The 57,671-nt window shown below is 33.6% G+C and carries 59 protein-coding genes and 5 pseudogenes (2 of these 64 running past the window's edge); 18 read left to right on the plus strand and 46 right to left on the minus strand.

Annotation, left to right across the window (positions count from 1 at the left end):
- The 4 genes from ppaC to ACSG5Z_RS06380 form a co-directional block, all read right to left on the minus strand.
- On the minus strand, positions 1-363 hold the beginning of the coding sequence (gene ppaC / locus ACSG5Z_RS06365) for a manganese-dependent inorganic pyrophosphatase (RefSeq protein WP_435711061.1). The gene continues 567 nt to the left of window position 1, outside the view; 363 of the gene's 930 nt are visible here — the first part of the coding sequence; the start codon lies at positions 361-363; the stop codon falls past the left edge of the window.
- A gap of 162 nt (positions 364-525) precedes the next feature.
- Positions 526-1,191, minus strand: coding sequence for a lytic polysaccharide monooxygenase (locus tag ACSG5Z_RS06370; protein WP_048547409.1), 666 nt, complete (start codon positions 1,189-1,191; stop codon positions 526-528).
- A 247-nt stretch (positions 1,192-1,438) separates the two neighbouring features.
- A complete protein-coding gene (locus tag ACSG5Z_RS06375) occupies positions 1,439-1,954 on the minus strand; it encodes a DinB family protein (protein ID WP_088063704.1) in 516 nt (171 codons plus the stop codon).
- A gap of 255 nt (positions 1,955-2,209) precedes the next feature.
- A complete protein-coding gene (locus ACSG5Z_RS06380) occupies positions 2,210-2,713 on the minus strand; it encodes a GNAT family N-acetyltransferase (RefSeq protein ID WP_088063705.1) in 504 nt (167 codons plus the stop codon).
- A 107-nt stretch (positions 2,714-2,820) separates the two neighbouring features.
- Between ACSG5Z_RS06380 and ACSG5Z_RS06385 the strand changes: the two genes are divergently transcribed.
- Entirely contained in the window at positions 2,821-3,117 is a 297-nt protein-coding gene (locus ACSG5Z_RS06385; RefSeq protein WP_060487071.1) for a hypothetical protein, read from the plus strand.
- Between the two features lie 146 nt (positions 3,118-3,263).
- On the opposite strand, the gene ACSG5Z_RS06390 is transcribed toward ACSG5Z_RS06385, so the two are convergent.
- The 7 genes from ACSG5Z_RS06390 to ACSG5Z_RS06420 form a co-directional block, all read right to left on the minus strand.
- Entirely contained in the window at positions 3,264-3,629 is a 366-nt protein-coding gene (locus ACSG5Z_RS06390) for a carboxymuconolactone decarboxylase family protein (protein WP_435711063.1), read from the minus strand.
- Between the two features lie 103 nt (positions 3,630-3,732).
- Positions 3,733-5,223 (minus strand): alanine/glycine:cation symporter family protein, encoded by a 1,491-nt coding sequence (locus ACSG5Z_RS06395; RefSeq protein WP_435711064.1) that lies wholly within the window; start codon positions 5,221-5,223, stop codon positions 3,733-3,735.
- A 130-nt stretch (positions 5,224-5,353) separates the two neighbouring features.
- The gene (locus tag ACSG5Z_RS06400) at positions 5,354-6,838 is read right to left on the minus strand and encodes an aldehyde dehydrogenase family protein (RefSeq protein WP_435711065.1); all 1,485 of its coding nucleotides are present in this window, start codon (positions 6,836-6,838) and stop codon (positions 5,354-5,356) included.
- 18 nt (positions 6,839-6,856) lie between these two features.
- Positions 6,857-7,753: a 4-hydroxy-tetrahydrodipicolinate synthase gene (gene dapA / locus ACSG5Z_RS06405; protein WP_098047715.1), complete on the minus strand. Its 897-nt coding sequence runs from the start codon at positions 7,751-7,753 to the stop codon at positions 6,857-6,859.
- A 22-nt stretch (positions 7,754-7,775) separates the two neighbouring features.
- A complete protein-coding gene (locus ACSG5Z_RS06410; protein ID WP_435711067.1) occupies positions 7,776-8,717 on the minus strand; it encodes a proline racemase family protein in 942 nt (313 codons plus the stop codon).
- A complete protein-coding gene (locus tag ACSG5Z_RS06415) occupies positions 8,714-9,751 on the minus strand; it encodes a proline racemase family protein (protein WP_435711069.1) in 1,038 nt (345 codons plus the stop codon). Before ACSG5Z_RS06415 ends, ACSG5Z_RS06410 begins: the two co-directional genes overlap by 4 nt.
- Positions 9,748-10,923, minus strand: a complete 1,176-nt coding sequence (locus ACSG5Z_RS06420; RefSeq protein ID WP_063259927.1) for an NAD(P)/FAD-dependent oxidoreductase — start codon at positions 10,921-10,923, stop codon at positions 9,748-9,750. The genes ACSG5Z_RS06415 and ACSG5Z_RS06420 overlap by 4 nt, the downstream gene beginning before the upstream one ends.
- 181 nt (positions 10,924-11,104) lie before the next feature.
- Here ACSG5Z_RS06420 and ACSG5Z_RS06425 point away from each other — a divergent pair, with 181 nt between their 5' ends.
- The 4 genes from ACSG5Z_RS06425 to ACSG5Z_RS06440 all read left to right on the plus strand — a co-directional run bounded on the left by ACSG5Z_RS06425 (position 11,105) and on the right by ACSG5Z_RS06440 (position 14,672).
- On the plus strand, positions 11,105-12,766 hold the full coding sequence (locus ACSG5Z_RS06425; RefSeq protein ID WP_435711071.1) for a sigma-54 interaction domain-containing protein: 1,662 nt from the start codon (positions 11,105-11,107) through the stop codon (positions 12,764-12,766).
- 72 nt (positions 12,767-12,838) lie between these two features.
- On the plus strand, positions 12,839-13,111 hold the full coding sequence (locus ACSG5Z_RS06430; protein WP_137012607.1) for a (2Fe-2S)-binding protein: 273 nt from the start codon (positions 12,839-12,841) through the stop codon (positions 13,109-13,111).
- Positions 13,108-13,440, plus strand: a complete 333-nt coding sequence (locus ACSG5Z_RS06435; RefSeq protein ID WP_073515335.1) for a (2Fe-2S)-binding protein — start codon at positions 13,108-13,110, stop codon at positions 13,438-13,440. The genes ACSG5Z_RS06430 and ACSG5Z_RS06435 overlap by 4 nt, the downstream gene beginning before the upstream one ends.
- On the plus strand, positions 13,437-14,672 hold the full coding sequence (locus ACSG5Z_RS06440) for an NAD(P)/FAD-dependent oxidoreductase (protein WP_435711073.1): 1,236 nt from the start codon (positions 13,437-13,439) through the stop codon (positions 14,670-14,672). Before ACSG5Z_RS06435 ends, ACSG5Z_RS06440 begins: the two co-directional genes overlap by 4 nt.
- Before the next feature lie 24 nt (positions 14,673-14,696).
- Here ACSG5Z_RS06440 and ACSG5Z_RS06445 read toward each other — a convergent pair whose 3' ends face one another.
- Together ACSG5Z_RS06445 and ACSG5Z_RS06450 are read right to left on the minus strand one after the other, a co-directional pair.
- Complete coding sequence (locus tag ACSG5Z_RS06445; protein ID WP_435711075.1) at positions 14,697-15,005, minus strand: YxcD family protein; 309 nt, start codon at positions 15,003-15,005, stop codon at positions 14,697-14,699.
- Positions 14,993-15,442, minus strand: coding sequence for a hypothetical protein (locus tag ACSG5Z_RS06450; RefSeq protein ID WP_000914471.1), 450 nt, complete (start codon positions 15,440-15,442; stop codon positions 14,993-14,995). Before ACSG5Z_RS06450 ends, ACSG5Z_RS06445 begins: the two co-directional genes overlap by 13 nt.
- A 259-nt stretch (positions 15,443-15,701) precedes the next feature.
- Here ACSG5Z_RS06450 and ACSG5Z_RS06455 point away from each other — a divergent pair, with 259 nt between their 5' ends.
- Entirely contained in the window at positions 15,702-16,466 is a 765-nt protein-coding gene (locus ACSG5Z_RS06455; protein ID WP_000447225.1) for a DUF1836 domain-containing protein, read from the plus strand.
- 197 nt (positions 16,467-16,663) lie between these two features.
- Here ACSG5Z_RS06455 and ACSG5Z_RS06460 read toward each other — a convergent pair whose 3' ends face one another.
- Together ACSG5Z_RS06460 and ACSG5Z_RS06465 are read right to left on the minus strand one after the other, a co-directional pair.
- On the minus strand, positions 16,664-17,161 hold the full coding sequence (locus ACSG5Z_RS06460) for a GNAT family N-acetyltransferase (RefSeq protein WP_435711078.1): 498 nt from the start codon (positions 17,159-17,161) through the stop codon (positions 16,664-16,666).
- A 36-nt stretch (positions 17,162-17,197) separates the two neighbouring features.
- Positions 17,198-18,313 carry an HD domain-containing protein gene (locus ACSG5Z_RS06465; RefSeq protein WP_435711080.1) on the minus strand — a complete coding sequence of 372 codons (1,116 nt, stop codon included), beginning with the start codon at positions 18,311-18,313 and terminating at the stop codon, positions 17,198-17,200.
- A gap of 278 nt (positions 18,314-18,591) precedes the next feature.
- Between ACSG5Z_RS06465 and uptA the strand changes: the two genes are divergently transcribed.
- Positions 18,592-19,197, plus strand: coding sequence for an undecaprenyl phosphate transporter UptA (gene uptA, locus ACSG5Z_RS06470; protein ID WP_061664652.1), 606 nt, complete (start codon positions 18,592-18,594; stop codon positions 19,195-19,197).
- A gap of 169 nt (positions 19,198-19,366) precedes the next feature.
- Positions 19,367-19,591 (plus strand): hypothetical protein, encoded by a 225-nt coding sequence (locus ACSG5Z_RS06475; protein WP_000558704.1) that lies wholly within the window; start codon positions 19,367-19,369, stop codon positions 19,589-19,591.
- 38 nt (positions 19,592-19,629) lie between these two features.
- On the opposite strand, the gene dltD is transcribed toward ACSG5Z_RS06475, so the two are convergent.
- The 6 genes from dltD to ACSG5Z_RS06505 form a co-directional block, all read right to left on the minus strand.
- Entirely contained in the window at positions 19,630-20,811 is a 1,182-nt protein-coding gene (gene dltD, locus ACSG5Z_RS06480; RefSeq protein ID WP_088063719.1) for a D-alanyl-lipoteichoic acid biosynthesis protein DltD, read from the minus strand.
- A 333-nt stretch (positions 20,812-21,144) separates the two neighbouring features.
- Positions 21,145-22,767, minus strand: coding sequence for a peptide ABC transporter substrate-binding protein (locus ACSG5Z_RS06485; protein WP_435711081.1), 1,623 nt, complete (start codon positions 22,765-22,767; stop codon positions 21,145-21,147).
- A gap of 20 nt (positions 22,768-22,787) precedes the next feature.
- The gene (locus ACSG5Z_RS06490) at positions 22,788-23,789 is read right to left on the minus strand and encodes a C40 family peptidase (RefSeq protein WP_097891944.1); all 1,002 of its coding nucleotides are present in this window, start codon (positions 23,787-23,789) and stop codon (positions 22,788-22,790) included.
- A 39-nt stretch (positions 23,790-23,828) separates the two neighbouring features.
- Positions 23,829-24,890, minus strand: a complete 1,062-nt coding sequence (locus ACSG5Z_RS06495) for a dipeptide epimerase (protein ID WP_142310462.1) — start codon at positions 24,888-24,890, stop codon at positions 23,829-23,831.
- 154 nt (positions 24,891-25,044) lie between these two features.
- Positions 25,045-25,371, minus strand: coding sequence for a DUF3870 domain-containing protein (locus tag ACSG5Z_RS06500; RefSeq protein WP_048547447.1), 327 nt, complete (start codon positions 25,369-25,371; stop codon positions 25,045-25,047).
- Positions 25,372-25,630: 259 nt separating this feature from the next.
- Positions 25,631-25,987, minus strand: coding sequence for an FtsB family cell division protein (locus ACSG5Z_RS06505; protein ID WP_001228712.1), 357 nt, complete (start codon positions 25,985-25,987; stop codon positions 25,631-25,633).
- Positions 25,988-26,274: 287 nt separating this feature from the next.
- Here ACSG5Z_RS06505 and ACSG5Z_RS06510 point away from each other — a divergent pair.
- The 3 genes and pseudogenes from ACSG5Z_RS06510 to ACSG5Z_RS06520 form a co-directional block, all read left to right on the plus strand.
- Positions 26,275-26,556 (plus strand): annotated as a pseudogene (locus ACSG5Z_RS06510) (aldo/keto reductase); the annotation flags it as partial.
- A gap of 736 nt (positions 26,557-27,292) precedes the next feature.
- A complete protein-coding gene (ltrA, locus tag ACSG5Z_RS06515; RefSeq protein WP_435711083.1) occupies positions 27,293-29,122 on the plus strand; it encodes a group II intron reverse transcriptase/maturase in 1,830 nt (609 codons plus the stop codon).
- 116 nt (positions 29,123-29,238) lie between these two features.
- Positions 29,239-29,883, plus strand: a pseudogene (locus ACSG5Z_RS06520) (aldo/keto reductase); the annotation flags it as partial.
- Between the two features lie 20 nt (positions 29,884-29,903).
- On the opposite strand, the gene ACSG5Z_RS06525 reads toward ACSG5Z_RS06520, so the two are convergent.
- Both ACSG5Z_RS06525 and ACSG5Z_RS06530 read right to left on the minus strand, forming a co-directional pair.
- Positions 29,904-30,500, minus strand: a complete 597-nt coding sequence (locus ACSG5Z_RS06525) for a DJ-1/PfpI family protein (RefSeq protein WP_435711085.1) — start codon at positions 30,498-30,500, stop codon at positions 29,904-29,906.
- Positions 30,497-30,580: pseudogene (locus ACSG5Z_RS06530) on the minus strand (ankyrin repeat domain-containing protein); the annotation flags it as partial. The gene ACSG5Z_RS06525 and the pseudogene ACSG5Z_RS06530, both read right to left, overlap by 4 nt.
- Before the next feature lie 173 nt (positions 30,581-30,753).
- On the opposite strand from ACSG5Z_RS06530, the pseudogene ACSG5Z_RS06535 reads away from it, so the two are divergent.
- Positions 30,754-31,186 (plus strand): annotated as a pseudogene (locus tag ACSG5Z_RS06535) (cytidine deaminase).
- A 260-nt stretch (positions 31,187-31,446) separates the two neighbouring features.
- Here ACSG5Z_RS06535 and ACSG5Z_RS06540 read toward each other — a convergent pair.
- The 3 genes from ACSG5Z_RS06540 to ACSG5Z_RS06550 all read right to left on the minus strand — a co-directional run bounded on the left by ACSG5Z_RS06540 (position 31,447) and on the right by ACSG5Z_RS06550 (position 33,279).
- A complete protein-coding gene (locus ACSG5Z_RS06540; RefSeq protein ID WP_000789031.1) occupies positions 31,447-31,677 on the minus strand; it encodes a hypothetical protein in 231 nt (76 codons plus the stop codon).
- Positions 31,678-32,049: 372 nt separating this feature from the next.
- A complete protein-coding gene (locus tag ACSG5Z_RS06545) occupies positions 32,050-32,313 on the minus strand; it encodes a hypothetical protein (protein ID WP_000432423.1) in 264 nt (87 codons plus the stop codon).
- A 201-nt stretch (positions 32,314-32,514) separates the two neighbouring features.
- Complete coding sequence (locus ACSG5Z_RS06550) at positions 32,515-33,279, minus strand: class I SAM-dependent methyltransferase (RefSeq protein WP_435711090.1); 765 nt, start codon at positions 33,277-33,279, stop codon at positions 32,515-32,517.
- A 197-nt stretch (positions 33,280-33,476) separates the two neighbouring features.
- On the opposite strand from ACSG5Z_RS06550, the gene ACSG5Z_RS06555 reads away from it, so the two are divergent.
- On the plus strand, positions 33,477-33,758 hold the full coding sequence (locus tag ACSG5Z_RS06555) for a hypothetical protein (RefSeq protein WP_435711092.1): 282 nt from the start codon (positions 33,477-33,479) through the stop codon (positions 33,756-33,758).
- A gap of 59 nt (positions 33,759-33,817) precedes the next feature.
- On the opposite strand, the gene ACSG5Z_RS06560 is transcribed toward ACSG5Z_RS06555, so the two are convergent.
- The 3 genes from ACSG5Z_RS06560 to ACSG5Z_RS06570 all read right to left on the minus strand — a co-directional run bounded on the left by ACSG5Z_RS06560 (position 33,818) and on the right by ACSG5Z_RS06570 (position 37,831).
- Complete coding sequence (locus ACSG5Z_RS06560; protein WP_435711094.1) at positions 33,818-35,614, minus strand: Xaa-Pro dipeptidyl-peptidase; 1,797 nt, start codon at positions 35,612-35,614, stop codon at positions 33,818-33,820.
- 200 nt (positions 35,615-35,814) lie between these two features.
- Positions 35,815-37,191, minus strand: coding sequence for a sensor histidine kinase (locus tag ACSG5Z_RS06565; RefSeq protein ID WP_087983821.1), 1,377 nt, complete (start codon positions 37,189-37,191; stop codon positions 35,815-35,817).
- Positions 37,184-37,831 (minus strand): response regulator transcription factor, encoded by a 648-nt coding sequence (locus ACSG5Z_RS06570; protein ID WP_046959692.1) that lies wholly within the window; start codon positions 37,829-37,831, stop codon positions 37,184-37,186. The genes ACSG5Z_RS06565 and ACSG5Z_RS06570 overlap by 8 nt, the downstream gene beginning before the upstream one ends.
- A gap of 121 nt (positions 37,832-37,952) precedes the next feature.
- On the opposite strand from ACSG5Z_RS06570, the gene ACSG5Z_RS06575 reads away from it, so the two are divergent.
- The gene (locus ACSG5Z_RS06575; RefSeq protein WP_046954155.1) at positions 37,953-38,369 is read left to right on the plus strand and encodes a hypothetical protein; all 417 of its coding nucleotides are present in this window, start codon (positions 37,953-37,955) and stop codon (positions 38,367-38,369) included.
- A gap of 45 nt (positions 38,370-38,414) precedes the next feature.
- On the opposite strand, the gene ACSG5Z_RS06580 is transcribed toward ACSG5Z_RS06575, so the two are convergent.
- The 6 genes from ACSG5Z_RS06580 to ACSG5Z_RS06605 form a co-directional block, all read right to left on the minus strand.
- The gene (locus ACSG5Z_RS06580; RefSeq protein WP_435711097.1) at positions 38,415-38,912 is read right to left on the minus strand and encodes a DinB family protein; all 498 of its coding nucleotides are present in this window, start codon (positions 38,910-38,912) and stop codon (positions 38,415-38,417) included.
- 100 nt (positions 38,913-39,012) lie between these two features.
- Positions 39,013-39,471 carry a GNAT family N-acetyltransferase gene (locus ACSG5Z_RS06585; RefSeq protein WP_435711099.1) on the minus strand — a complete coding sequence of 153 codons (459 nt, stop codon included), beginning with the start codon at positions 39,469-39,471 and terminating at the stop codon, positions 39,013-39,015.
- A 389-nt stretch (positions 39,472-39,860) separates the two neighbouring features.
- Entirely contained in the window at positions 39,861-40,565 is a 705-nt protein-coding gene (locus ACSG5Z_RS06590) for an alpha/beta hydrolase (RefSeq protein WP_435711101.1), read from the minus strand.
- 174 nt (positions 40,566-40,739) lie between these two features.
- Positions 40,740-42,116, minus strand: a complete 1,377-nt coding sequence (locus tag ACSG5Z_RS06595) for a 5'-methylthioadenosine/adenosylhomocysteine nucleosidase (protein WP_435711103.1) — start codon at positions 42,114-42,116, stop codon at positions 40,740-40,742.
- Positions 42,117-42,138: 22 nt separating this feature from the next.
- On the minus strand, positions 42,139-43,728 hold the full coding sequence (locus ACSG5Z_RS06600) for a M3 family metallopeptidase (protein WP_435711105.1): 1,590 nt from the start codon (positions 43,726-43,728) through the stop codon (positions 42,139-42,141).
- A gap of 116 nt (positions 43,729-43,844) precedes the next feature.
- Positions 43,845-45,113: an APC family permease gene (locus ACSG5Z_RS06605; protein WP_435711107.1), complete on the minus strand. Its 1,269-nt coding sequence runs from the start codon at positions 45,111-45,113 to the stop codon at positions 43,845-43,847.
- 142 nt (positions 45,114-45,255) lie between these two features.
- Here ACSG5Z_RS06605 and ACSG5Z_RS06610 point away from each other — a divergent pair, with 142 nt between their 5' ends.
- On the plus strand, positions 45,256-45,690 hold the full coding sequence (locus ACSG5Z_RS06610; protein WP_098857879.1) for an Lrp/AsnC family transcriptional regulator: 435 nt from the start codon (positions 45,256-45,258) through the stop codon (positions 45,688-45,690).
- A 34-nt stretch (positions 45,691-45,724) separates the two neighbouring features.
- Here ACSG5Z_RS06610 and ACSG5Z_RS06615 read toward each other — a convergent pair whose 3' ends face one another.
- From ACSG5Z_RS06615 to ACSG5Z_RS06630, 4 genes are all read right to left on the minus strand, one after another.
- Entirely contained in the window at positions 45,725-46,585 is an 861-nt protein-coding gene (locus ACSG5Z_RS06615; RefSeq protein WP_087980723.1) for a DegV family protein, read from the minus strand.
- Positions 46,586-47,065: 480 nt separating this feature from the next.
- On the minus strand, positions 47,066-47,518 hold the full coding sequence (locus ACSG5Z_RS06620) for a spore coat protein (protein WP_097891924.1): 453 nt from the start codon (positions 47,516-47,518) through the stop codon (positions 47,066-47,068).
- A gap of 14 nt (positions 47,519-47,532) precedes the next feature.
- Positions 47,533-47,733, minus strand: a complete 201-nt coding sequence (locus ACSG5Z_RS06625) for a hypothetical protein (RefSeq protein ID WP_060487103.1) — start codon at positions 47,731-47,733, stop codon at positions 47,533-47,535.
- Positions 47,734-48,097: 364 nt separating this feature from the next.
- Positions 48,098-48,730 (minus strand): spore coat protein, encoded by a 633-nt coding sequence (locus tag ACSG5Z_RS06630; protein ID WP_435711110.1) that lies wholly within the window; start codon positions 48,728-48,730, stop codon positions 48,098-48,100.
- Between the two features lie 828 nt (positions 48,731-49,558).
- Here ACSG5Z_RS06630 and ACSG5Z_RS06635 point away from each other — a divergent pair.
- Positions 49,559-49,990, plus strand: a complete 432-nt coding sequence (locus ACSG5Z_RS06635; protein WP_097891918.1) for a GNAT family N-acetyltransferase — start codon at positions 49,559-49,561, stop codon at positions 49,988-49,990.
- Between the two features lie 247 nt (positions 49,991-50,237).
- A complete protein-coding gene (locus tag ACSG5Z_RS06640; protein ID WP_088122379.1) occupies positions 50,238-50,411 on the plus strand; it encodes a hypothetical protein in 174 nt (57 codons plus the stop codon).
- A gap of 119 nt (positions 50,412-50,530) precedes the next feature.
- Here ACSG5Z_RS06640 and ACSG5Z_RS06645 read toward each other — a convergent pair whose 3' ends face one another.
- Positions 50,531-51,301: a GNAT family N-acetyltransferase gene (locus ACSG5Z_RS06645; RefSeq protein WP_087983809.1), complete on the minus strand. Its 771-nt coding sequence runs from the start codon at positions 51,299-51,301 to the stop codon at positions 50,531-50,533.
- A 264-nt stretch (positions 51,302-51,565) separates the two neighbouring features.
- The gene (locus ACSG5Z_RS06650) at positions 51,566-52,345 is read right to left on the minus strand and encodes a BC_2878 family exosporium-associated protein (RefSeq protein WP_435711113.1); all 780 of its coding nucleotides are present in this window, start codon (positions 52,343-52,345) and stop codon (positions 51,566-51,568) included.
- A gap of 253 nt (positions 52,346-52,598) precedes the next feature.
- Here ACSG5Z_RS06650 and ACSG5Z_RS06655 point away from each other — a divergent pair, with 253 nt between their 5' ends.
- Positions 52,599-52,919 carry a hypothetical protein gene (locus ACSG5Z_RS06655; protein ID WP_087983807.1) on the plus strand — a complete coding sequence of 107 codons (321 nt, stop codon included), beginning with the start codon at positions 52,599-52,601 and terminating at the stop codon, positions 52,917-52,919.
- 54 nt (positions 52,920-52,973) lie between these two features.
- Here ACSG5Z_RS06655 and ACSG5Z_RS06660 read toward each other — a convergent pair.
- From ACSG5Z_RS06660 to ACSG5Z_RS06680, 5 genes and pseudogenes are all read right to left on the minus strand, one after another.
- A pseudogene (locus tag ACSG5Z_RS06660) lies at positions 52,974-54,498 on the minus strand (MDR family MFS transporter).
- Between the two features lie 23 nt (positions 54,499-54,521).
- Positions 54,522-55,229: a cytoplasmic protein gene (locus tag ACSG5Z_RS06665; RefSeq protein WP_435711116.1), complete on the minus strand. Its 708-nt coding sequence runs from the start codon at positions 55,227-55,229 to the stop codon at positions 54,522-54,524.
- Between the two features lie 18 nt (positions 55,230-55,247).
- Entirely contained in the window at positions 55,248-55,958 is a 711-nt protein-coding gene (locus ACSG5Z_RS06670) for a bactofilin family protein (RefSeq protein ID WP_327972251.1), read from the minus strand.
- Positions 55,959-55,971: 13 nt separating this feature from the next.
- The gene (locus ACSG5Z_RS06675; protein WP_087980731.1) at positions 55,972-56,595 is read right to left on the minus strand and encodes a YhbD family protein; all 624 of its coding nucleotides are present in this window, start codon (positions 56,593-56,595) and stop codon (positions 55,972-55,974) included.
- Positions 56,596-56,754: 159 nt separating this feature from the next.
- Positions 56,755-57,671 carry the 3' portion of an ABC transporter substrate-binding protein gene (locus ACSG5Z_RS06680; protein ID WP_435711119.1) on the minus strand. 820 nt of this gene lie beyond the right edge of the window, so 917 of the gene's 1,737 nt are visible here — the last part of the coding sequence; the start codon falls outside the window, past its right edge; it ends in the stop codon at positions 56,755-56,757.

The following is a 57,671-nucleotide window of genomic DNA, read 5'->3' on the forward strand; positions in this document are numbered from 1 at the left end:
TGTAGCTGTACAACCAACTGGCTCACAACGATAGTAAATAGGATCGCTTGTTTCAAAGTTAGCAATACGGTGATGGTCAATAACTTCTAACACACGAACAGACTCGATATCGTTAGCACTTTGTTGACGCTCGTTATGATCAACTAAAATAACGTTGTCCACTTCGCTTGCAACTGTCTCAACAAAACGCGGTCCTTCTACTTTAAAATGGTCTAACGCAAATTGAGTTTCACCGCTGATTTCGCCTAAACGTACAGGCTCAGCATTCATTCCTAATTCTTTTTTCAATTCTGCATAAGCAATTGCAGAACAAATTGCATCTGTATCTGGGTTTTTATGCCCGAAAACTAGTACTTTTTCCATGTTTTCCACCTCTTCATGAAAAGGATATCTTAAAGAAGCAAATATGACAATATTTAAAGCATAATTTTTTATAAATAATTGCACTTTCTTCTATATTTTTCATCGTTTTTCGTAAAAAAAGATCATCTAAAATGAATTAGATGATCAAAATGTATATTTTATTTAAAATAAGCTAGGAGCTTGCACTACATGATTTAGCGGAAAATTTGATGCTAAACCGTTATTTACAAGGTTAACATCTATAACTTGATAAAATGCATTCCCAGTATCTGCAATTTCCCAAACAGCTAAAATAAGGTGATATCCATTTCTATCAGTAGGTACATTCGCTTCATGAGTTACTGAAGTTCCTGGTCTTGTTCCCCCATCATTTTTCACATAGAATGGCACTAAATCTAAATCAGACCTTGTTAACGGCTTATTTGGATTCCAATCTTTTTTCGTAATATAGTATTTCCATTCTTTCGTACTATGAGGTGCGGTTAGTTTCCACTTGAATGTATTCGTCCCGCCGTTTAACGTAACTTTCTTCCACCTATCAACTGATTGAACGTCTAAAGCAGGAAAATGGCCTGCTCCTGCAATTTGTCCATCAGAAGGTCCTAATTGCGGGAATCCACCTATTCCTTCTACACTTTGCGGCTCGTATTGAATCGGTCCGCAATTTACATTTACCCCTTGCTTACATAAATAAGAACGGCTCGCTGGTGATTCAACATATCCATGAGCTGAAGCTTTTTCTGAAAAACCGAAAGTTAACAATCCCGTAAGTAATATACCACCACTTAATATAACTTTCTTCACCTTCTGTAAACCTTTCGTTCTCATCCCGTCATCCCCTTTCCCATAATAAAGCGAAAATAACTATAGTCGGCTAGTCATCTTCTCTACATCCATTATAAGTCAAGGAGTATAACGAAAAGAACCCTCTAAAAACTTTCTCAAATTCATTTAGTACATTATATAAATTTTATTGATACATTCAAATAACACCGCTAGAGAAATATAGACGGTGTTAAATATACTCAATTAAACTATTCGTTTATAAATAAATTACGAAATTGGCAAAGTTAGTCTAGTTATCAAATAGCCCTCTCCCTCTCAGATTTGCGGAAACTGGCTCCTTTCCGATTTCACGTGCCCATATAGATAACTGGCCGATATGATGGATTTCGTGGACAATGACATGACGTATTAACTCTCCGTGTGTACATTCAATGACTCGACGCCTAATTGGTGCGTCTCTTGAGCTAATCGGCTCTTCATTGAAGTCAGCTTTTGAAAGTTTCCGAGAATCCATTTCATTTGTCCAAGAGGTCACAAATGGCTTCACTTTCCCGTGGTATTGAGCTGAAAGATTTTTCACTTTTTGTAAGCTGGCATACTCTTCAAACAATGGCTCCTCAGGCACTGATTCACCACGCAAACCTAAGATCCACATATATTCCACATCTACAATATGAAATAGGGTATGTAGTATACTGCCGAATCCACCGACCCGTTTCTTTACCAGTTCTTCGGCCGATATGTCTTCGCACCATGTAAACCAATCATCACGAACTTGCCAGTTATATTGAAACAGTTTCAACATCACAGCAACCTCCATCTTTTAGATTAACATTTAATATTCACCAAAAGACTTCAAAATTCCTATTTAAGTAATACCTCTTATACAACTGTTAAAACCTTATACAAATTGGCCCTCAAATTGAACATTCAATATGAAGTTAATGAATGAAAAGAAAACCCCTATTATACAGGGGGTTATCAATTTTTTTACAAATCAATACTCAGACCTAATAACAGATTTTTCGTTTAAAAATATCCCTCTTTTCAAATAAAAATACTAAATCATTTTATAATAAATAACCGTTGCATCTAAATTACCATTTGGAGATATTGCGTATTCTGGTATTTTTCCAACTTCTTTATAGTCTAATGATTTATACAATCTATTAGAAGGGTCTCCTTCTCTCGTATCTAGCACTATAAGAGACCTATTTTCTTGCTTTGCTCTTTCCTCTGCTTTTTGCATAAGCGAACGTCCAATACCGTTACGTCTAAAGTTCGGGTGAGTCATTAACTTGCAAATTTCAGCTCTATGAATCCCATTAGGCTTTGTAACTAAATGTAATTGAATACTCCCTGCCACTTCATTATTTATTTTAGCAACATACAAGATCACTTCTGGTGCTAAAACAGTTTCCCAATACTTTGTTGATTCTATTTGTTCCAGTGGAGGTAAAAAACCAATTGACGCCCCATCATCTACAACCGTTTTCAAAAGTTTAGAAAGCTCTTCCATATCATCATTTATTTGCTTAATCTCTTCAATTACTAAATTTTGCATTACTAATCCCCCTTTTGTTTCATTGTACCAAGTTTTAAGGAAGGAATAACAGGTTACTAAAAGGAAATATATATTTAGTTAAAACATACTTATATAATGTATGGCAAGTGGAGGGATTAACCATTAGTAAAACAGGTTTTGACTTAATAAAACATGAGGACAACTTTAATCTTGGCTATGAAGATATCGAAGAGATAGCTATGAGCTGTAAATTCTCTAACTGCACTCATACAAATGAACCACATTGCGCAATTAAAAAAGCTATTTCCGATGGATTTCTTACAGAAGAAATAATGAATTGTTATTATCGAGATAAGAACGAATTTGAATATGTATGTAAACAAAAGAACAAAACAAAAGCTATTGATTATATGAAACAATTGAAACTTTTTAGAAAATCTTAAAACTAAATAAATAGTTGTGATTTCTCATTCCCACTACATTTAAAATTCTTACTTTAATACATCACATACTAGATAATTTTTATACTCAAATTTAATCTCAAGTAAAAGAACGTTTTAAACATAAAGTTTAAAACGTTCTTTTACATTCAATGCTTCTGATTTTTCAGTTCACTTAAACACTCTTGTACTAATGTTACCGCTTGACTCATTGCAGCTCCGCCAGCAAATGCTGCTGATACACCACATGCTTCCAGAATCTCTTTATCTGAACACCCTTGATCAAGACAACCTTTTGTATGATAAACGGTACAATATTCATCTTGCGTTGCTAGGCTAATTCCTAATGCAATAAGTTGTTTTTCTCTTTTCGTTAAAGAACCCTCTTGAAAACAAGCTTGCGTGAATGCATTATATGTTTCCGCAATTTCAGGAATTTGGTTTGTAAAACTACCGATTCCTTCTTTATAATGATGTAGAACGTCATTTACTGAATTATGTTGTTCGTGTTCCATTTTATTATTACCTCCATTCCAATTATGTGTACCTATTGTAGTATGTGATGAAAAGAAGGCAATATACAACGCTATAAAAGAATGAATATTCAGTTTATTTTAACTATAATTTCAGACTATCATCCTCTACTGTTTGTTCTTTATAATTTTTCCTTTCAATTTCTTTACTTCTTTCTTCCCAAAACATTAAACCTTCAATTCCCACATTTTTAGGATCAAATACTGGATCTTTCCCTTCTTTTTTCTGTGCTTCATAATCTTTTAACACTTTTATTGCAATTTTACTTAATAGTAGAATCGCAATTAAGTTTAACCATGCCATACTACCGATTCCTAAATCTCCAAGATTCCATAAAAGCGACGCTGATTCTACGCTACCGATGTAAACCATAATTAAAAATCCAATTTTTAAAACTGGTTTTAACCAGCTATGTTTAAGCTCACGATCTAAATAAGTAAGTGTCGTTTCAGCGATATAGTAGTATGCGAGTAAAGTTGTAAATGCGAAGAAAAATATTGCGATTGAAATAAATAATGGACCAAACCCTGTCATAACAGTTTCAACTGCTTGTTGTGTATAGATTGGACCTGCATCAACATTCCCTATATTCTTTACTATAGCGCTTTTCCCTTCAGGTATAACATTATACATACCTGTTATTAAAATCATAAGAGCTGTCGCTGTACATACAACAATTGTATCGATATATACAGAAAACGCTTGAACTAACCCTTGTTTTGCAGGATGGGATACTTCAGCAGCAGCGGAGCTATACGTCGCTTCTCCAACACCAGCAACATTTGAAAATACAGCACGCTTTACGCCCCATGCGATTGCTGCACCAACGATTCCGCCAAACATTTCATTTACACCAAAAGCACTAGAGAAAATTAAAGCGAACATACTTGGAATTTCTGTTACATTCGCAATTAATACGATACATGTAACAATTACATAACCTATTGCCATAAATGGAACAAGCATTTGCGAAACGCCCGCAATTCTCTTTACGCCACCAAAAATGATTGATGCTAATAATATAACTAATAATATTCCAGTTATATATTTGCTAATGCCATTAGAGTTTTCAAATCCAACTGCGATACTACTAGACTGAATACCTGGTAATAAAACGCCATATGAAAGTGTTACAACAACCGCTACAATGACTGCAAACCATTTCATTTTCAAGCCTTTTTCAATGAAATATGGTGTACCACCTCGGTATTCATTCCCAACTTTACTTTTATACACTTGAGATAATGTTGATTCAACAAATGCACTCGCTGCTCCTAAAAGAGCCATTACCCACATCCAAAACACAGCTCCTGGTCCGCCAAAAGCGATAGCTGTCGCGACCCCTGCGATATTACCTATTCCAACCCTACCTGATAAGGCTAAACAAAATGCTTGAAAGGATGAAATTCCCGTCTCCGAGCTCTTCCCTTCAAATAATAATTTAATCATCTCTTTAAAATAACGAATTTGCAGAAAACGAGTGGCAATTGTAAAATACACACCTGCCCCTAATGCAAAAACAACTAACCCAATACTCCATACTTGCCCTACTAACCACTCTACTAATTGCTCCATCCAAATCCCCCTTAACATTCTTTTGAAAACTATTTTATATATAAGAAAACGGACAACTATTATTAAACCTTACAGTTGTCCGCATCTCTCATTATTTCATCCCTCTATTTATTAACAGTTAGATTCTCTATTACTTTATATTTACCCAAACGCTTTTCACTTCTGTATAGTTATCAAGCGCATATGAACCTAACTCACGACCGATTCCAGATTGTTTAAAGCCACCAAATGGTGCAGCTGCATTTTCTAAGTTATAATCATTAATCCATACTGTTCCTGCCTTTAATTTATTGGCAACTTGATGTCCTGTTTTAATATTTTGTGTCCATACGCCCGCAGCGAGTCCGTATGAAGAGCGATTTGCTCTTTCGATAACCTCTTCTGTTGAATCAAATGGAAGTACAACGACAACTGGTCCAAAAATTTCTTCTTTCACAATTGTCATATCATCAGTAACATTTGTGAAAACTGTTGGCTGTACAAAATATCCTTTTTCAAATGCCCGTTCACCACCAGCAGCAACAGTAGCACCTTCTGCTTTTCCTTGTTCAATGTAATGTAGCACACGCTCTTGTTGCTTTTTAGATACAAGTGGACCCATTTCCGTTTCCTTCTCCATACCTGCTCCAAGTTTCACGTTATTCGCCATTTTCACTAGTTCATTTACGACTGTTTCGTAATGTTTTCGGTGAACGAACACGCGAGATCCAGCACTACAATTTTGGCCATGATTATACATAATGCCTTGGAATGCACCGTTAATCGCTTCTTCTAAATCAGCATCTTCTAAAATGATATTTGGTGATTTACCACCAAGTTCTAACGTTACATGTTTAATTGTTTCTGCAGATTGACGCATAATATATTTCCCTGTAACTGTTGAACCTGTGAAGGCTACTTTATCAATATCATGATGGTTTACGATTGCAGCTCCTGCTTCAGGGCCAAAACCTGGAACAAAGTTTACAACACCGTTTGGAAAACCTGCTTCTTTAAAGAGCTTCGCTGTATATAATAACGATAAAGGCGTTTGCTCTGCTGGTTTTAATACGATTGTACAACCTGTTGCTAGTGCAGCTCCCATTTTCCAAGAAGACATAACGAGTGGAAAATTCCAAGGAATAATTTGACCTACAACGCCAACAGGTTCATGGCGTGTGTAATTTAAGTAATCTTTTGAAATCGGAATTGTTTGCCCGATAATTTTCGTAGCCCATCCCGCATAATAACGATAATTTTCTACAGTCGCTGCAATATCATCATCCAGTGCTACTTGATATGGTTTTCCATTATCTAAAGCTTCTAACTGCGCTAATTCTTCTCCATGCTCTTCAATTAAGTCTGCTAATTTATAAATTAGGTGCGCTCTTTCAGCGGTAGTCATTTCTACCCAAGATCCTGATTCAAATGCAGATCTTGCAGCTTTTACCGCTACATCAATATCCTCTTCTCGCGCTTCGCATACGACAGCTAAAACATCTTCTGTTGCTGGATTGTATGTCTCAAATGTCTTCCCGCTAATGGAAGGTACAAATTCACCATTAATAAACATTTTAATTTCTTCATTTAAAAACGCTTTCACTTTTGGTCTCAGCTCAATGTTTGTCGTTAACATATATGCTCTCCTCCTTATTTAAACAGCTGCATGAGCTGCAATTTTTGAAATAATCGTTTGAAGTTTTTGATCTTCTTCTTCAGTTAATCCGAGTCTCGGATAACGAGAAGGTCCCCCTGCTTGCCCGTGTAATTCCATTGAGCGTTTAACGATTTGTACATATTTTCCTGATCCTTCAAGAAACTCGCAAAGAGGTAAAATAGCATCGTTTATTTCCCAAGCTTTTTCTAATTCACCATTTTGGAAATGCTCATACATTTTCGTAACAAGTCCCGGCAAGATATTTCCTGCTACTGAAACCCATCCCGTTGCACCTACTAAATAAGATTCCATAACTAAATCTTCAGATCCACAGAAGACTTGAAAAGCACCTTCGCCTTGTCGTACTAAATCTCTTGCTTTACGAATATCTCCGCTAGATTCTTTAATATGTGTAACATTTTCACATTCTTTTCCAATACGTAGCATGAGCTCTGTACTCATATCAACACCAGATGTAAACGGATTATTGTATAACATAATTGGTATATTTACAGCGTTTGAGATTTCTTTAAAATGAAAATAAATTTCCTCTTCTTTCGGCTTACAATAGTACGAGTTAATAATTAATGCGCAATCCGCTCCGTGTGCTTCTGCATGTTTCGTATATTCAATCGTTTCTTTCGTCGTTTCTGCTGCAGTTCCTACAATAACTGGAATACGGCCATCAACTTCCTTTAATACTGTTTCTACCATTTTAAATCGTTCTTCTTTTGATAAACTAACAAACTCACCTGTACTTCCATTAATAATAATGCCAGCTACCTTTTGATCGATAAAATAGTTTACGTTTTGTTTTACACCGTTCCAATTAATTTCTTGTAACTCATCCATCGGTGTGATCAATACTGGAAATGCCCCTTTAATTTTTTTCATATTTATCTCTCCCTTTACTATTTTATTTTAATAAAAATCCTGTCGGAAACGGATCTGTAGGGTCTAATAGAAACGTCTGCATTCCTGTAATAAACCCTCTACTTTCAAAGCGAAAAATGTATCCTTGTTCTTCTTTCTTCACTTGTTCCACTGTTATAAAGCTATTAAATATACTTTCATTTTTAAAAGGTTTATCCGCTATATAATCATTTTTAAATAATGTATGAACATAAGATACAATAGTAGAAACAAAACCAGGCGAACGTACGATAAAGTTATCTTCATGAAATGTAATCGACTTTATATGGTTCTTTTCTGTTTGCATAGATTCTACTAAAATAAGTCTTTTTATTAATGACTGTTTTTGTATAGCTTGAAGTGTAACTTCACTCCATTTTTTTAATTTAGAGATATTTTCAATACTGATTTCTGGTGAGTATGCATCCTTTTCTACAACTGCATATACTTTATCTGCCTGAATGAGAGAGTAACTTATATTACCAACTTGTAAATTTTTCTCAATCATATAACATAGTTTACTTTCAAACGAAACAGATACAACTTCATCATTCTCTACATACGCATGGATTGAAAATATACCAGATAGCGTTTCGATTTTGTATTGGTTCGTCTCTCTCTTTTTTAAATACCCGCTTTCTAGTAACATCGTTATGACTGCGACAATCCCCCCATAATGAAGCGGAATGGATCCTTCATGATTAAAAAATAATACAGCTGCATCGACTTCCATATGAATAGAAGGAACGACAATACATCCATTTAATCCGATAAAACCACGTGGTTCATTTAATACAAGCTTCATTTCTTCTGCTAATTCACCTGAAAATTGTTCGTTTAATTGATCTAAACTGTAGTAGTATTTGCATGGTACATCTTTCATTACACGAAATGCTTCACCATTTACATGTACGTCTACTGCTGTATACATTTTTTGAATGTTCATTTTACATCCTCCGTTTCATGTTCCATCGGCGGAATTAGCAAAAAGCCTTCTTTCAGTTGGTCCTTTTCATTATAAAAAAATCTATGCATCCCCATAAGCCAAGCTGAACCTGTAATTTTCGTTACGACAGCTTCAATATTTTCTACAGATGTTGTATTTATGACGCACCCTTTAAATAAAGAGCCAACGATACTCTCATGAATAAACTCTTCATCCACTTCAATTTTTTGATTTGCGTATAATACAGCTAGCTTCGCTGATGTTCCTGTACCACATGGAGAACGATCAATTCCTCCTGGGGGAACGACAACTGTATTTTTCACATGAGCACTTTCATGAGTAGGATCTGTATAAAATTCAATATGGGTTAACCCTCTAATAAACGAATACTGCGGATGAATGATTTCAAATTCCTCATTAATGATATTTCTAATATGAATTGCCTTATCGATGATTGTAGATGCATGTTCCGGTACTAACTCTAAACCTACTGACTTCGCATCGATAATGGCATAAAAATTCCCTCCATACGCAATATCTGCTTCTACAGTTCCAATCCCTTCGACTTGTACAGTAATATGTTTCAGTAAAAAAGCTGGTATGTTACAGAAAGAGACTTCTTTCGCTTTTCCATCTTGAACAAAGATATCCACTTCAACTAAGCCGGCTGGCGTGTCTAACTTTAACGAAGTAATCGGTTCAACTACAGGAATTAAACCTGATTCAATTAAAGCTGTACATACACCAATTGTATCGTGACCACACATCGGTAAATATCCACCTGTCTCTATGTATATAACACCAATATCTGCTTCAGGATGACATGGATCTGTTAATAGTGCTCCTGACATTACATCATGACCACGCGGTTCATTCATTAACAATTTGCGAATCCAGTCATACTCCTTTTTCATATGTAACATCTTCTCTGCCATCGTCTCTCCAATTAACTTTGGAAGTCCGTTTATCAATGTCCTCGTCGGATTCCCGCCCGTATGTGTATCAATCGTCGTAAAGACTCTTTGTGACCTCATCCGTTTAACACCCTTTCTGTAAAACGACTCAAACGAAGTGGTTCAATAGGAATGATTGTTTCTTTTTCATTTAATAACTCTTCAATTACTTTTCCAGTAACCGCTGCAAGGCTTATGCCATCCCCTTCATGCCCCGCTGCTATAAAGTAGTTCGGGATATGTTCCACGCGTGAAATGATTGGCAAATGATCTTCTGTCCATGGGCGTAATCCAGCATATGAACGAATCACCATCATATCCGCCATTTTCGGATAAAAACGAATTGCTCTGTTTGCAATACATTTAATAACCTCGTTGTTTATCTTCGTATGAAAACCTACAAACTCTCTACTACTACCAATTAAAAAATTTTGGCTTTCTGTCGGCTCAAACACAAGAGCTACCCCATATTTCTCAGTTAAAGCATCCACTTTTCGTTTTCCGCCAAATTTAGAAATTAAATAGCCAAATTCCATTACTTTACGGCAACCAACGTGTTGTTGCCTTGAAGCTACAATAATATGCCCTTTTCTCGGTTCAATTGGGATATTTACATCCAACATTTCTCCGATTTTCGGAGCCCACACACCGGCTGCGTTTACCACTTGTTTCGCAGTAAACGTCCCGTTAGTCGTTTCTACAATAAAGGAACCGTCTATATCTCTTTTCATTTCTTTTACTTCCGTATGATTAAAAGCTTTCGTACCAAACTTCTTCGATTCTGCAAGAAGTGAAAAAGCAAGAAGATATGGATTTACAGTCGAATCCGTTGCGCATTCTAATCCGCCTAATAAATCGTCCGCAAAAAATGGCGATTCCTCTCTTATATCTTGCCTATCGAGCATTCGAAACGGTAAACCAGCTTCCTTTTGACGATTCACCCATTGCTGGGCTGCTTCCATTTCTTCGTCTGATTCACATACGAGAATACTTCCTGGCGCCCTATATTCAAATGAGTGCTCTAACTCTTCACTTAAATCAGTAACTAATTTTTGACTTACTAACGACATTTGACTATCAAACCCTGGATCTTTATCAATAGCCAAAATATTCCCGTCACACCGTGAAGACGTCCCACTGACAAATTCTCCTTTTTCAATGATTGTTACATCTCTTCCGTATTTTGATGTGTAATAAGCGATAGAACAGCCTATAATACCACCGCCTATTATTAAAACGTCACAGTGCCTCACATAGCACCCCTCCCTTCTTTTTAATCTCTCACTTTCTTTTATGCAATTGACGTGCCAACTGTACATATATATACTTTTTATAAATAATATTTTTATTTGTAAAAATATTTTAAATTTATCGTGAATAGGTGTATTATTTTTTTATCACTGTCAAAATTTTTATACATAACAGGAGGACAATATGGCATTCTCATTTCCCACAATAAAAGATTTTCTAAAAACTTTGTCCATTGATCATACATACAGCTTGCAACATATTAAGCAAATTAATGAAAAGTATTATTACCGCCCTTCTACTACAGAAGAATATAACTGTGCAGTAATATATGAAAATGACTCATTCACCGCTTTAATTAACGCGTTTTCCAATGAAATAGTCGTTATCATAATGAACGAAAATAAAGAGCCTATATGCTGTATAACGACTCAGCAAATCATTCCGTTTCTTTTTAAGTCGTACAATGAGCTGCAATCTTTTTATAACGCTGTAATACAAACAACTGATTCTTCCGTTACAGTCATCGATGAGAAAGAACATGTTCGTACTTGGACAGATGGCGCCGAAAAGATTTTTTCAGTCAATCATAATGAAATTATTGGACAACCTATCACTCGTTTTTTTGACTATAAAGATTTAGAAATTTTACAATCATTACATGACGGAAAAAGCATAATCGCTCAGTTCCATCAGCCTCGTCCAGATTTGTTCGTATTAATAAATTCAAACCCAGTGTATTGTAACGATGAAATTATAGGAGCAGTCGTTTCAGAAACTGATGTTACGAATCAAGTTGCTTTAAATGAAAAACTATTTAATATGTCACATGAAATGCACCGATTAGAACAAGAGGTCGCAAAATATAAAGATGAATTAGATCCTTTCCTTGCGATGAATGGAAAGAGCCCTGTTATACAAAGAACGATACAATTAGCTAGAAAGGTGTGTTCGGTGAAATCAACTGTTTTAATACTCGGAGAAAGTGGTGTTGGAAAAGAAGTATTCGCGAAAGCGATCCATGAAGCAAGTGAAGCAACTAAAGCACCTTTCATTTCAATTAACTGCGGCGCCATTCCAGAAGCGTTATTTGAAAGTGAATTATTCGGGTATGAGCGCGGGGCGTTTTCTGGTGCAAATAGTAAAGGGAAAAAGGGTAAAATAGAGCTCGCGCAAGGCGGTACATTATTCCTAGATGAAATAGGAGAAATGCCACTCGATATGCAAGTAAAGCTTTTACGTGTACTACAAGAACGAAAATATTACCGAGTTGGTGGAGAAAAAGAGATTCATATTAATTTCCGCATTATCGCTGCTACAAATCGTGATTTACAAGAGGAAATGAGAAAAGGCACGTTCCGAGAAGATTTATACTATCGCCTAAATGTAGTTAGCTTGCATATTCCACCGCTGCGCGAAAGACGCGAGGATATTATTGAATTAACCTATTCTTTTTTAAACGATTTTTCAATCAACTATAACAGACCAATTCGTGACTTACCTTCCAGCATTATGCATGAGTTACTTCATTACAATTGGCCAGGTAATATTCGCGAACTTCGTAACGTTATTGAAAGACTTGTCGTATTTGCGACTGACGGTATTATAAAACAAGAATATTTACCATTTCATACAACTGAAACATTAGAGAATCATACGGCTCATTCCCTATTACTCAGCAACAATCATACAATCCTCTCTTTACAAGAAGAGATGGATGAACATGAGAAAAAAGTCATTGAGAGAGCATTACGTATTTTGAATGGGAATAAATTAGAATGCGCGAAACAGCTTGGTGTTACGAGGGCTACTTTATATAACCGCTTAAAAAAACTTGGGTTACAATAACCGTTTCCTCCTTTATATTGGCATAGTTTTTGCATAATAATTTGTGCAAACCGAACTAGAGGAGGAATTCATATGACGAATAAAGATCACTTAATTGTTTGTCGATGTGAAGAAGTTACATACGGTCAACTTCAATCGACAATTGCTGAATATAAATGCTCGGCAAGAGAATTAAAACTAAGAACACGTGCTGGCATGGGATTTTGCGGTGGCCGCACATGTAGAATGATGATAGATCGAATGATTGAAAGTGCAAATCCTGGCGGAAATACGAATGAAATCCCATTAAAATATCAACCACCTGTGCGCGCAGTTACCTTTGGAGCGGTAGGTGAAAATCAATGAATAGAATTACCCATCACCCTGTTTTAGGGAGTTTAAATAATAGTAAGCGTATCACCTTCCAATTTAACGGACAACAATATGAAGCATATGAACATGAAACGATTGCGGCCGCTTTACTTGCAAACGGAATAAGAACTTTAAGAGTGCATGAAGATAGCGGGACGCCACGAGGTATTTACTGTAATATTGGACATTGTTCTGAATGCCGCGTCACAGTAAACAATCAAACGAACGTACGAGCATGCTTAACTATTGTTGAAAAAGACATGGTAGTTGATAGCGGCAAACAGCATCCAAATATCGTGAGAGAGATGGTGAAAAAGCGATGAATGATGTCATTATTATCGGAGCTGGACCAGCAGGTTTGTCAGCCTCCATCTCTTGTGCTCGTTTTGGACTAAATGTACTTGTTATTGATGAATTTATGAAGCCTGGCGGAAGGTTGCTCGGACAATTACATCAAGAACCTACTGGAGAATGGTGGAACGGAATAGAAGAATCAAAACGCCTTCACGAAGAAGCAAAATCACTTTCAGTTGATATTCGATGCGGCATTTCCGTCTATAATTTAGATAAAGATGAAAGTTCTTGGTTCGTACATACGAATATCGGTACGCTAGAAGCGCCGTTCGTTTTACTTGCTACTGGCGCTTCTGAGTACTCCATCCCCCTTCCTGGTTGGACACTTCCAGGAGTCATGTCGATTGGTGCAGCCCAAGTAATGACAAATGTACATCGCGTTCAAGTTGGGCGAAAAGGAGTAATTATTGGCGCTAACATTTTGTCATTCGCTATTTTGAATGAATTACAACTAGCGGGAATTAAAGTGGAACATATTGTACTTCCTGAAAAAAATGAATTAAGTCAAAAGGCTGGTGAACCAGAAGAAGTATTAAACTCTCTCTTACATGCTGCCCACCTTGCCCCATCATCTTTATTACGTATAGGTAGTCGATTGATGAAATATAATTGGGCGAAACAAGTTGGATTAAACTTCTATCCTAATAAAGGTATGAAAATAAACGGAACACCACTTCACCTTCGAAAAGCAGCTCTTGAAATTATCGGTACAGATCAAGTTGAAGGTGTACGCGTTGCTAATATTGATACGAAAGGAAACATCATAACTGGATCGGAACAAATATATGAGGCAGACTTCGTTTGTATTGCCGGTGGCTTATACCCTCTTGCTGAGCTTGCTGCTGTAGCTGGCTGTCCTTTCCGTTACATTCCGGAATTAGGCGGCCATGTTCCACTGCATTCCGAAACGATGGAAACCCCTCTTCCCGGTTTATTTGTAGCTGGTAATATAACTGGCATTGAAAGTGGGAAAATTGCAATGGCACAAGGAACTGTTGCTGGATATTCAATCGTAAAACAGGCAAATAATAAATCCCATTCGGTTGAACAACACTTACAACAAGCAATTCAACATGTACATACCGTACGACAACAAGCTGCCATTCAATTTAATCCGATGATTGATCTCGGTAGACGGAAAATGAATGAAATTTGGCGTGATTATTCCCTGGCATATACACATACTAAAAAGAGCTGCTGAGATTACTCTCAACAGCTCTTTTTTCTACTCATCTGTGTTATTAAACTTTGCTAATGCGTAAATGCCTTCTTCATCATCTAATTCAAGTTGTAATCTTGCTGCAAATGAATTGACATTATATTCTCTGTCAAGTAATAAGCGTAATGCTTCAATTAAGTTCGCTTGAATTAAAATTTGCTGGCGACCATTTACCTCTACTTCAGCAGAGAAACCGTAGTCATCATCATACATTAGTTCAACTAAAACTTCTTCTGGACCAACTTGTCTTTTTTCAGCGATATATACACAAAGCGCATTGATAAGTTCTTGTTCAGAAATTTTTATTGTTTCCATGCTACTTCATCTTCCTTTTTCTTACGTTGATCTTTGAAGTATTTAAATGCACGAACTGCTAACATTACGATACCAGCCATTACTAACATATTTACCATAAACGCTAATACAGAACCAAGAGCTCCCATATTTGCAAATAGGCTACCCATTAGTAAACCACCAAGACCACCTAGTAATAAACCTTTCATAAAGCTTCCTTTATTACTCTTTGGTGCTGTGTTTGTTGCCTTTGTTTTTGAATCTGTTGTTGTTTTTTGTGAATTCACGTTATTATCTTTTTTGTTCAAATCAACTTTTGACTTTTGACCAGAACTTGGTGTGTATGATTTTTTACCAGATTTGTAACCCTTCGCTGCTGCGTGATCTACAAACATGAAGCTACTAGCTCCAAAAATAACCATGAATGCTGTCATGACTGCTACAAGTTTTTTCAACATATTATATCCATTCTCCTTTTATATAGATATATGTGAAATCTACCTTTCTAGTAAATTCAGAATGATAGATTTATTTTTAAAAACATTTTAAAAGTTCTTATGAACTTATTATATGAACTTTTGTCGAAATATGCAAGTATTATTTACTTCCGACAGTTTGGTGACAAAGGAAAAATTAAGCAAAACAGAATTGACTTTAAATGAAACAAAACATATTATAGGTTCATAAGAACTTTTTATTATTTTTGGAGGTGAAAAGATGGAAACATTTCATCTCACACGAAACGAAATGGCTACCCTTCTTCTATCATTAAGAGGATGGAATACGAAAAAGCCTCTCGGTATTTTACAAGAAGCTTGGGCGAAGTCACATAAAAAAGATATTGAAAGCGGACAAAGCGTAACTGCTTTTATTACTACCGCACTTTCACCTATTTTTGAAAAACTGATTAAAATTGATGATACAGACGTCGGTTTTTCATTAAATGAAATAGTTGCGCTTGGAAATCAGATTGAAAATACAAGTTTCTCAGTAACAGCCATGCAAAACTGGGTGAAACGAGATATAAAAGAAATGATTGGCTCTCCTCAAAAAGGAAAAAAATATTCAATTGAACAAGCAGCCTTACTATTCATTGTTGAAGATTTAAAAACAGCACTTGATTTTGAATCCATTCGTAAGCTATTACGCCTTATCGTAAATGACCCAGCCGATCGAAGTGATGACTTAATCAATCCTGTTCATTTATATGGAGCATACTCTTCTCTATTTGAAGAACTCAATCAAGGGAATTGCTTACAACTAAATGCAACAGATACAATCCATACAATTGAAAATATCGTGAAAGAAAGAGCTGATAAAATTGCAAGCAAGTTCGATCAGGTTAACAACGAACAACGTGAAGCAATTCGTAATGCGATTATTATTGCGACCCTTTCTGTGCATACCGCTTATGTACAAATGTTAGCAAAACGTTACGTAACAGCAACTTTATTTTTACAAAATTTAGAAGTGAAACCGTAAAAAATAGGAGCAGAAATGCTTCTATTTTTTTATAACGAAAACAAACATCAATCTGTTACATACTTAGAACAGGTTGATGCTTGTTTTACTTAAATTTAAGTTTCATTACATGTAAAATAGCGATATTATGTACATTTACATGTAATATCATTATAGGTTTCATGAACCCTTCCAATTCACATTATATTCAGAATTAATCACTTGTATTTTTCGTCCTTAATTCTATGCATATCATATACTTTTACTTCATTCTCTATATAAGACTTTACTTTTTTAAATCCAGCTTTCTCATAACAACGAATTGCCCTCTTATTATCTTCCCTAACTTGCAATAGAACCGCTTGTATATCGGGATCTAAAAACGATTTATTAATGAAATATTTTGTAACCTCTGTTCCAAGCCCTTTTGAATATAAATTCGAAACGCCAATGAGAATGGAGTATTCCATCACATATGTATCATTATATTTCGTCTTTTTTAATCCAACTCTACCTATTACTTCATCCTTCACTACTATTACATGATAACTTGCATAAGACCTCGCTAATTTTTTAGTCCAATACTTTCGTAACTCCTCTATTGTATATCGCTTATATGGTTTTATATCCGCTATATTATGTAATTCTTCATCGTTATACCATTCTAATATAACTGGCAAATCATTCATTTCTAAAAGACGTTCTTTCCAATCCACACTTCCACCTCATCCATTTTATGTTTTCAAGCCAATTTAAATTGAATATGCATATTCTTTTTTAGGTAACCTAACTATCTCTCGAATAAAAGAGGATTTTTCTAAAATATCCTCTAACTGCCCCTCACTATAAACGTAAATACCACCTACATATGAACTGTACGCCTTTTTCTCAGTTATTATCGTTAAATTGTTATTTTCCTTTTTAAAATCACCCTCCAGTCCTTTTTGAAATGATAAACTTTTGGTTGCTGAAAAATAAAGCTGAATTAGCGCTGCTAATCGTACATCCTCTGATTCGGCAAAGCACTTTATTTCATTAAAAATCATTTCATCTTGTAACAGAAGAAAGTCCTCTACTACTAACTTCTCTTCTGTTAGAAAGAAATTTTGCATTTCAGGAGTTTGGAACGTAAGATTTTTCTCCATTACCTTTTGAAAAATAGATTGCAACAATAAGTCTTTCCCGATCACAAACGGATGACCAAAGCCCTTATTGTATAGCTCTTCTTTCATTTTCATTAGTTGTTCGATATAAGGAATTCCCGATTCTTCAATTACAAGTTTACCGCTAATAAAACGCATAGTAGCAATCAGTTCTTCTATCCGTAATCCCCCTATCTCAAGTGAAAAATAATATAAATCTCTATTCCAAAAATCTAATTGATCCATTCCTAATGAATTAAATAATAGCTCATCTATAATGGGAAAAACTCGATCATCTGTTAAAGCTTTCGTTACATCTTCTAACAATCCACATGTCTGCTTTAAAATCATGCGTATTTCTTCATCCTCTTGAATGATTCGTACAGTCCAATCACCATGATCTTCACCTGAAATTTGTTGAAAGCAATGCGAATACGGACCATGTCCAACATCGTGTAGGAGAGCTACAACAGATAATAATTTCCTCTCATATTCTGATAAACGAATATCACCAATATCTGTAAGATGTTTTATCACTTTATTTACTAGTACATATACACCTATTGAATGCTCTTTCCTCGTATGTATTGCGTTTTCGTGTAAAAAGTATGTATGTCCTTGCTGTTTAATATACGCCAACCTTTGAAATGCTTTTGTATCTATCAATCGAAGGATATCTCTATCATGAATAGAGATTGATCCATAAATCGGATCTATAATATGCACACGTACTCCTCCTGTTTTTTGTAAATTAAAAGCCTATATCATTATACTTAATTTTCAGTTTATTTTCATTGACATATAAGAAATTTTTAATAAGCTTTTCATTTTCTCTTCATGAAAACTAAGCTCATATCCTGTACTATACTACTTATGAGAGACATAAAAGAATTGAAATAGCAATCCTCTATACAAATAAGGTATAATCTACACATGGTGAATCTTTTATGTTATTAAGTATTAGGTTCACCTATTCAAAAATACATAAATTAGAAGGTGCAACAATGGTAAGTAGTTTTATTCATTCAGTATTAACGTTTTTTGAAGGATTAGGTTATTGGGGCATTATGCTTGGTCTAATGATTGAGATTATTCCAAGTGAAATCGTCCTTGCTTATGCGGGATTCTTAGTATTCAATGGTAGTATCTCATTTGTAGGCGCCGTTGTATTCGGTACAATTGGCGGCGTTATTGCTCAAATCTTTATTTATTGGCTTGGACGATACGGTGGACGACCTATATTAGAACGATACGGAAAATATATTTTCATTCATAAAAAACATATAGATGCAGCTGAAGATTGGTTTAACCGTTACGGGACTGGTGTAATTTTCACTGCACGCTTTATTCCAGTAGTACGTCATGCGATTTCAATTCCTGCTGGTATTACAAAAATGCCATTATTACGTTTCACTACATTAACAGCACTTGCAATCATTCCTTGGTCTATCATTTTTATTTATTTAGGTGAAAAACTAGGTCAAAATTGGGAGAATATAAACGATATTGCGGGACCGTATGTGAAGTCTTTTGCAATTGGGGGCGTCATACTTATCCTACTATACTTCATCCTTAAAAAATGGACAAAAAAACGTAAAAATCTTGCTTAAGATAATATAAAAACCGCTATACATTCATTACGAACTATAGCGGTTTTTTATATTAAAATTGAATAATCTTTCAAAATCACAAGCAAATCCTTCAGTTTAACATTTACATGGATAAGCAACAATTCATTCACTCCTTTCGTATATTATATCAAAAAGGAGTGATTTCCCTATGCATTGGCAACAAAAAATACAATACTTAATCGGACGCCCTATCGGTATTTCCTTCATAAATGGGCAGGGAACTTCTGGTGTATTATGTTCAGCACATGATGGTCAATTATATGTGTATGAATACCTTTATCAAGCGCAGTTCGCAATGAAGCATTATGATTTTAGACAAATTCAAGATATACATGCCTTTCCGAATTGCCCACATCAAAATACTCTATACTAAAAAAGGAACAGCTTATAGCCGTTCCTTCTTCTCCACTCTTATTTTTCAGTATAAAAGTTTTGTACTGCTTCATCAAAGTAAATCCAACCTTTCCAACCTAAATGAATTGTATCTTTTAAGAAATACTTATCATATTCATGGCCAGAAAAATCAACTACTGGGTATCCTGCTTTCTCAACTTGTTCCCGAACTTTTTTATAATACACTTCACGGCGTTCTTTAGGGAAACCAGCGTAATCATACCACGGTCCGTTTACAGGTACAGAAATGAATAGTGGCTTAACATTTTTCTCTTTAAATATATTTAAAACAATTTGTAAGTCATCATATTCTGGTGATTCTTCATATGATTCATTTGCTCTAAAGTTTTTTAAACCTTTTAATTTTTTCTTTAAATTATGTTTATAGTAATACGGATTTTCAATTCCGAATGTGTTTGTAGTAGATTCCGTTTTTCCTTCTTCCTCCGCATGTTTACGTGCATCTACCCAAGAAATTGAACGTAGTCCCATATTTGTTTTTTCTTTCATCGGTTCAATCTTAAATAAGGAGTTAAATACATCTCTATGATCTAAAATATTTCGATGCATATAAGCAAGTGGTTTAACTAAACCTGCTTTTATGTTATGTTTCGTATCATTATATACAATACCTTCTAATGAATTTTTTAATATATCATCTTTTTGAACAACTTTATAGTCTAATAATCGTTTCGCAATTTGCTTCTTCATTTCAACATTTATTGTATCATTAAAAATAAAATGATATGCTTGTTGTTTGGAGAAATTGTTAGTAAAATCCCCTTGTGATACACCCGTTTTAGTAAACCATTGTGGTGATAGAACAAAGACTACTTTTTTACCTTCTAACTCATCCATTGTAGACGTCATATTTAATATATGAGCTAAACTTTGTGTACCGCCAATCCCCATTAAATATGGTGTAAAACCTGCAGGATTTACTTTAAAGTAATTAGATGGGTGATATGCATCCATTCGTAAAAATTCAGATGAACCATACATCGGTAAATACTGCGAATTCTCTAACATTTTTTGCTGTAAGAAAACACTTTGTAGTTTTTCTTTTTGTAAGGAAGTTGCCGCATCTTCTACCTTCTTATCACTAATAAGTGATACTAAACTTTTCGATGGGATTAATATGATAATGAAAAAAAGCACACACGCTAAAATTATGGGACCAAAAGCATGCTTCATTTTCATCGTCTCTTCCTCTTTCTATCGCTATTAAATTGTAACCCTTGTTTTTGACACGCCATCATTTCTCTCCTTTTTCTCTATACATGTCCCATTCTATTTATCTATTATATACATGTATGTATTTCTTTCCTTGTTCTATTAAGTTCTATACAAATATCGCAAGAAAATGTTTCCATAGAAACACGTTAATTATACAAGATTCTACATAAATTTCACACTGGAATTTTACTAATAATTTTATTTTTAAGACATGAAAAAATATATAAAATGTCTATACATTTGAAACTGTACAAAAAAACAGACTATCACATACGTGAAGTCTGTTTCTCCATAATTTTATTTCTGCACATCTGCCCATTTTAAACTAGTTGCCGGGCCGAATTGATGTACATATAAATCTTTCACATATGGCTTTTGTAAGTATGATAACCCGCGCTGGAATACCGGTGCTATTACTGCATCATCTAGCAGCATTTTTTCCGCATCTTGCATTGCTTTCCAACGAGTTTTTTCATCATTACCTAATTCTGTTTTAATCTTCTTAATTAAAGCGTCATATTCCGGATTTGCATATTCTGTATTGTTCACACTACTTCCAGAAAGGAATACTTCTAAGTAAGTCATTGGATCTGGATAATCCGGTAACCAGCGTGATAGTGACATTTCATATTCTTTCTTCTTCTCTAACGCTAGTTTTTGCGTGTGTGGTTGTAATTTTACATTTACCTTTAAGCCTGGTAAGTTTTTCTCTAGCTCTTCTTTAATGTATTCTCCTACTTTTTTGAAGCTTTCTAAGTCATAGTTTAATAATTCAAGCGTCACTTCATTTGTACCGATCTCTTGCTTCGCCTTTTCCCAATATTCTTTCGCCTGTTTTACATCAGTTTTATTAAACTCACCTGCTGTACTTCGAAAATCTTTTTTATCTGGACCTTTTAAAAATCCTTTTGGTACGTAATAGTTCGCCGCAACCGAACCATCATTTAAAAATGAAGTCGCAAGTCCTTTCTTATCAAACACTGTACTTAGCGCAAGCCTTGCGTTTTTATTTTTAAGAATCGGTACATTTTCATTGAATCGGAAGAAGTACATAACCGGATCTGTATATTGTTTTAGCTCTTTATTACTTTTATATTTATCGACGAATTCTGTAGAAATGACAGCTCTATCAACTTTATCTGTTTCATATAAATTTACCGCAGTTGAAATTTCTTTAACAATTTGATAGTTTACTTCATCTAGCGTCACTTCTTTCTTATCCCAATACTTATCGTTTTTTTTCAGTGTAAAACTAGCTTCATGCTTCCACTCTGATAGTGTAAATGGCCCGTTATACACCGCTTTATTTGCTTCTAATCCGTACTTATCGCCCTGCTCTTTCGCATATTTTTCATTAATTGGATAGAAGGACGGTAAAATTAGTAGTTTCGTAAAATACGGTACAGGATGTTCTAGTTCTACAACGAATGTTTTATCATCCGTCGCTTTTACTCCTAATTCATCTAAACCTAATTGTTTCTTATTTATTTTCTCCGCATTTTTCACATCATACGCAATGTATGCATATTGAGAAGCAGTATCCGGATTAATCAGCTGCTTCCAAGCGTATACGTAATCTTGTGCTGTTACTGGATCTCCGTTAGACCATTTCGCTTCACGCAAGTGGAATGTATATGTTTTTCCATCTTTACTTACTTCATATTTTTGTGCTCCAGCCTCAATCACTTCATCATTTTTCGATAAACGGAATAATCCTTCCATTACGTTATTTAAAACGTTAAACGATACCGCATCTGTTACTTTCCCTGAATTTAATGACGGAATTTCACCCGTTTCTAGTAACTGTAATACTTTCTTCTCATCTTTCGGCTTTGTCGTTGTTTTTTCTTTTGCGCATCCTACTAAAAATGAAGAAACTAATAGAGTACTAACTAATGAGTAACGAACAACTTTTTTCATTTGAAAACCCCCTCTATTTTTTAAGGTAAGTAACGACGAGCACCAGCGTATTCTTCTATATATCCTGGTGTATTTAGCGATATAATCTCTACTGATCTTTCAGCTCTCGGTGAGTGAATCATATTTCCGTCACCAATATACATAGCAACATGGTGAACACTACCTTTTCCTTGATCATGTGCAAAGAAGATTAAATCTCCTTTTTGTAAATTTTCTTTATCAACTGCAACTCCATTTCTCGATTGCGGACCTGAATCCCGCGGAATTGTAATACCGTGTGATTTATAAATCGTATGTGTAAATCCAGAGCAATCAAATCCGAAACCACTTGTTCCAGCCCATATATACGGTAATCCTAAAAACATTTTTCCAGTGTTTATTAAATCATCAGCTGTCGGAGTTGGAATATCATTTTGCGAACGGTAAACTGTCCCATCATTTTTTCGTAGCCAAGCTTTCTGTCCGTTTGGTAACAACACGCGGTACGAAATCGTATCTTCACTAAGTAGTGGCAGTCGCGTATTATAGCTCACTTCAAGTGATTTATGTTGTTCAGAAGGATTTATATATAAAATGGCTGTCGGTTTCGTTACTAATACGAAAGGTTCATTTGTTTTATCAGCAAATTCTTGATTATATGTTAACTGTTTTTCGGGCATCCACCCTGGGTAGCCCTCTTCATTTCGAGGTGTTGGCTGACCATGGACTAACACTTTAACCCAGTCCCCTTTTTTATCAACAACCGTTACTTCTTGACCTAATAACGCTTGCGTTTCTAATTTATTTGCATTTGTTAACCAAAGTTTCTCGTCAAGCGTCATTGATTTCGTCCACTTCCACAAATCAACTGGGTTTGTAGCGCTCGGTGCATCAATTGGCCGTAATGAATCAGGCGCAGTCCAAAGTGTTGCAGCAGATACATCAATAAACGCTTTACTATCTTTCTTCTCTTCAGCATTTGCTGATGTAAACGATGAAAATATAAATAAAGTTGTTAAAAATGCAGTTCCTACTTTTTTCATACATATCCCCCTTAAAAGATAGTTTACTAGTCTCTTCTCCTAAGATTTACTATTCACTGTCGTTTGAAGGTTTACCTTTGATCCAGAATAAGTCATTCCTTCCGGTTCTTCCATTAACCAAAGCGGTGCATCCAAATCGAAGTAATGAATATTAGGATGTGCAGCAGCTAAATGGGCTACAGCGCTAACAGAAAGTGAAGATTCCATCATACTTCCGACCATACATTTTACACCAGCTGTTTCGGCAATATCGGCAATACGCCACGCTTCACGTATGCCGCCACATTTCATTAATTTAATATTAATTAAGTCTGCATATCCTCCTTGAACAATTTTCAATGCATCACTCGCTGAAAATATGCTTTCATCTGCCATAATGGGCGTTTGTACATGATCTTTGACATACTTTAACCCATCCCAATCTTTCGCATGAACAGGTTGTTCAATAAATTCGATGTTTAAATTGCGATTTTCCATCTCTTTAATGATCGTAACCGCTTCTTTTGGATTCCACCCTTGATTTGCATCTAATCGTAACGTCGTAATTTTTGGTACACTATTTCGAATTGCTTCAATACGTTCTAAATCTAAATGAGCAGATTTTCCCACTTTAATTTTTAAAGTTTGAAATCCTTTTTCTACATGTTGCTTTGCCTCTTTCGCCATAATAAAAGGCTCATCTACACTCACCGTAATATCTGTATGAATTTCTTTCTTCCCGCCTAATAATGCGTAAAGTGGAACGTTTTGGTGTTGACAATACACATCATATAAAGCAATATCTACCGCGGCTTTCGCACTTGGGTTTCCAATACAACTCATTTGAATGTGCTGCAGTAACTGCTGAAATTGAATGATATCTTGACCAATTAAACAGGAACGCATCGGTCCTAAAATTGCTTCTTCAATCCCGTTAGCGAAATCACCCGTAATAACTGGTGTTGCGGCTGCAGCCCCCTTGCCAATAACTCCTTCGTCTGTATGAATATATACATCTATACTTTCTATTTCAGTTACGGTACGAAGCGCCGTTTTAAACGGTGTATGAAGATTTACACGTCTACGCTTTACTTTTACATCCGTAATTTTCATATTGTTCATCCTTTCATTGTCTGACAAAGTGGAACCTTAATCCACAAAATAAATTAGTTTTTTACGGACAATTAATCTCCTCTTTCGCTTACTTTTCATATAGGAGATTAATGTGAAATAAAAAAAATCCAGCCATAAGAAGATTCTTATGGCTGGATTTTGTCTAGGAATAGGTAGACAAAGCAGCAATTTGATTATATTTTTTCTGCGCATCTTTTAACGCTACAAGTAGTGCCTTTTGAGACGAACCGAAGTATCTATTTTTTATTTCTGTTACCAATAGTGGATCATTAATATTTTTATGTAGAAATAAATATTTAACGAATTGAGATGTTAATGCAATTGTCGCTGAGCAATCTGCATCTACAATTTCCCCTGTCTCCTTAACAAGTACAAACGCTACAAAATAACTTTTGAACTTTTCGGTAATAGGATTATTTTGAGGTGCTTTCGCATCCCCTACGATATAAATTGTATTTGAAGCGTACACAGCTATCTTCCTTTCTAATACGGGATAACGGTTTTCTTAATAGTCGTATGAGTGATAAACTCAACGTTGATTAAGAAATGTATCCGCTTACCTTTTATTATAATACAATTGACAGAATTTTAACAATATTTATTTCAGTGTATATTCCATAAGTATAAAAACAGCTCAAACTCTTCATTTTTACAATATGTGATTGTTACTTGTACCATGCCATTCATACATAAAAAAACAGCTAGCAATCGCTAACTGTTCTATTACACTACTTCGGCAACACAAATATAGTTTCATTTGACTTTGAAAATTGATATTCTTTTCTCGCAAACTTCAAAATTTCTTCCTCATCGTCTGTTAAATTTTCTATGTTAGTCTTTAAAGAATCCTGGTCTTTCTTTAAAGAGACCAATTGTTTTTTTTGATTCGTTATTGTATCTTTTTTTTCTACGATTATTTCTTGTTGTTTCGTTAAAATAAATTGAAGGTACAAAGTAGCCGCCGCAATAAATATAAACATGAATATAAATCGTCTTAGTTTTTTCTTATTAATTGCTCGCTTCTCATTAGGCTGTGATAGTTGCTCTTCTATATTAGGAACATTTATTCGCTTGAGTTTCCTCATTATGAAATCCCCCTAACACATATATTTTCACTACCCTCGGCATAATCCCTTACTAACTATAATTCTATTCTTATAAAATAAGCTCCTTCACAAAAATATCTTACAAATCAACCAATTAAAGATAGCATTCGACGACATTTCCATATTTACTTTGAAATTTTTTATGTATGCTGCCATAAAATAGTAGTTTCTGTTATTCTTTTTCTATTATTGTAGAAGAGTTTTTTTACACACAAAATACCTTCCCTACATATCGATGTTATAACATGCTTACAAGGAGGAAAAATATGCATTACCGTACATTAGGTAAAACTGGAATAACTGTCTCTGAAATAGGTTTTGGGGCATGGGCAATCGGTGGTGATGAATGGGGACCTATTAACGATAAACAATCTATAACCGCTATAAAAAAAGCAATTGAGTGTGGTGTGAATTTTATTGATACTGCAGATGTGTATGGTTTAGGACATAGTGAAAAGTTAGTGTCTACCGCAATTAAAGGATATCGTAATGATATTATCCTATCAACAAAAGGCGGTTTAATCGGACATCACTACGATCCGAATGGAGGTGCGACACGTTCCTAAGTGAAAAGCTTAGGCGCTGTCGGACAATTGTCCAACAGTGAACTTTCATTCCGAGTTGTCAAATGATAGGGTAACGCCTTGAAGGGCACCTCTAATATTCCGACATGCGGTTAGATTGGCAAGAGTCTAACGGTTTGAAGCTCGGAGAAGTCGGCTGAGAGCTACCGTAAGTTAAAATACACGAAAGCTGTCCAGAGGTGGATGGTGTAGCATATAGGCCGGGGGTCTACAAAACACTTATGGTTAGAATGCACGATGATGCAATCGCGAACTTTGAAAGTGCAGACGAATCTCTGATGGTACGGGTCTATATCGGGAGCATATCGAAAGGTATGCTGACACAATTAGTGTCGCTACTGTGGGCTAGTAAGACTCTCCTTTATGAACGTCCATATGTTGTTACAGGCAACATCAAGGTAGCAGGCTCATAGGAGAAACCTAAAAGTGTATGTACAGATAGGAATGAAGGAACGTGGTAAGCTACCAACGCAGAGGACTTGCCTCTGACGAAGCGTTTCTAGGGAAAGCACTAATGAGATTAGTTAGTCGTATAACCTAGATTTATGGTAGTGAAGGTGGTGGCATAGTACCTGTGAAACGTCTAATGAACGTGGAGGGATAGCCACTAGTCAATTGCAGGCTAATTGTTACTTACGGTTAACATGGATTCGAGTAAGACTAAGAGATGTAGTGTTTCTCCATAAGGAGGCTACAGCCCATGTTAAAGAAAACCAAGCTAAGACATAGCGAATACTACGATATGCAAACGAAATATGATCAACTATATTCCTATAGTCTTAACGGTAACAATTTCTATAAGTTAATGGATATGATTGGTTCAGAAGAAAATATTAGATTAGCGTATAGAAACATTAAAACAAATAAGGGTAGTAAGACCGCTGGTGTAGATGGATTAACTATTAAAGATATTTGGCATTTAAATGATACACAGGTAGTAAAACAAGTCAGAAAAAGATTGAAATGGTATCGACCACAACCCGTTAAAAGAGTATACATCCCAAAAGAGGGCAGTGATAAGATGCGCCCATTAGGTATTCCTACTATTTGGGATAGACTCGTCCAACAGAGCATTTTACAAGTGCTTGAACCCATATGTGAAGCGAAATTCCATAATCATAGTTATGGATTTAGGCCAAACAGAAGTACTCATCATGCGCTCAGTCGAATGGTGAGTCTAATGAATCTAGGGCGTCAGCATTATTGTGTAGACATAGATATCAAAGGTTTCTTTGATAATGTAAGTCATGGGAAATTACTCAAGCAGTTATGGACCTTAGGTGTGCGTGATAAATCACTCCTAAGTGTTATCTCGAAAATCTTAAAATCTGAAATTCAAGGAGAAGGTATCCCAACTAAAGGAACACCGCAAGGTGGTATTATATCTCCTCTATTATCCAACGTGGTTTTAAATGAATTGGATTGGTGGATTAGCAATCAATGGGAAACTTTTCAGCCTAAGAATTATAAGACGGCTATAGCCTTTAGGGGCTATGCTCGCAAATACACAAATCTTAAAGATGGGTTCATTGTGCGGTATGCTGACGATTTTAAAATCATGTGTAGAACATATATTGGTGCCAAAAGATATTATTATGCCACCATTGATTTCTTGCGTACGAGATTAGGACTTGAAATTAATGAGCAAAAATCTAAAGTAGTTAATCTTAAAAAGAATTCTTCGAACTTTTTGGGGTTTAAAGTGAAGTTGGTTCAACAAGGTCAATCTAAACATGGTTATGTTGCCAAAAGTAGTATGACGGACAAAGCTATGCAAAACACCAAAAGAATTCTAAAGGATAAGGTAAAAGAAATCCAAAGGCATCCAACATCAGAAAATGTAATTAAATTTAATATTACCCTTATTGGCATTCAAAATTATTACAAGTACGCTACTAAAATTTATATAGATTTGACAAAAATTAACTACACTCTACTCAAATCCATGAAAAACAGGCTCAGTGAAAATGGAAAAGTAATTCAATTTTATGAAACTCCTAAGAAATTTCAACTACGTGCCAAAGGAATTCAGTCTAATACTAAAATATATACAGTTTGTGCCACACCTTTACTTCCAGTTACAGGCGTACATCATAAGAATCCATGGAACTTCTCACAAAATATATGCAATTACACCGCAAAAGGTCGTAATAAAATTCATGAGAATCTTAAAGTCATACCTAAGGATGTCTTAAAACAAGTCATGGCAACATACTCCCGAAATAGGAGTATTGAATACAATGATAACAGGATATCGAGGTATGTTGCACAATACGGAAAGTGCTATGTAACTGAAGAAGTTATAGGTATAGATAGGGTACATTGTCATCATAAGATTCCTTTGAAAAGTGGTGGAACTGATAAATATCACAACTTAATAATTGTTGATAAATATATACATCAATTAATCCACATGACAGATAAGAATAAAATCAGAGCTGCGCTCTTGGCGTTGAAATTGAACGATAAGCAATTAAATAAATTGAATACACTCAGAACTGAGGCTGAAAATGAACCGATAACTGTATAAATTAACTTATATCAATTAGCTGAAAATGATGGGACGCCGTATGACGGGAAACTGTCGCGTACGGTGTTAGGTGGGGGAAAAGGTGGAGATGATATCAAAGCTTTACCTATCACGCACAACCTGTATATGATACTCCCGAAAAAATCATCGCCGTATTTGAAACAAGTTTACAACGTCTTCAAACAGATTACATTGATCTTTATTTTTGTCATATTTGGTGGCATAACCGTAGAGAAACAGAAGCATTTTTACGTGCATTTGAAGTATTAAAACGTGATGGAAAAGTAAGAGCAGTCGGTGTTTCGACACATGATTTACAATACATTCGACATTTCAATAAAAACAATGAAATTGACATCGTACAACTTGATTACAATATATTGAATCGAAAACCAGAAAATGATATTTTGCCATTCTTACAAGAAAAAAATCTAGGAGCTATTATTCGTGGGCCGTTAAAAATGGGTATTTTAACTGGAAAATTCACAAATAAAACAACTTTTCCAAATGGAGATTTACGCAAAGATTGGCCAAATGAAAATTGGTTTCAAGAAGACTTACAAAAGGTAGAGAAACTTCGGTTGCTCTCAAATAAAAATCAGACCTTAGGGCAACTTGCACTTCGCTATATACTCACTCATCCAGCAGTGAGTGTTGTAATCCCAGGTGCAAAAACAGAAAAACAAGCACAAGAAAATGCAAATGCGTCTGTTCGCCCTATTTTGAGTGATGAGGAGATTAGCTATATTCAATCAATATAAAAAAGCCCGGCCTGGGCTTTTTAATTTTGTAAATCAATATCATATTCCATACTTTTAGCTGTTTCCTCAGCAATCTCCACACCTAACAAATTTTTTACAATATGAAATGACATGTTAATACCAGCTGAAATACCTGCAGATGTAATAATGTGTCCTTCATCTACAAATTTCACATTCTCCATTACTTCTACATTCGGAAAATCTTTTTTGAAGGTTTGAATACTAGCCCAATGCGTTGTTGCTTTTAAGCCTTCCAGTAAACCGGCTTTCGCAAGTAATAGCGCACCCGTACAAACTGAAGTCATTAGCTTTACTTCTTTCATTTGCTGACGAACCCAATTTATTATAATATCATTTTGCACTTCATTTTCCCGAACACCTTTACCACCTGGAATGATTAAAATATCAACTGGTGGTAAATCTTTAATACTATAATCTGGCTTTACCTTTAATCCGTTTCTTGCTGTAATCATTTCTCCATTTTGGCTAACTGTATACACAGTAAATGGTTTTTCTTCATCCGCTTCGGTTACAGAAAAAACTTCAAATGGCCCAGCAAAGTCTAACACTTCTACCTCGTTAAATAAAAATATGCCCACACTCCATTTATTTATCATACGTTCACTTCCTGTTTTAAATAATGTAAAAGGTGATCATGTTCTTTTTCTAATGCAATATAATATGCTGTTCTCCCATCTTTCAAAATATTTAAGTTTCCCCTTCTTCTATATGTTCTATTGATTATGATATTTTCCTGTTAAAACTACAGTTTACATAATAATATTATCTCTCCGATAATTATCTGTTATTTTAAATATTAAATTTTTTCGTTAAAATAACACTAATCATGTTTAATACGGAGGAGAAATTATGTTAAAAGTAATGCCTTTAAATAGTGAAGACTATGATTTAATTACAGCTGCTGAAAAAGTAATCGAAAAAAAACTATAAATATGGTCGTCATCATATCGGATCAGCTGTAGGAACTAAAACAAGTAATATTTATGCAGCAGTGCATGTTGAAGCGAATGTCGGAAGAATAACAGTGTGCGGTGAAGCTATGGCGATTGGAAAATCTGTTTCAGAAGGCGATCATGAATTTGATACCATTGTAGCAGTTGCTCACCCACACCCTCATGAAGACATAGAAAAATATTGGGTTGTTGCTCCATGTGGTATGTGTCGAGAATTAATAAGTGATTACGGAAAAAATACGAACGTTATACTTTCTTATAATGATGAACTTGTAAAATGTAACGTAATGGAATTATTACCTGAAAAGTACACAAGTGAAGTAGAATAATCATTCCTGTTTTCCATTCATCAAATAATATTATTCCAATAAAAAACAATCCATTTTAAAAACGGATTGTTTTTTTATTTCTTTTTTATGCAGTTTATTTCATTTTTCTATTTTCGATAATTATAAAATTATCATTAACAAAAATGAAATTCAAATATTCAAGTACGTATTGCGGTTCGTTTTTCATTTGAAAATTAAAATTCTATTTCTCCTTACATTCGAAAAATATCAATATAAATTCTCTAAAATAAGCAGTCTTATCATACTAATCTATAACAATTCTGTCTTCTTCCCTTACCTGTTTCCTTTAACACATATGATTTTAAAACAAGCGCTGTTAATGAATCTGTTAATGTTTTATATGATAAATTAGATAATGCTAATAGATCGTTCGTATATAACATTCTATGCTTCTCTAATAATAATAGTACTAATCGTTCCGACGGTTTTAATGCCTCATCACTTTCTAGTATAAAGTCTATATTTTTCATTTCTCTAATTGTTACTCCTTATATAAAAAAATACTTGCACAACTAATTTAATATAAAAATAATACACAACAAGATTTGAAGTATATTAAAATAACATCGTTTCGAAACACTATTATACTATAACATAGAAAAAGCATTTCCCGAAATAGGAAATACTTTTTAAAATCGCTTATATGTTTCTTCCAAACTTACATTATATTTCGAATTCTTATCCGTACAATTTCCTCCTAATTTTTGCTGGTCATACCGATGTATTTGTAATCAATCGAGTTCTTCTAAAATAATATAAACAAATAAAAACGGTTAGTCTATCATACTCTAAACATAAATGAATAACCGTTTTCCAGCTTCTACTCAAATACATGTACTACCTTAAATATTTCTTGCAATATGCGGCTTACTGTAATGACTTGTACCACCACCGCCTACTACTACTTTACCGCCTTTTTCAAAAATTAATAGTTTACTTGAACCATCTGCAAGAAGTACTATTACTTCAGCATTATTACTTGTTGCTACATAAATTACATAGCCACTTTTTGATATACATGTTTCCCAATTCGCATCAAATTCTGATCTTACTACACGATTGGAATACACTTGATTTTCAATTCTGTCTTGTTCTACGTTTTCCAAATTTATCCCCTACTTCTCTAAAATATCATTTATAGAAAAATAACATTTCTATTTGAAATAGTAACTGCCTTTAATATAAGTAGTATATGTAGTTAGTAGAAGAATGCTTGGACAACCGGAACGTAATACCATGTAAGTAATATACAATTGAAATAAGGCAGCCGATATTATATCGATTGCCTTATTTTCATACATAGTTCTTTATTTTTCGTTTCGCACAGCTTCAAAAGTAAACATTTGACTTGCATTTAACGGTTCTTTTTCATAAACATAGTCAGCGGAGTAAGTAATGTTAGAGAAACCTATACTTTCTAGCAGAAGTTTAAACTCTTCTATTCCATACCAGCGTATCGCAAAGCGTTGTAGTTCTGTTTGTACTAACTGCCCTTTACTCCATTTTTCATATTTTAAATATGATAGAGTAACTTGGTTCAGCCAATCTATTTCAATTGATTTATTTTCTAATGTAATTCCGTCTCCACTCGGCAAAGAAAAAGTCGATGTATGAATCTCTCCTGTTTTCCAGTCATGCGGAAGCATAATATCTACGATTAATCGCCCGCCTGGATTAAGATGTTCATAAAAACATTTCAATGCGTTTATAGAATCTGTACGATTTTCAATTAAACAAAAAGATCCAGTTGGAATGATAATTGCCTCGTATTTATGTGGCAGTGAAAATTGTTGTAAGCTTCCTTCATATAAATTAGGATGTAAGTTTCTCTCTTTACATCGCACGCGGCACAATTCTAGCATTTCAGGTGAATAATCTATCCCATCTACTGTAAAACCAGCTTCAAGAAGCGGGATAATGACACGCCCTGATCCTACCGCTGCTTCGAGAATTCTTCCCCTACAATTTTTTAAATGTTCCTCGTAATACTCAATATCACCATTTAAAGAATAACCGACAGGCTTAGTGAAATCATAAAGTTCCGTGCAAAGTGTACTATAAAAACTAAACATTTATTTTCTCCTCCGTTTTATACGTACGGAAGATTTTCATTCAATTAATCTTCCTGTACCTTTATTTTTAATAAAAATTCGAAAGAGCTGACTGTCATAATATATCACTCGCTTTCCATACAATATAATTATATTGTATAATATTTCATTCAAAATGAACATATGAAAATTCAGAATTATATTAAAAGGAGGATATGATGAATTCATTAATTGGATTTATTTTTCTTCTTATCACTTTTAATACACTCATTTTCTTTATAGCAAAGAAATATCAACAAATATGGAAAATAGCCAGTGGTATTTTCATACTTTCTTCTCCCGTTGTTTTCTTCGCCACCTTGCACGTAATTGGTGAAAAAGTAGGAGATGGATTCGCTGGAGGTTTTGCTGGGCTTACCTTTAGTGGTCTATTGATCATGAATGCTATTTTTTTATTTGTTGTAAGCATTTTTGTATCTACTAATAAACATTCACATTAAACTCCCCATTTCAAAGTTTAAAGAGCTTACTATGCAGTAAGCTCTTTATTCATAACTATTTATTTCACAATCGGCAATGTTACTTCACTTAATTTTACTGTAAGCTTCGTGCCCGCTTTCGGTCTAATCGTATAATCATAGTCACTAGCGATTAAAATGACCCCTATTTGATGCCCCGCTTTAAATACATAATCATCAGGCTGCATATCCCATGTGAATGTATAATCTTTGCCCGGTTGAATCGCTGTTGAATTTTCTATACTCTTTAAGTTTTGTGGATCCATCCAGCCTCTCGTTACAATTTCCGGCTTTGCTCCACCATAGTCAACAAGTAAAGCAGTTAAATTTGATACAGATCGATCAATATTTCCTGTAATTGAAATCTTTGGTGTACCGCTTATACGCGTATCTTTTTGAAGTACAGGCATTGTATACACTAATCGATTGGCTACTTCTAATTCTGGGTTTTCTATTAATTGATTTGATTTCATTTTTGCATCATCTACGAATGAGAAAACTTTATTTGCAGAGCCCATACTTAATGGCAAATTAACTGCTTTGTTACTTAAATACATACGAACTTTTGACGGTACAGCTGCTGGATCCGGCCAATTTTTTATTTTATCCCAAGTTTTATTTTCACGTTGTACATCCACCATCGGTTCATTCATAATCCCATTTTCAATTCCATACAACCAGTAATCGAACCATTTATTTTGTGTTCTTTGCCAATCATTTGTTGATGTTCCACCGTGTCCACCTTGATGTAACCACATTTTACGAGGGACATCATTTTCTCCAAGTGCTTCCCACCACTGCGCAAACTGCTTCGTCTTTACATTCCAATCATTTAAACCATGAACAACAAATACACTCGCTTTTACGTTTTTAGCATCTTTTACATAATTACGTTTATCCCAAAAATCATTATAATTACCAGTTTTCCGGTCCTGTCCAGTTGTTAGCTCTTTTATTACTTGTCCGCAAACTTCAGGATTTTCTCTTGTTAGTACTGCTTCTGCCATATTATCTGTATCTTCTCCTTGGTATCCACCAGGCGCAATGACTGCACCGTTTGCACGATAATAATCATACCAACTACTAATCGCTGCGATTGGAATAATTGTTTTTAACCCTTCCACGCCAGTCGTCGCAACTGCATTTGGTAACGTACCATTATAAGAAACGCCTGTCATACCTACATTTCCTGTTGACCAATCAGCCTTAACTTCCTCACCATTTTCTGTATATGCTTTCGCACGCCCATTTACCCAATCAATGACAGATTTCGTCCCTAATATTTCTTGCTCATCCCCAGTAGTTGGACATCCGTCTGACTTTCCAGTTCCTATACTTTCACCTAAAATGACTGCATAGCCTCTTGGCACATAATAATTTCCATATGAACCAAGATTAACAGCTCCATACGGTTTCCCTTCATACGCATACAATTCTTCATCTACATTATATACAGGAACATCTTTTAAGCCAGATCGATATGGACTCATTTCATATATAACGGGAACTTTCACATTCGAATCAGTTTTTGGACGCATAACTTTTACTGATACACGATCCTTTTTTCCATCTCGATCACTATCAACTTCCGTCTCTACAAATAAATTTTCGATAATTGCTTCATCAAGCGAGTAGATCGGCTTTGTCATCCCATTTTCTAATTCAATCTTCGTATTTGATTGTAGTCCTTCTGCACCTTTCCCATTTAACTTCACGCCATTCTCATTTATGTAGTTTGTTTCTTTCTTGTCTGCATACGCAGTCATACTAGAAACTCCTGATGTGACTGATAAAGATAAGATTGTTGATAATGTAATTGCTATTTTCTTTTTCCCCATACTTTTTCCTCCCCATATATGTCTCCTTTTACTATACAACAAAATAACAGAAAATTCAGTTTATATTTCATGCAACAACTTGAAAAATTTGTAGAACACTCTTCAAACGAGCTTTCGAGGTTATACATTCTGATTTACTACTCTCATATAATCAAAAAAAACATCGCCTAATAATAGACGATGCTTTTTATAGTTTCGAATTAGTCATTCTTCATATTAATATAAAATCTTATATCTCCCTCTATTGTAGAGACTCCATAATCAAAACCATGTCTTTCTAAAATACTTTTCACTATCGCTAAACCTAGTCCTGTACCAGAATGGTCTTTACTACGAGAAGATTCTAAGACGTAAAAAGGTTCCCAAATTTTATCGATATCTTTCATTTGTTCAGCATTCATACCATTTTGAATTTGAAAATATATATTTTCATTTCTATCTTCTAAAGTAATTTTTATATTTTGATTTGCTGTATATTTTATCGCATTAGATATTAAATTTTGAAAGACCATTTTCATTTTATTTACATCAGCATTAACAACTGCATCGCTAACATTATAGTTCACTTGCAAATTGATTTCTTTCGATTCCAGTTCAATCTTATGCTTATCTAATATACTTTGGACTAGTGATTTAATATCGAATTCTTCTTTTTGTAAAACATCCCTTTCTAGTTTAGAAAATCGTAATAACTCTTCAATTAGGTTTGAAATGTGATCAGTTTGTTTAATGATTGTATCTATGTATGTACCATCATCTAAACCATCTTTTATTCCCATAGAATATGCTTTCACTAATGCGATTGGAGTCTTTAATTCATGCGTCACATCACCCATAAATCGTTTTAAATGTTCATTTCGATCTGTTAAATCTTCATGCGCTTCATTTAGTTTTTCACTCATGATATTAATACTATTAGCTAAGTCCCCTATTTCATCATTTGTTTTCACTTTCGCTCGTTCAAATTTCAAATTTGAAATATCTTCTGCAACATTACTTAATTCTTTCAATGGTCTGGTGATTGTCGTTGAAAGTATCCATACAAGTACGATAATGAGAAAAATCGTAATGCCAAAAATGTAAAAATAAAATGAATTTAACGCTTTTATTATTTCATTAGAATGTGCGATCGAAACTCCTACTAAAATTAACATATCGTCTTTCGCAATGTATTTCACAAAAAAACTAGATTTAATCTTTTCTTGATCATATATTTTATTCGCTTGCCCGAAGTTCTTTACTTTCATTACTTCTTCTTTTGTAATCCAAAGTTTATTAAGGGCAACCCTTTTCCTTGTAAGTTGCATACGTAACTCATCATTAATTCGATCTTCCGAATTGTTAATTGATGTATACGCAATCGTAACATTTCCTTTATTTTCAATGCTAGTAATTGCTTCATCCAGTTGTTTGCTCGGTATGGACTGTATTTGTGCTGTAATACCTTCTAAACTTTCTCGCGTTTTGTAAATATTATATTTCGGTAAAAGATAGTTAATTAATAATAAAGAGATTGTAAAAATAAGAATAACAGTTAAAGAAATGCTGAGAAATAGCTTTTTTCCAAGTTTATTCACTCTGCTCCTCCAAACTATATCCTAAACCACGATGCGTCTTTATAATATTTTCTCCTACTTTTTTACGTAATCTTCTTACATGTGTATCAACAGTTCGCTCTTCTCCGAAATAGTCAAATCCCCATACGATATCTAACAATTTTTTTCGAGTTAAAATCATACCTTTATGATTTAAAAAACACTTTATCAATTCTAACTCTGTTTTTGTAATATCTAACTCTTTGTCATTTTTATAAACTTTATTTTTAGTGAAATCTATTTTCAAATCTTGAACTTGAATGACATCATCATGCTGTATAAGTTTTTTCGCTCTAGTTATTAATACGCCTGGATGAAATGGTTTTTTTACATATTCATCTGCGCCACTTTGAAGTGCTGCTAATTCATCTTCACTTTCACTTTTCGCTGTAAGCATTAACACTTTTACGCTTGAATTCTTTTTTATTTCCTGACAGACAGTAATACCACTATGTTTCGGCATCATCCAATCTAAAACAGCTAAATCAACTTTTTCATCATAAAATATTTGAAGTGCTTCTTCTCCATCTTTTGCTAATAAAACTTCGAAGCCTTCTTTCTCGAAATAAGCCTTTAAAATCCTTAACATATCTTGTTCATCATCTGCTATTAATACTCTCATACATTATCCTCCATTGCTATTAAACAAAAACCAATTGTATTATACAACTTCTTTGTTTCATCAATGTGACAGAAAAATATTTGAACGTTTTAAGGGTATAGTAAAAACGAGGTGTTGTATTATGATTAAAAAAATCGGGGTTATTACTCTTCTTTGTTTCTTATTATCAACAAATGTGTTCGCAAATACAAATCAACAAATTGAAGTGTTTGATTGTCAAAAAGAAATGGTCGTTCAAAAACAATCTTTAGATCCAGCTATTCAAAAAGAAGCTGTTCAATACGCTAAATCCATTACTGGCCCGTTCAAAAACTTAAACGTCGTTCCAAAAGATGGTCACATGATAAAAATCCCATTATCTAAACCAATTTCTATTACAAATCAATGGTTACATACAACAATTGATGAAGTACTTATTCTCCTCCCGCTTAATCAAAAACCTTATATTATGCTTTACGATGATGAAAACAATCCGCATTTTTATTATGTGAAAGGTGATCCGAAGGGATTATTGAAACAAATGAATGTTAAATTATAATGTAAGAAAGATCCCACAAATATCATTTGCGGGATCTTTTATTTATCAGTTAGCAACTACATTTTCATTTAAAAAATGAATAACCTGTCTTTTATGATGATTATCATGACCTATAAATTCTTTAATAATATATATAAGAGAATACGGCGTTCCAGTATGAGGACAGTGTGATACCCCATTGGCTGTTAAAGGTGTCTTTAGATTTTCATCAGGCAGTAATCTAAGTTCTTTTACGAGTAATTCTCTTTTAGCTTTTGCTTCTTCAAGAAGTTTCACCTTAGATATACCTGATTTAGCATAATTAGATGCTAGTTTATTATATGTATCAAAATCAGGGAACTCCATTCCCTGTCCATTTCTCACTGATGATAATGTCTCACATAAAAGATAGTCATCCCAGTTCATAATATGTGATATGATCTCGCTAATAGTCCATTTCCCCTCTGATATTGGAGCCACCCACAATTCCTCTTTCATACCTTTCAATGTATTTAACCAAATTGAATATTCATTAAAATCATTAACAATTTTATTCTCTCCCATTATCTAATTCCCCATTCTAATAATAGATTCTAATAAATTATACCATCAATCTATACAAAAAACGAACAAAAGTTCTGTTAGAGAGATAAATATTAATTCACTACATCCTTTTATGTAAGTTCAAATAATGGCTTGCTCCCACATATTTTATCCCTTTCATAAATCCACTCGAAGTATAAAATTTGTCACCCTGTTCTGTATCTGTATGTAAGACAACAATATTAAAATATTTTTTCGCTTCGCCTAAAATTCGCACTAACAGTAACCTCCCTAATCCTTTCCTTCGGTATTCTTTTGCAATATAAAATCTCCTTATCCTACCAATCCTATTGTTTTCTGTATATGGGTCCTCATTTAACCCTCCTATTCCAATTAACTTTTCCCCTTGAAAAATACCATATAAACATTCTCCAGTTTTATTAAATATGTTTATTTTATTTTCATATTCACTTATTAGTTTTATTAAGAAATTAAATCCTTCTTCTTTGCTTTCTTGAACAAGATAATCGTGCTCGTATTTCATTAAATCTTCAATTTGTTGAATATGTATATCTTTCAAGTAAATTCCCCCTTAATATAAAAATACGTAAAAATGCTCAAGAATTATTTATTCTGAGCATTTTTATGGTTGTTATTTTATTTAATTTGTAGCATGCGTATTCTTCACTTCAGATGTAAATCGATAATATAGTTGCTTTATTTTATTATGAAAATATAAGAGCCTTGCTACACTCTAGTGTGTGGTAAAGCTCTTTAAAGTTGTTTAATTTCTATACATATGAAGATATTTGTACTCAAAAATCATTAATAAAGTTGTTTAATTCTTATTGAACTAAGGCAATTGTTTGTTTAAGTGAATACTTTTACATTTATAATGTCTCTCAAATATAATATTAGTTTATATATTCACTATTCTTCTCTAACAGGTTCAAGATAAATTATAATTTGTTAATCGATATGTTTGTGTAACCACTGTTCAAATATCTTGAACTGTTCTTCAGTATGAAAATAATGTTCACCTGTCTCCATGACTTCTAATTTACAACGATGTTTTTTTGTAAAATAGTTAATAGTTTCAAATTCGCACAGTTCATCCTTGGATCCGTACATAATATATGTATCTGTATTCCATGTATTAATAGGATGTTGTTTTACATAACATAAATAATCCCAATATAACTTTTGACCAATCGGTGTCTCTATAGTCATTTCTTTTTGCAAAAGCTCTGGTGTTACATTAAACCATTTCATCATATTTTCGATAATTCGTTCCATATTAACTACTGGTGATAAAAATAATGCCTTTTCTATCACATCATTTTGATAAGCTAAAAGGCTAAAATAAGCTCCTATACTACATGCAAACACGCTTACTTCTTTCCAATGTTCTTTTGCGTAATTCATAATTATCGATAATTCACTAACACAAAACTGTACTTTGCAAGGAGTATTATCATTTTTTCTGTCTCCATGCTCAGGTAAATCAAAGCTTAATGCTTGATAACCTTTTTGATTAGCTTCTTCAGCTAATATTTGAATAACTGTATCTTCCTTATTTGACATATTTCCATGTACTGCAATAAAAACTTTTTCACTTTTATCTCCCCACAAAACCGCGGGAATATTACTAATGTTAAAATTATCTTTAAGCATATTTCCTCCTTGGAATAAGATATATAGAAATTGGCAAAAAACTGCACACACTTTATAATCCTCTACTTAGTTTTAAAACAAATCAAACTATTACTGATTTATCACAAATGAATTCTACTCCGCTAGTGGAAGAAGGATTTTTATACAATTATATAATTTTTGAAAATGACTTTATTACCTCTGCACAACAGGCAATATTCCCTTTAACTCCATTAAATCATCTATTACTATATCCGCCTGCGCAAGTTCATCTTCTTGTGCAAAATCAAAATTGCATCCAATCGCAATCAAGCCATTCTCTTTCGCTGCACGTATATCAGATAACCGGTCCCCAACTACAGCTGCTTCTTTTATATCATATTTGTTTAAAATATTTTTTACTAAGTCGCTTTTATTAAGTGAGTTTATTTGCTCAATACTAAATGTTTCAGTAACCCATTGGTCTAAATCATAATAAGATACGATTGCTCGTAAATATTCAGTTAAACCATTACTAGCAATATATATTGAACAATCATTTTCTTTTATGTATGTAAAAACTTCTTTTACGTTCGGATATAAAGCACCTTTTCCGCTCTTAATGTTTTCAATTAATCTTTCTAAAAAATATGCATCTGTTTGTTCTCTTACTTCAATAGAATGATTCGGTAATAAAGCTTCCCAGACTTTCGGCAAAGGCACACCCATAATTTCACGGTATTTTTCAATAGGTGTTACCGTATCCCATAATTGTAGTGATCTTAAGTAATCAAAAGTATCATCTAACGATAATTCTAAAATTTTATCAGTTTGAAATAACGTTCCGTCCATATCAAAAATTAATGCTTGTAACATGTCATTCTCCCCTTTTGAACTATAAGTTTTGCCCGATATATTTTTCAGCATCTCAACGATAATTTCTGAACAATAATTTGCGGCAGTTTTCGCGAAGTCGTCATAAGAAATTTGCGCTTCATCATCTGCACTGTCAGAAATACATCTTATAACGAGAAATGGTACTTCATTTATGTAAGCAACATGGCCAATTGCTGCACCTTCCATTTCAGTACAATGCGGCGCATATTCGTCTATTAATCTCGCTTTTAGTTTTGAATCTTCAACAAAACATTCACCACTGACGATTCTTCCTTCATGAACCTCCATATGTAAACTACTACTATTGCATGCTGTACGTGCTAACTCAACTAATTCCATACTTGCGACAAATTCTTCTTGGAACGGGAATAAGTTTTTCATTTGAGTTTTACTTACATCATGGTGGGTAACATTCGTTGAAATAACGATATCACCAACTTTTACATCTCGGTGTAACCCTCCAGCAACACCTGTATTGATGATAGCATCTACATGAAATTTATGAATTAATGTTTGCGTACATGCGGCTGCATTTACTTTCCCTACACCAGAACGTGTAATAATTACTTTTGTTCCCATGAATTCGCCAATGTAAAAAGGCATTCCTGCAATCGTCTGTTCTTCTTGTATAGCTAGTTTTTCTAAAAGTAAGTCTATTTCGATTTGCATTGCTCCGATAATCCCAATTCTGTTCATGTATGTCGTCCCCTTTTTCACTCTAATTAAGCCTTAAATAGTCATCAACATCTTTCGAAATTTGTCTAAAAGCTTTATCCCAGAATGCATAACTTGTTATATCGATTTCAAAATGTTTTTTCATCAGTTCTTCCACCGGAGCTTTTCCTGTTTCTCGTAAAAACTTTTTATATTTCAAATGAAAAGTACTTTTACTTTCATTAGCTATTTCTAATAAACTAAAACTAGCTAAATACCCAAATGTGTATGGATAATTATAAAAAGGAACATCTGCTATATAAAACTGAACATATTTCATCCAAACAAATGGCTGATATTCTAATAATGCATTCCCGTATGCTTGTTCTTGCGATACAATAGATAATTTCTCGATTTCATCAGCACTTAATGGACCTTCTTTACACTTTTCATAAAAATTCTTCTCAAATTCAAATGATGCTCGAATTGCCATTACATAATTAAAACAGTTTCTTATTTTCCAACTAAGCAATGACTTTTTCATATCTAAACTATCTGTTGTTTGAATTAGATAGTTTAAGAGTACCGTTTCAAAGCAAATAGACGCCGATTCAGCCGTACTCATTGGCAAATAATCATCTAAAAAAGAAGTAGATTGCTCAAAACTCATATTATAAAAATGCCAAGCATGTCCTAGTTCGTGCGCAAGTACTCTTACACTATCGATACTTCCGTCATAACGCATAGAGATTCGTGATTCTTTTTCACTGAAAAAAGGAGCACAAAATCCACCAGGTGGTTTATTATCTCTCGGTTCCGCATCCACCCATCCACTCTCTATTGCATTCCGTGCAAATTCTGCTAATTCTTTATCTATATTTTCAAACGCATCGTATATGTTTTGAACTGCTACTGAAAAAGGGATATGAATCTCATTATTTTCCTTTACGGTCATAAGTTCATGCCATGTAATCGAAGCTTCCCCCTTCTTATACACGTTTAAAACACTTACTAATTTATCAAGATTTTCTTCTGTCGCATTCCACATTTGTAATAATACAGTTTCAGTAATACCATTAGCATGTAGAGATTGCGTTAAAATCTCTCTATCTTCTAATTCATTACTCTTTGTATTACGTAATCTCCCTATTTGATTTAATACAGTAGCAAAAATTTCTTTTTCCTTATGTAAGGCATTTGTTAATAACTCGAATACTTCTACTCTTTCCTTTTCATTATCACTATTCATTGCAATATTATTTGCTTGTCCAAATGATATTTGCTTATTATTGTGCTCTATTTCTATCTTATTTCTTAATTGTATGTACATATTTTCCCATGCACCAAGTTCATCTTTTATTAAATTAGTATTAATATTATTGGAAGTTTCCATTTCACTTTTCTGTATTACTTGCTGTACTTCTTTTTTCAAATCTTTTACTGTCATAGTCGATATAGTAAGGTCAGATGAAATACTTTCTTCAGCAGATCGGCAATACAAATAGTATTCTGCTTTTTCAATAGATTGTATAAGTTTTGAAAGAATCTCTACATCTTTTGTCGCATAATATTGTTCTTTCAACCTCAATATTGGAGTTACAATATCCTCAATTGGATACAATCGATCTAAATCCCACCTAGCAATTTCATGCATTTTTATAGCCGCCTCCTATTTTTACAAATAGTTACAGATATTTCTCCCTACACAATTATATATGAAATGGTAAAATTTTAATATCTTTAAATATTTAGATTTCTATAAACAGATTCTTATTTATATCCTTTTCTTCTGCTACTGAAACGCATATAACATAAACAGATAAATGATACAGCTACTGGAATCAGTATTACTCCTCCAATAAAAGGATAAACAGCTACACAACATGTAAAAGCTACTATAGAAAAAATTTTGCCTAACTTATTCTTTATTAATTTCATCCCGGCCGCAGTACCGACTATATATGTAACAATTCCTAACGAATTCGGTATTAATACAATTTTATCTATACTAATATGGAAACCGAAACTTATGAACAAACCAACAAATGCAATAAAACCTACAACTTTTACTGCATTTGTTGGTGTTTCTCTTTTTTTATTAATACGTGCTAAATAACGCGGTGCAACTTCTTCTTTTCCTAGTGAATAACCTAAGCGCTCGATACTTGCGATAAATGCATTTGTCGTCCCTAGACAAATAATAAAAGCTACAAATCCAATTATCCAAGCAAATTGGTCACCTAATGTTTGTTTGATAACAAGCACGAGAGCTGTAGTATTATCAGCATTTATATAATAAGATTTCGTTCCAATTACCGATAATACAATACCTATATATAAAACTCCAATAATTATAATCGCAAATCCCGTAGATAGAATAATATTTCTTTTTCTAGGTGTTTTAAATTCTGGAGCTAAACTTGCAATAGCTTCCCAGCCGAAAAAAGACCAAAAAATTAATAATGATGCCTCTAAAATTGGATTTATTTCTTGCATAGAAATATGTACATTTATATTTTTTATTTCAATATAAGGTAGTGAACTAATAATTGTTACAATTAAAATAAAGAAAGTTAATACACCAATACATACTTGAAACCACCCACTCATTTTTAACCCGTATAAATTAAAACCAATTGAAATACTTAAAATAATAAGCGCTATAACGTAAGAGAAATATGGTGAAAAAGCAAACACTTTCACTATATACATTCCACCAGTCATTGAGACTACGATTTGTCCAACGCTACCCGCAATAAAAAAACACCATCCTATAATAGCACCTATATTTTTACCGAAAGCTTTTTCTGCAAACGTGGCAATTCCACCTGCACTTGAGTACTCAATCGATAAAAAAGCGAATGTGAATGCAAGTGGAACACTAAGTAATATCATAACAAGCCAAGAAAAAATCGCATTCCCTTCTGCTACACTCGCCGTCATACCAGGTAATATAAGGATTCCCGATCCTAAAACCGCTCCGACATATAAGGCTATTCCCCTTTTAATAGAAATTGTTTCATCAAAATGATTAGACATTACAAGCACCTCCATTTATATTTTAATTATAGAAAGTTATCAGTCTATTCAATATGCAAAAGTGTATGTATTTTTACATAAGGTTTTATATTATGTATTTGTTTAAGAAATTTACTTTCAATTTTGCAAAGGAGCATAATTCATGGATGAAATTGATAAGAAAATAACGCTATTACTACAAGAAGATGCCAGAATGACAATTACAGAAATGACCGAACACTTACACCTCAGCCGTCCTAGTGTTACCGAGAGACTAAAGAGATTACAAGATATTGGAATAATTGAAAAATATACCGCACGGATATCATTAGATGCAGTTGGAAAATCAATTCAAGCATTTTTAAGAATTGAAAGTCTAAAGATTCCTTGTAAAAAATTTGAGGAGAAAATCTACGAAGAATATAGAATACTCGAATGTCATCGAGTAACAGGTGAAAGTAGCTATTACTTAAAAGTAGCGGTTCACTCTATGAAGGAATTAGAGGAATTAATTGATATCGTTATACCATTTGGTACAGTAAAAACTTCGATGATTTTATCTTCACCGATACCATATCGACCGATTATTACTGATTAATAAGAAAAAAAGGATTGATCAAAAGATCAATCCTTTACTCTACTTCATTTAAGAAGAACAATGTTAACGCACCAGGTCCTGTATGCGCTCCGATTGCAGCTCCAATTGTATTTACGATAAATACTTCACAGCCGAATCTTTCAGTAATTAATGCCTTTAATGCTTCGGCAGTTTCTAAATCATCACCGTGAGTCATAGCGATTGTTTGACCTTTAAGGTCTTTTCCACGCTCTTCCATAATATCTACAATTCGGCTTAGTACTTTCTTTTTCCCTCTTACCTTTTCAAGTGGTACAAGTTTTCCTTCTTGCACGTTTAAGATCGGTTTAATGTTTAGTAAACCACCGATAAAACCAGCTACTTTACTTAAACGCCCACCTCTCACTAAGTACTGCAAGTCAGCTACTGTGAAGATATGTTCTATATGGTTCATTAGAAAATCAACACGTTTTAAAATATCTTCTTTTGATGCGCCGTCTTTCGCCATTTTAGCAGCTTCTAATACGACAAGCCCTTGACCAAGCGAAGCACATTTCGTATCAATAATTTCTAAATCTAAATCAGCATATGTTTCTTTCACTTCTTCTTTAATAACAACTGACGATTGATATGTACCAGACAGTTCAGATGAAAAAGCTAAATATATACAAGGATTACCTTCTTTTGCATAAGAAACAAATTTTTCTTGGAAAGTTTCAAGTGAAGGCAATGACGTTCTATAAACAGCGCCTTCTCTCATGTTTTGCAGTAATGTAACTGACTCTAATGTAACTCCATCTAAATACTCTGTTTCTGCTTCATCATAAACACGGAGTGGAATTAAATCAATATCATATGCTTGCAGCAATTCTACCGGTAAATCCGCCGCACTATCCGTAATGATTTTAACACCCATTTTTAAACCTCTATTCTGTTATAAATATAAAAAATATAAAATAAAAATAGTACTTTTAAATTATATACGTAAAACTTAAATGAAGAAAGGAAAAGACTTTATATTGTATGCACTATTCTTCAAATGTTGAACTGTTAATAAAAATCATTCCAATTTAACCAATTGTTTATTGTTATTTTTTCTATACCACGAATAATTTTAGGGATTTTTCATTATTATATTTAAATTTTTTAATTTAATGTGGTCTTTTCAAATTTATACTGTTTAAAATTAAAAAGCCAAATCCAATAAAGGAAACGGCTTTTTAATTTTTAAAAAAATAACCAAACTTTATTTTCCATCACATTGTTTGTTAACCTTATTATTCATGCAATGTTAAATATTAGTCCAATTATGATTAATATTTTAGCCTGTACTATAATTAAAAAAGTGAATACTTATCCCTAAGAAGCACCATATTTAAAAAACAGGTCAAATATTTTATAGAATATTTAATTTTACTAGTAAAGCTAATAAAATTTGGAGAAGAATTTGAACATTTACTGCTATGTCTGTATCCGTAGTCGTAACTGTAACATTTCTAGAATTTCTAATGACAGTTTCTTGTTTATTAACTTGTTTAATAGATGATTTTTGAAACAATTCTTGTGCTACACGGTCAGCTTTTTCACTATCTGCTATAGAAATACTTATTATAACCACGATAGCTGCTTGTAATGCTGCTTGAATAGATAACGCAGCTTTTGTATCTGTAGTAGTAACTTCTACATCTGCTGAATCAACAATTGTAATAGATTCTTCAGAAATTTGGTAAGTTTTGCTTTCTTGTGCAGCTGCTTCTGAAACATTGGCATTTTTAAAAGATGGATGAGGATTTGAAGAATCTAATGCACTCCACTTTTTATTTTCATCTGTATGGCATGCTTTGTCCATAAGTTCACCCCCTTTCAATCTAAATAATTATTAACCTGTGATTGTATTTCAGAAACAATACTTTTAATTTGCTGTTTTTTTTCTGGCGATAAATTTTTTAACCTTTCTTCATTTATCCCATGCCTATTAAAAATATCTGAGAGTAAAAGGTCTATGATTATATTCTTTTGATCCTTATCAAACTTAAAGGAAGAAAATTTGTTTAAATCATCCATTTACAATATTCACTCCAATCAATTTTCTATAAAAATTTCAAATAACTACCAGCATTATATGTAATTTAATAAAAATTGCTTGGACAAGTAACTCAATCTTCTATTTCTACTTATTTTTACTAATAAAATCAAAAAGCTGTCTTCTAATAAGAAGACAACTTTCCTTCACATAAACATAAGTTTCATTTACTGTTAAATAATGTATTTAAATTTTACTATTTTGCAGTTTTCCACACTTACTTTCCCATTAATCTTGAATATTAATTCAGTCATAATAAGAATTCCAAGCTTGTACCACATATTACAACAAAAAATATTTGCTTAGAGTGAACCCCTATAGCTAAATATAAACAGATTAGAAACATTATAAAATATTTAGTTTAACTAATAAAGCTAATAAAATTTGAAGGAGAATTTGAACATTCACTGCAATATCTGTATCAGTAGTTGTTACAGTTACGTTTCTGGAATTTTTAATAAATGTTTTTTGTCTATTAATTTGTTTAATAGATGATTTTTGAAATAATTCTTGTGTTATTTTATCTGCCTTTTCACTATCTGCTATAGAAATACTTACTACAACCACAATAGCTGCTTGTAATGCCGCTTGAATAGATAGCGCAGCTTTTGTATCTGTAGTAGTAACTTGTACATCTGCTGAATCAACTATTTCAATATATTCCTCAGAAACTTGATCGATTTCATCTGCTTGTATAGCTTCTTCTAAAAAATTCGGATTTTTACTAAATGAATAAGAATTTAATGTTTCGGAATCCTGTTTTATTGATTCAGAGTCCCCTTTTTTTGGTTCGCAATCCTGTTTTATTGGTGCAGAATCCCCTTTTTTTGGTTCGCAATCCTGTTTTATTGGCTCAGAATCCCCTTTTTTTGGTTCGCAATCCTGTTTTATTGGCTCAGAAACTCGTTTTTTCGGCTCAAACTCCCGATTTAATGGATCTCGGTTTTTCTTTCTTCTACAAACTTCACAATCACACATAAAATCACCCCTTGTAGTCTAAAAAATTAGCAATATGACAATATTGGCTAACTACTAGCATTTTATGTATTTTAAAAAATATTGTTTGGACAAGTAACTTGAATTTTTATTTTATTTCTAATTCTTTTTTCTAATAACAAAAAGCTGCCTTCTAATAGGAAGACAGCTTTGTTTGTGACTATTCTAGAATAGATTTCATACAATATAATTTTTCCTTTCTTATAACCTAAGCTCGTCACTTTAGTTATAAAAATATGAGTATATCCTATAGCCTTTTTGAGGAACCATCCATAATTTATTTCAGAAAAAGTGCTTTGTTTTACTGAAAGGTAGTTGAGGAAACAACCGCCTATTTATTTAAAACAAAATAAAACTTTTATATAAAGGCCCATAATTAAATACACTTAACTTCATATGATATATTGCATCCTTTCTTTTTAGAATGAGTAGTCGTTACTGAAGGGCACTTTTCGAAGTGCTCTTATATTTATATCCCTTTTCTTTTTCTGGAGGATTTTTATCACTCAGACTGATGATTACCACTTTTCCTTAATAGTTTCAATTAATACAGTAGCTACTAACCCTATAAACTCTATACGCTTAAACAATAATGCGTTACCGAACGCATGAACTAATTTTCATTTTGACTATGTAACACTAAATTCACAAGGTTATTATCCTCTGTTTGGTGAAGCTATCATTTCAATACCAACAAACCCACACCTTCAACTAATAACTTAAACAAATGTGCTATAGCTAGTTTTTTTGATATAGCATCTTACGTTCTATATACTGAAGATAGAGCTAGTATTCTGAAGGAGGGCGTATATGAGTATTCAACTAGCCACATCTAATGATTTAGAATGGATTAATAATCAATATGACTCAATAGGTTTTGTAAGAAGTGATTTAAAAAGGGATAAAGTTGCAATTATTACTTACAACAACGAGTATGCAGGTGTTGGCCGATTAGTCCAAATAGATGAAGATACGATGGAAATGGGCGGGATTTTTATTCTCACTAAATTTAGAGGCCTACAATTAGCTGGGGAACTTGTTTCATTTTTAGTAGAAACTGCGAAGAAATTACAAGTACAACATGTATACTGTCTTCCTTTTGAGGAATTACAAAACTTTTATAAGAAATATGGCTATACTGAGGTTGATACTACGAAAGAAGTAGTTCATCCAATTATTCTAAAAAAATATAATTGGTGTTTAGATCATTATGATAAGCATGTTTTATTATTTAAGTTGTAAGTATGCCTAAAGAGAGCGTATACAAAAATATAAATTACTAGACCACTCAAATAATAACCGTACTTTATTTGGTCACCATCAGCTTCTACAAGTTATACAATTACTACATACGTTTCCTTTTTCCACTAACCTTACTTTTGTATAAAAGATTATTTTGTTTAAAATTACCTTAATTCGTATTCCAATAAACTAATCTGAAGGTGAATTCCTATATAATACAATTAAGTAATTAAAAGGAGCGTTATTCATGATAGATGTAATAAGACTCGTTATCTTTATTGTAGTTGCAATTGGTGCTATTTTTAACATTTACCTAGAATTTAAAAAACCTAAAAAAAGTATATTCTCAATCGTTTTTTTATCAGTACTCTTTATCGGTGCCTCAGGTTTAATCAAAGATATTTTATCTAAACTTTTATAGTTATTGGATTAAAAATTACTGTTCTGTCAATAATGTAAGTAACATGATTGTATTTCTCCATTCTGCTTTGGAGAGGAGCAGTTAGCTTTTGCTAGCTGCTCTTTTATTTAAAAATGATTTCATCTATTATCCACAAAATACGTATCATATGCCTTATCAAAAACATATCCTAGTTTTTCTGCCAGTTTAGCAGACGTAGTATTCGCAGCATCCCAGTTTGGATATATCTCTTTTTCTAAGCAGGCCAAGATTAGCGCTGCACTAACTATAGTCGCCAACCCTTTTCTTCTATGATTGTGATCAGTCGCCACTTCAATTTCAATCCCATTATCATAAATGCTATACGATGATGCACCGCATACAACTTCACCTTGGTACAAAATACTATACCCTATACCTCGTTTTAAATAATCTTCTACTGATTGAAATTGACTTGTAAAATCTTCAGAGACCTTATGTAGTGTAGGGATATTTACGATATGTTCATCTATTCTTCGTAACTCGTATCCTTTTGGAAGCGCTGATATAAAAGATTGTAATTTTGAACGATTAAAAACTTCCGCATTACGTTTGAATTTATAGCGTAAAAACTTATCTATTTTTCTTTCGTAAAATGTTTCTAAACGCTTTTTCCACTCTTCACTATTTACGATTACTAACATTCTATCAGGAATGTTACGTAGTAATTCTTCTGTTTCTTTCCTATTTGGATCCCCAGCATAAAATGTGAAAATCCCTACCGTAACTTGCGCTACTGTTGGGTTTTCAAGATCATTTACCCAAGCAGTACCCATATGTCCTTGTAAATAAGAAAGTAAAACAACGTTATTGAAATCCTCGAACATAGTAACTAATTTTTCTCTCGTATGTATACTCGCTTCATATATCATTCAAATTCCTTCTTTCGTTAGACTCAATGTACTTCTACTTCTTTCATAAGTCCTTTTATTCTACATATAAGCAAACGGCTACTAAACTCCATATAATTATAAATTATTCATAAATATAAAATTATTATAACATCTAATGAATAGTAAATGACTGCCCAGTATAAAGGTTAACAGTAAATATACTTAATAGTAATTTACAATCTATAATCTTTTATTATGTAACACCCCTCAACGATGGTTTGAGGGCTCATTTAAATACATTTGTTATAACTCATTCTTATAAATATATGATTCTGTTCCTCCGTTTTTATATACTTTAGTCAATTTTACAACTGACGTGTACGTATTATTGTCATTCATTATCATCTTTTTCATCTCTTCTATCTCAGCATTACCAGTTCCACTCTCGATTTTCAAACAGTTCGAAATGTTGAGGTATCCACTCGATGCGAAAAGAATAATAAACGTAAGATCAGGGAAATTTATGAACAGTATTCCAAACTTTAAAGGATTCGCAGCCGTATCAGATAAAACTAGTCGAAAGTTTAATAGTTCCGGCACTTGAACAAAATCTTTAGAAACTATCGCTTCACCTATTATAGTAATTTGCTTTACGACATTCCCCAGTTCATCTATAAATTCAGTACAACTAGGTGCATCAATTGTTTTTGCTTGTAGTGATAAATTCAATTCTGGATTGTGAAAGTCAAAAAAGAGTGTACTACCCTCTGTTAAACATTGCGAACAAACATTCCCAAGTAAACTAAAATCCTCTTCAATAAATTTAACTTTCGTTTTACAACTACAAACTTTTCCTATTCGAATTGCATCAATCCTAGAGCAATCTACAAAAATAACCTCATTGTCCTCTTGTACGAAGGATACGATACCATTCCTCTTATTAAATGAAAGAAAATAAGATACAACAATTTCGTTTCCGGCGATTACAATACTCTCAACCTTTGTAAAAGACTCTAGACTTCGCAAAAATTCACAAATACTATTTTGGCAGCATTGATAATTTCGTTTCGGCTCACAACCCACTTACACTCCATCCCTTCCCTATATGTTTTATCTAATACATATACTATGAACGGAGTATAAAAAAGCTTGGACAATATAACTTTAACTCAGGAATATAGGTACTTACTTATCACATTAATAATGAAATTACGCCAATAATGAGTAATAGCACATAAATTTCCCTATAAATACATATAACAATTTCATCTTTCATGAAAAAAACGTTATAATAAGGTGTAGCCTCTACGATTACGTTATAAAGGAGAATAAAACAATGGCTAAAATTAAAGTGTACCAAGCAAAAGAAGAAAATATGGATACAGTAAAGAACATCATTGATGTTGAGGAACAAAACCCAACTACTGAAAACTTACAAAATCTATATGCATGTGTATTAGAAACAGAAGATATGGCATTGCCTGAATCATACATTGAAGAAGATATCTTAATTGATTCTATGGAAGTTATGGTTAACGCTTCTCAAAACAAACTAAGAGACTTAGGTGCATACGATGTAATCGAAGTTCAAAACAAAGGTAAGAAAACACAAATTTTATTATTAGCAGACGAAGAATACGAAATTATCGAAGGCTAATCTAAATCCGTACATACGAAAAAGCTCCTTTCCAATTGGAAAGGAGCTTTTTCATTACGCTTTTGATGTTTCACTCTTTTTATTCGTTTGCTGTTTCTTAATTACCATACGCTCATTTCCCATAAAGAAAATAAATATGAATGCTAGACCTGCTGGTACTAATGCCCACATAAATGTTTGAACAATGGAGCTAGAAAGAGCGTCAATAATTTTATCTAATATTTGCGGCGGGATTTGAGATCTTGCCGATTCTGATAGAATAGCTCTTGAATCTCCTAAAGCGTTTGTATTCATTCCTCCGCTCATACCTTTAAAAGCTTCTTCTAATTGATCTTGGAAACCTGTTCTTTGAATCATTCCGAAGATTGTAATACCAAGTGTCATTCCTAATGAACGAATGAAATTACTCGTTGAAGTTGCAGATCCGCGCTGTTCCATACCGAAGTTGTGAATAGCTGCCATACTTAGTACAGAGAATGAGAAACCTACTCCAAATCCAATAATAATCATATAAACCGTTAATAATATACGACTTGTTTCTGGCGTTAATGTGCTTAATAAGAATAGTCCAATTAGCATAATAACAGCAGAAATAATCATAATGTTTCGGTAGCTAAGCTTCGTCGTTAAAAATCCACCTAATTGAGCTGTTACGACTGATCCTAAAAAGTAATAATCCTGAGTTTGTTGCGCTACCACCGTATACACCTTGAATGAATAACGGTATGTATACAGTTGCTGACATGAACGCAGCACCGTAACATAATGCAATAATGGTACTCATTCCGAATAAACGTTGTTTAAACATTTCAAATGAAATGATCGGTTCTTCTACTTTACGTTCAATAAAAATAAATGCAATAATTAAAATAACGAATCCGCCAAATAAGCTTAAAATAAAGTTAGAATCCCAATCATACTTTTGTCCACCTAGTTCTAAAGCAAACATTAGCGAAACTACTGCACCAACTAAAGTAATTGCGCCAAACCAATCAATTTTTTGCTTTCTATGAACTCGTGATTCTTTATAAAAGAATGTAATAAAAATAAGTGCTAAAACGCCAAGCGGTAAGTTAATGTAAAATACCCAGTGCCAGCTTATGTAATCTGTAATATACGCACCAAGCAGCGGACCAAAAATACTTGATAAACCAAATACTGCTCCGAATAATCCACCCATCTTCCCGCGCTTTTCAGGAGGAAAAATATCAAAAACGATAGTAAACGCGATCGGCACTAATGCCCCGCCGCCAATACCTTGAATGGCACGATAAATACCTAACTGTGTAATATTTTCAGCAGTACCACAAAGTGCCGAACCAATCATAAAGACGATTAAACCGAAAATAAAGAATCTCTTTCTACCATACATATCTGATAGTTTTCCGAATATCGGCATACCTGCCATTTCTGCAACCATATAGGCAGAAACGACCCATACAAAGTTTTCAAGGCCTCCTAAGTCACCAACAATCGTTCCCATCGCCGTTACGACAATGGTATTATCCATTGATGCCATTAAAATACCTAGCAATAAGCCCGCCACAACAAAGCCGAGCTTATTATTCTTCTCAACCATAACCTTGCTCTCCCTCGTACTACTTATATTTGTTTATGTTCTTTTACAACTGCATTACCTTTTTGATTAAAACTAGTATGATATTCTACAACACTAATTTCACATCCTGGACCAATGGTAACGTTATTTCCTCGTACTACTTCAGCAATCGTATGCTCTAAATAAATTTCATCTCCTTCAATGATAGACGTTTGGAGGCTTCCAGCATGACTTGTAAATGGAATAAATCTCGCTTTTTTACGAACGGTAATCTTTTTACCGCCGATTTCTCTCACTTTGCTGCCTTCATAACGAAGTGAAATTTCAATATTTTCAGCATTAAGTAATCCATCACTTTCAAGGCCACCAGTTAGTGATAGTTCTTCAACTTCAATATCTCCTTTCACATTTAAAGCGCCTTTCACATCTACGAAATCACCAGTAAACTTCCCTTTAACTTCTATCATACCTCTTACTTTCGTTTTTTCAATATGGGCATCACTATTCATTTGTGTATTTCCGTATACTTTTACATATTCCGCAGTTACATTTCCTCGTACTTCACTATCTCCATACACGACATAATTTTTCACTTTCATATTACCGCGCACTTCACTCGTGCCGTACGTTTTAAATTCATTACAACTCATATCATTAGAAATCGTTCCTTCACCGCGAATCTTCACTTTGTTATAATCCCCGCCTGCTGAACTACCAGAACCATTAACAGTAAGACTATGTTGATCTTCCATATTACTTTCTCCCTTCCATTAAATCTGCTTCATTTCTTTTACATTTGCGCTTTTATCGACAGTAAGAACACCCGTATATTCAATGAGTTCAATCTCACAGTTCGCTCCTACTGTCACATTGTTTCCTCTTACCGTTTTTATGTGAGCATAATCAATATCAATATTGTCACCTTCTAATAGTTCAGCCTCTAATTGTATACCAAATACTGATTTAAACAGTCTACTAAAAGTACTTAGTCTATGTTTTACTTTAATCGTTTGACCACCAATTTCTTTTGCTCGACATGTACCGTGAATATTAATATTTATTTCATCGGCGCTTAATAATCCACCAATTGTAAATTGTCCTTCTGAAGAAAAAGTATCCACTTCACAATTCCCATCAATCGTTGCTTGACCGTTGATTTTAAATTCTTCTCCAGTTACATTTCCACCTACTGTACCTTTTCCTGCAATTTTTAAACTGTTTGCCTTCACATCTTGCGTAATTGTTGCTTTCCCATCAATTCGCATCGTTTCCGCAATAACTGTACCATCAACTTTACCTGATCCACTAATTCTTGCATTGCTACTTTTCAAATTTCCAGTAACAGCACCGTAACCGTTACATTCAAACTGGTCACATTCAATATTTCCATTAACAGTCCCTTTTCCATTTAATTGCACTTTATGAAATTCGCCGCCATTCGATGAACCGTAACCATTTATAATCAAATTATCTGTACGCATACTTTCTCCTCCACTACAACAGTTTCGTTTTTAATGCTTCGGTATATTTCATAATCGCTTCGCGTAAAACAATTTTAGTACCTTTTTCAAAAATTAAATCGTCCACATTTGAAACTAAGAAACATGTAGAAATCCCTAACTTTCGGACGATGATTAAGTCACAAGTTTTATGCTTAATCGCTTCATAATTTTCACGTAAAACTTGCAAGACCATTTTTCCTTCTTCTAAACTAATCTCTCCCGATTGTAGTAACTCTTCTAACATATACACATAAAGAATATCTACAAATTGAAACTCTGTTGTTTTATTCGTTTGTTCTATGAAGAATTGTAAAACTGGCTCTGATGCAATTCCTTTACGTAAGACGTCTTCTTTTGTTAAAAGAATTTCTCTAACACTCGGTGAAAACATATTTGCTAGTTCATCAAGTGATAAATCTTCTTTCATCGTTTGGATTTTATCAATACGCTCTAATATCTTTTCTTTCGGAAAAAATGTCTCTTGACCCGTGAATGTTGACTTTCGTACAAACCAATCTTCCGGTATTAAATTTTTTCTTTTCCACCTATATAACTGTCCGTATGAAATACCAGTTAGTTCTAATAAATCTTTTTTTGAAATTAAATCTGTACTCAACTGTATAACACTCCTTCCTGACAACAATGTAACATAACACTGTTACGCTGTAAATAGACTTTTATCATAAGTAGCGTAACAATGTGTAAAACAAACCTGTTTCACACACGAAAAAAAGGCTCTTACACATCATGTAAAATGCGTAAAAACCCTTATTTATCAACATGTAAACCATATTTCATAAAAATCAATCCACCCTTGTGAATTAATCATTATATTTTGTACTTTTTCGTGAGAAGTTACTTGTTGTTTGTTACGGTATAAAGGAATAATATGAATATGACGTAACAAAGTGTCCTCAATATCGCGTAACAATGTAACTCTATTCTCTAATTGTTCTTTTTTAAAATATGGGAACAACGTTTTATGAAAGTCCATGCTGCTTTGCCCATGAATAAAACTGTTTTTTGTCAGATACATATAAAGCAGACTATCTTCTATTCGCTCGCTAATTGTTGCACTATCATGCATCATATCAGCCTTTTGTATCGTACTCATTTCTAATAAATCTTCTATTTCAAGAAAATTATTTTCTACATAAATCCCGTACTTCGCACACTCTTTTTGTATCCATTGTGCATCTTCAACGTGATCTCGTCCTGTAAATGTATAAAGTTGTAGCACTTCATTATGATATTTACTTCTCTTAATTAAACTTTCTATATCTTCCTCAATTTCTACTATGCTTTCATTTGCTAATATTAGTTTCTTTGCCACTTCTCCGCGTTCTTCGCCGAGTTCTTGAACAATTTTATCGCCATGAATAATTTGATGTAGCGCCTTTCGAAGTAGCTCATCTTGCATTGGTCCTTCTTTTACAAGATTGCACGTTACATATGTTACGTTCGATTCAAGCCGAGAAATTTCTTTATTATGTTTTTCTTTATCTTTATACTGCGCCTTTACTAACACGTCATATGTATTTACACTTTGCTCCACATTCAACAGTTCAATTCGATCAAGGAAAGGTCTTTCGCGATAATATAAATCATGTGCTTCTAGTACAAATAAATATGCATTCTTCTCTCGTAATGTAAAAGGCCCAGTACCAATGAAGTTTCCTGTTTCATCTTCAT

Source organism: Bacillus pretiosus, from assembly GCF_051294775.1.
GTDB lineage: Bacteria > Bacillota > Bacilli > Bacillales > Bacillaceae_G > Bacillus_A > Bacillus_A wiedmannii.

Bases quoted from the DNA above. Each gene is read 5' to 3' on its own strand.
- ACSG5Z_RS06635 (WP_097891918.1), top strand. From the start codon at position 49,559: ATGAGTATTCAACTAGCCACATCTAATGATTTAGAATGGATTAATAAT.
- ACSG5Z_RS06415 (WP_435711069.1), bottom strand. From the start codon at position 9,751: ATGAGGTCACAAAGAGTCTTTACGACGATTGATACACATACGGGCGGG.
- ACSG5Z_RS06495 (WP_142310462.1), bottom strand. From the start codon at position 24,890: ATGAACAATATGAAAATTACGGATGTAAAAGTAAAGCGTAGACGTGTA.
- ACSG5Z_RS06560 (WP_435711094.1), bottom strand. From the start codon at position 35,614: ATGGGGAAAAAGAAAATAGCAATTACATTATCAACAATCTTATCTTTA.
- ltrA (WP_435711083.1), top strand. From the start codon at position 27,293: ATGTTAAAGAAAACCAAGCTAAGACATAGCGAATACTACGATATGCAA.
- ACSG5Z_RS06395 (WP_435711064.1), bottom strand. From the start codon at position 5,223: ATGGAGCAATTAGTAGAGTGGTTAGTAGGGCAAGTATGGAGTATTGGG.
- ACSG5Z_RS06600 (WP_435711105.1), bottom strand. From the start codon at position 43,728: ATGCATGAAATTGCTAGGTGGGATTTAGATCGATTGTATCCAATTGAG.
- ACSG5Z_RS06430 (WP_137012607.1), top strand. From the start codon at position 12,839: ATGACGAATAAAGATCACTTAATTGTTTGTCGATGTGAAGAAGTTACA.
- ACSG5Z_RS06390 (WP_435711063.1), bottom strand. From the start codon at position 3,629: ATGGAACACGAACAACATAATTCAGTAAATGACGTTCTACATCATTAT.
- ACSG5Z_RS06555 (WP_435711092.1), top strand. From the start codon at position 33,477: ATGAATTCATTAATTGGATTTATTTTTCTTCTTATCACTTTTAATACA.
- ACSG5Z_RS06610 (WP_098857879.1), top strand. From the start codon at position 45,256: ATGGATGAAATTGATAAGAAAATAACGCTATTACTACAAGAAGATGCC.
- ACSG5Z_RS06605 (WP_435711107.1), bottom strand. From the start codon at position 45,113: ATGTCTAATCATTTTGATGAAACAATTTCTATTAAAAGGGGAATAGCC.
- ACSG5Z_RS06645 (WP_087983809.1), bottom strand. From the start codon at position 51,301: ATGATATATGAAGCGAGTATACATACGAGAGAAAAATTAGTTACTATG.
- ACSG5Z_RS06475 (WP_000558704.1), top strand. From the start codon at position 19,367: ATGCATTGGCAACAAAAAATACAATACTTAATCGGACGCCCTATCGGT.
- ACSG5Z_RS06540 (WP_000789031.1), bottom strand. From the start codon at position 31,677: ATGAAAAATATAGACTTTATACTAGAAAGTGATGAGGCATTAAAACCG.
- ACSG5Z_RS06670 (WP_327972251.1), bottom strand. From the start codon at position 55,958: ATGCGTACAGATAATTTGATTATAAATGGTTACGGTTCATCGAATGGC.
- ACSG5Z_RS06380 (WP_088063705.1), bottom strand. From the start codon at position 2,713: ATGCAAAATTTAGTAATTGAAGAGATTAAGCAAATAAATGATGATATG.
- ACSG5Z_RS06440 (WP_435711073.1), top strand. From the start codon at position 13,437: ATGAATGATGTCATTATTATCGGAGCTGGACCAGCAGGTTTGTCAGCC.
- ACSG5Z_RS06570 (WP_046959692.1), bottom strand. From the start codon at position 37,831: ATGAGAGTATTAATAGCAGATGATGAACAAGATATGTTAAGGATTTTA.
- ACSG5Z_RS06595 (WP_435711103.1), bottom strand. From the start codon at position 42,116: ATGAACAGAATTGGGATTATCGGAGCAATGCAAATCGAAATAGACTTA.
- ACSG5Z_RS06410 (WP_435711067.1), bottom strand. From the start codon at position 8,717: ATGAACATTCAAAAAATGTATACAGCAGTAGACGTACATGTAAATGGT.
- ACSG5Z_RS06630 (WP_435711110.1), bottom strand. From the start codon at position 48,730: ATGTGTGATTGTGAAGTTTGTAGAAGAAAGAAAAACCGAGATCCATTA.
- ACSG5Z_RS06655 (WP_087983807.1), top strand. From the start codon at position 52,599: ATGGCTAAAATTAAAGTGTACCAAGCAAAAGAAGAAAATATGGATACA.
- ACSG5Z_RS06550 (WP_435711090.1), bottom strand. From the start codon at position 33,279: ATGTTTAGTTTTTATAGTACACTTTGCACGGAACTTTATGATTTCACT.
- ACSG5Z_RS06640 (WP_088122379.1), top strand. From the start codon at position 50,238: ATGATAGATGTAATAAGACTCGTTATCTTTATTGTAGTTGCAATTGGT.
- ACSG5Z_RS06425 (WP_435711071.1), top strand. From the start codon at position 11,105: ATGGCATTCTCATTTCCCACAATAAAAGATTTTCTAAAAACTTTGTCC.
- ACSG5Z_RS06400 (WP_435711065.1), bottom strand. From the start codon at position 6,838: ATGTTAACGACAAACATTGAGCTGAGACCAAAAGTGAAAGCGTTTTTA.
- ACSG5Z_RS06505 (WP_001228712.1), bottom strand. From the start codon at position 25,987: ATGAGGAAACTCAAGCGAATAAATGTTCCTAATATAGAAGAGCAACTA.
- ACSG5Z_RS06455 (WP_000447225.1), top strand. From the start codon at position 15,702: ATGGAAACATTTCATCTCACACGAAACGAAATGGCTACCCTTCTTCTA.
- ACSG5Z_RS06485 (WP_435711081.1), bottom strand. From the start codon at position 22,767: ATGAAAAAAGTTGTTCGTTACTCATTAGTTAGTACTCTATTAGTTTCT.
- ACSG5Z_RS06370 (WP_048547409.1), bottom strand. From the start codon at position 1,191: ATGAGAACGAAAGGTTTACAGAAGGTGAAGAAAGTTATATTAAGTGGT.
- ACSG5Z_RS06580 (WP_435711097.1), bottom strand. From the start codon at position 38,912: ATGGGAGAGAATAAAATTGTTAATGATTTTAATGAATATTCAATTTGG.
- uptA (WP_061664652.1), top strand. From the start codon at position 18,592: ATGGTAAGTAGTTTTATTCATTCAGTATTAACGTTTTTTGAAGGATTA.
- ACSG5Z_RS06375 (WP_088063704.1), bottom strand. From the start codon at position 1,954: ATGTTGAAACTGTTTCAATATAACTGGCAAGTTCGTGATGATTGGTTT.
- ACSG5Z_RS06615 (WP_087980723.1), bottom strand. From the start codon at position 46,585: ATGGGTGTTAAAATCATTACGGATAGTGCGGCGGATTTACCGGTAGAA.
- ACSG5Z_RS06575 (WP_046954155.1), top strand. From the start codon at position 37,953: ATGATTAAAAAAATCGGGGTTATTACTCTTCTTTGTTTCTTATTATCA.
- ACSG5Z_RS06590 (WP_435711101.1), bottom strand. From the start codon at position 40,565: ATGCTTAAAGATAATTTTAACATTAGTAATATTCCCGCGGTTTTGTGG.
- ACSG5Z_RS06450 (WP_000914471.1), bottom strand. From the start codon at position 15,442: ATGTTGAAAAAACTTGTAGCAGTCATGACAGCATTCATGGTTATTTTT.
- ACSG5Z_RS06620 (WP_097891924.1), bottom strand. From the start codon at position 47,518: ATGGACAAAGCATGCCATACAGATGAAAATAAAAAGTGGAGTGCATTA.
- dapA (WP_098047715.1), bottom strand. From the start codon at position 7,753: ATGAAAAAAATTAAAGGGGCATTTCCAGTATTGATCACACCGATGGAT.
- ACSG5Z_RS06625 (WP_060487103.1), bottom strand. From the start codon at position 47,733: ATGGATGATTTAAACAAATTTTCTTCCTTTAAGTTTGATAAGGATCAA.
- dltD (WP_088063719.1), bottom strand. From the start codon at position 20,811: ATGAAAATGAAGCATGCTTTTGGTCCCATAATTTTAGCGTGTGTGCTT.
- ACSG5Z_RS06490 (WP_097891944.1), bottom strand. From the start codon at position 23,789: ATGAAAAAAGTAGGAACTGCATTTTTAACAACTTTATTTATATTTTCA.
- ACSG5Z_RS06665 (WP_435711116.1), bottom strand. From the start codon at position 55,229: ATGGAAGATCAACATAGTCTTACTGTTAATGGTTCTGGTAGTTCAGCA.
- ACSG5Z_RS06445 (WP_435711075.1), bottom strand. From the start codon at position 15,005: ATGGAAACAATAAAAATTTCTGAACAAGAACTTATCAATGCGCTTTGT.
- ACSG5Z_RS06525 (WP_435711085.1), bottom strand. From the start codon at position 30,500: ATGATAAATAAATGGAGTGTGGGCATATTTTTATTTAACGAGGTAGAA.
- ACSG5Z_RS06435 (WP_073515335.1), top strand. From the start codon at position 13,108: ATGAATAGAATTACCCATCACCCTGTTTTAGGGAGTTTAAATAATAGT.